Origin of the sequence: Azotosporobacter soli (genome assembly GCF_030542965.1) — a bacterium.
Lineage (GTDB): Bacteria > Bacillota > Negativicutes > SG130 > SG130 > Azotosporobacter > Azotosporobacter soli.
Genome location: NZ_JAUAOA010000009.1, coordinates 1 through 56,670, shown reverse-complemented (window position 1 = coordinate 56,670; position 56,670 = coordinate 1). Strand labels below are relative to the sequence as shown.

General features: G+C 47.4%; 58 protein-coding genes, 1 other RNA gene and 2 riboswitches. Of the genes, 50 read left to right on the top strand and 9 right to left on the bottom strand.

What is annotated here, in order from left to right:
- Positions 1-118: 118 nt before the first annotated feature.
- The 18 genes from QTL79_RS10105 to purD all read left to right on the top strand — a co-directional run bounded on the left by QTL79_RS10105 (position 119) and on the right by purD (position 20,033).
- Positions 119-766 carry a hypothetical protein gene (locus tag QTL79_RS10105; RefSeq protein WP_346354855.1) on the top strand — a complete coding sequence of 216 codons (648 nt, stop codon included), beginning with the start codon at positions 119-121 and terminating at the stop codon, positions 764-766.
- Between the two features lie 192 nt (positions 767-958).
- Positions 959-2,059 (top strand): aminofutalosine synthase MqnE, encoded by a 1,101-nt coding sequence (mqnE, locus tag QTL79_RS10100; RefSeq protein WP_346354854.1) that lies wholly within the window; start codon positions 959-961, stop codon positions 2,057-2,059.
- Positions 2,056-2,892 (top strand): menaquinone biosynthetic enzyme MqnA/MqnD family protein, encoded by an 837-nt coding sequence (locus QTL79_RS10095; RefSeq protein ID WP_346354853.1) that lies wholly within the window; start codon positions 2,056-2,058, stop codon positions 2,890-2,892. The genes mqnE and QTL79_RS10095 overlap by 4 nt, the downstream gene beginning before the upstream one ends.
- Positions 2,893-2,897: 5 nt before the next feature.
- Positions 2,898-3,932: a cyclic dehypoxanthinyl futalosine synthase gene (mqnC, locus tag QTL79_RS10090; protein WP_346354852.1), complete on the top strand. Its 1,035-nt coding sequence runs from the start codon at positions 2,898-2,900 to the stop codon at positions 3,930-3,932.
- Positions 3,933-3,944: 12 nt separating this feature from the next.
- Complete coding sequence (locus tag QTL79_RS10085) at positions 3,945-4,766, top strand: phosphorylase family protein (protein WP_346354851.1); 822 nt, start codon at positions 3,945-3,947, stop codon at positions 4,764-4,766.
- A gap of 50 nt (positions 4,767-4,816) precedes the next feature.
- Positions 4,817-6,358, top strand: a complete 1,542-nt coding sequence (gene guaA, locus QTL79_RS10080; RefSeq protein ID WP_346354850.1) for a glutamine-hydrolyzing GMP synthase — start codon at positions 4,817-4,819, stop codon at positions 6,356-6,358.
- 120 nt (positions 6,359-6,478) lie between these two features.
- Positions 6,479-7,096, top strand: a complete 618-nt coding sequence (locus QTL79_RS10075; RefSeq protein ID WP_346354849.1) for an NUDIX hydrolase — start codon at positions 6,479-6,481, stop codon at positions 7,094-7,096.
- Positions 7,097-7,195: 99 nt separating this feature from the next.
- Positions 7,196-8,749, top strand: coding sequence for a DUF3369 domain-containing protein (locus QTL79_RS10070; RefSeq protein ID WP_346354848.1), 1,554 nt, complete (start codon positions 7,196-7,198; stop codon positions 8,747-8,749).
- A gap of 28 nt (positions 8,750-8,777) precedes the next feature.
- Positions 8,778-9,956 (top strand): HDOD domain-containing protein, encoded by a 1,179-nt coding sequence (locus tag QTL79_RS10065; RefSeq protein ID WP_346354847.1) that lies wholly within the window; start codon positions 8,778-8,780, stop codon positions 9,954-9,956.
- 11 nt (positions 9,957-9,967) lie between these two features.
- Positions 9,968-11,002: a response regulator gene (locus QTL79_RS10060; RefSeq protein ID WP_346354846.1), complete on the top strand. Its 1,035-nt coding sequence runs from the start codon at positions 9,968-9,970 to the stop codon at positions 11,000-11,002.
- A gap of 100 nt (positions 11,003-11,102) precedes the next feature.
- A riboswitch (purine riboswitch) is annotated at positions 11,103-11,204 on the top strand.
- A 222-nt stretch (positions 11,205-11,426) separates the two neighbouring features.
- On the top strand, positions 11,427-12,797 hold the full coding sequence (locus QTL79_RS10055; RefSeq protein ID WP_346354845.1) for an NCS2 family permease: 1,371 nt from the start codon (positions 11,427-11,429) through the stop codon (positions 12,795-12,797).
- A gap of 78 nt (positions 12,798-12,875) precedes the next feature.
- Positions 12,876-13,361, top strand: a complete 486-nt coding sequence (purE, locus tag QTL79_RS10050) for a 5-(carboxyamino)imidazole ribonucleotide mutase (RefSeq protein ID WP_346354844.1) — start codon at positions 12,876-12,878, stop codon at positions 13,359-13,361.
- Positions 13,362-13,378: 17 nt separating this feature from the next.
- A complete protein-coding gene (gene purC / locus QTL79_RS10045) occupies positions 13,379-14,089 on the top strand; it encodes a phosphoribosylaminoimidazolesuccinocarboxamide synthase (RefSeq protein ID WP_346354843.1) in 711 nt (236 codons plus the stop codon).
- A complete protein-coding gene (purF, locus tag QTL79_RS10040; RefSeq protein WP_346354842.1) occupies positions 14,089-15,522 on the top strand; it encodes an amidophosphoribosyltransferase in 1,434 nt (477 codons plus the stop codon). The genes purC and purF overlap by 1 nt, the downstream gene beginning before the upstream one ends.
- 2 nt (positions 15,523-15,524) lie before the next feature.
- Entirely contained in the window at positions 15,525-16,574 is a 1,050-nt protein-coding gene (gene purM / locus QTL79_RS10035; protein ID WP_346354841.1) for a phosphoribosylformylglycinamidine cyclo-ligase, read from the top strand.
- Entirely contained in the window at positions 16,564-17,199 is a 636-nt protein-coding gene (gene purN, locus QTL79_RS10030; RefSeq protein ID WP_346354840.1) for a phosphoribosylglycinamide formyltransferase, read from the top strand. The genes purM and purN overlap by 11 nt, the downstream gene beginning before the upstream one ends.
- Positions 17,196-18,737 (top strand): bifunctional phosphoribosylaminoimidazolecarboxamide formyltransferase/IMP cyclohydrolase, encoded by a 1,542-nt coding sequence (gene purH, locus QTL79_RS10025; RefSeq protein ID WP_346354839.1) that lies wholly within the window; start codon positions 17,196-17,198, stop codon positions 18,735-18,737. Before purN ends, purH begins: the two co-directional genes overlap by 4 nt.
- An 18-nt stretch (positions 18,738-18,755) precedes the next feature.
- Entirely contained in the window at positions 18,756-20,033 is a 1,278-nt protein-coding gene (gene purD, locus QTL79_RS10020; RefSeq protein ID WP_346354838.1) for a phosphoribosylamine--glycine ligase, read from the top strand.
- A 61-nt stretch (positions 20,034-20,094) separates the two neighbouring features.
- On the opposite strand, the gene QTL79_RS10015 is transcribed toward purD, so the two are convergent.
- Positions 20,095-20,529, bottom strand: coding sequence for a universal stress protein (locus QTL79_RS10015; protein WP_346354837.1), 435 nt, complete (start codon positions 20,527-20,529; stop codon positions 20,095-20,097).
- Positions 20,530-20,697: 168 nt separating this feature from the next.
- Here QTL79_RS10015 and QTL79_RS10010 point away from each other — a divergent pair, with 168 nt between their 5' ends.
- Complete coding sequence (locus QTL79_RS10010; protein ID WP_346354836.1) at positions 20,698-21,198, top strand: DUF456 family protein; 501 nt, start codon at positions 20,698-20,700, stop codon at positions 21,196-21,198.
- A gap of 16 nt (positions 21,199-21,214) precedes the next feature.
- Positions 21,215-21,991 (top strand): 4,5-DOPA-extradiol-dioxygenase, encoded by a 777-nt coding sequence (gene ygiD, locus QTL79_RS10005; protein ID WP_346354835.1) that lies wholly within the window; start codon positions 21,215-21,217, stop codon positions 21,989-21,991.
- A gap of 40 nt (positions 21,992-22,031) precedes the next feature.
- Here ygiD and QTL79_RS10000 read toward each other — a convergent pair whose 3' ends face one another.
- Positions 22,032-22,814 (bottom strand): hypothetical protein, encoded by a 783-nt coding sequence (locus QTL79_RS10000; protein ID WP_346354834.1) that lies wholly within the window; start codon positions 22,812-22,814, stop codon positions 22,032-22,034.
- Positions 22,815-22,981: 167 nt separating this feature from the next.
- Between QTL79_RS10000 and QTL79_RS09995 the strand changes: the two genes are divergently transcribed.
- A complete protein-coding gene (locus QTL79_RS09995) occupies positions 22,982-23,629 on the top strand; it encodes a L,D-transpeptidase (RefSeq protein ID WP_346354833.1) in 648 nt (215 codons plus the stop codon).
- Positions 23,630-23,663: 34 nt separating this feature from the next.
- Here the strand turns inward: QTL79_RS09995 and QTL79_RS09990 are convergent, their stop codons facing one another.
- On the bottom strand, positions 23,664-24,281 hold the full coding sequence (locus QTL79_RS09990; protein ID WP_346354832.1) for a L,D-transpeptidase family protein: 618 nt from the start codon (positions 24,279-24,281) through the stop codon (positions 23,664-23,666).
- Between the two features lie 163 nt (positions 24,282-24,444).
- Here QTL79_RS09990 and QTL79_RS09985 point away from each other — a divergent pair, with 163 nt between their 5' ends.
- The 8 genes from QTL79_RS09985 to QTL79_RS09950 all read left to right on the top strand — a co-directional run bounded on the left by QTL79_RS09985 (position 24,445) and on the right by QTL79_RS09950 (position 33,616).
- Entirely contained in the window at positions 24,445-25,893 is a 1,449-nt protein-coding gene (locus QTL79_RS09985; protein WP_346354831.1) for an NAD(P)/FAD-dependent oxidoreductase, read from the top strand.
- 20 nt (positions 25,894-25,913) lie between these two features.
- Positions 25,914-26,375: a hypothetical protein gene (locus QTL79_RS09980; RefSeq protein ID WP_346354830.1), complete on the top strand. Its 462-nt coding sequence runs from the start codon at positions 25,914-25,916 to the stop codon at positions 26,373-26,375.
- The gene (locus tag QTL79_RS09975; protein WP_346354829.1) at positions 26,362-26,676 is read left to right on the top strand and encodes a hypothetical protein; all 315 of its coding nucleotides are present in this window, start codon (positions 26,362-26,364) and stop codon (positions 26,674-26,676) included. Before QTL79_RS09980 ends, QTL79_RS09975 begins: the two co-directional genes overlap by 14 nt.
- On the top strand, positions 26,673-27,902 hold the full coding sequence (locus QTL79_RS09970) for a glutathionylspermidine synthase family protein (RefSeq protein ID WP_346354828.1): 1,230 nt from the start codon (positions 26,673-26,675) through the stop codon (positions 27,900-27,902). Before QTL79_RS09975 ends, QTL79_RS09970 begins: the two co-directional genes overlap by 4 nt.
- A 28-nt stretch (positions 27,903-27,930) precedes the next feature.
- Positions 27,931-28,368: a DUF350 domain-containing protein gene (locus QTL79_RS09965; RefSeq protein ID WP_346354827.1), complete on the top strand. Its 438-nt coding sequence runs from the start codon at positions 27,931-27,933 to the stop codon at positions 28,366-28,368.
- A 105-nt stretch (positions 28,369-28,473) separates the two neighbouring features.
- The gene (locus tag QTL79_RS09960) at positions 28,474-28,938 is read left to right on the top strand and encodes a hypothetical protein (protein ID WP_346354826.1); all 465 of its coding nucleotides are present in this window, start codon (positions 28,474-28,476) and stop codon (positions 28,936-28,938) included.
- A 430-nt stretch (positions 28,939-29,368) separates the two neighbouring features.
- Positions 29,369-32,908: a pyruvate:ferredoxin (flavodoxin) oxidoreductase gene (nifJ, locus tag QTL79_RS09955; protein WP_346354825.1), complete on the top strand. Its 3,540-nt coding sequence runs from the start codon at positions 29,369-29,371 to the stop codon at positions 32,906-32,908.
- Positions 32,909-33,016: 108 nt separating this feature from the next.
- Positions 33,017-33,616, top strand: a complete 600-nt coding sequence (locus tag QTL79_RS09950) for a GNAT family N-acetyltransferase (RefSeq protein WP_346354824.1) — start codon at positions 33,017-33,019, stop codon at positions 33,614-33,616.
- Positions 33,617-33,697: 81 nt separating this feature from the next.
- Here QTL79_RS09950 and QTL79_RS09945 read toward each other — a convergent pair whose 3' ends face one another.
- Entirely contained in the window at positions 33,698-34,096 is a 399-nt protein-coding gene (locus QTL79_RS09945; RefSeq protein ID WP_346354823.1) for a thioesterase family protein, read from the bottom strand.
- 125 nt (positions 34,097-34,221) lie between these two features.
- Between QTL79_RS09945 and ssrS the strand changes: the two genes are divergently transcribed.
- The 4 genes from ssrS to QTL79_RS09925 all read left to right on the top strand — a co-directional run bounded on the left by ssrS (position 34,222) and on the right by QTL79_RS09925 (position 37,081).
- Positions 34,222-34,400: non-coding RNA, 6S RNA (ssrS, locus tag QTL79_RS09940), on the top strand.
- 99 nt (positions 34,401-34,499) lie between these two features.
- The gene (locus QTL79_RS09935) at positions 34,500-35,381 is read left to right on the top strand and encodes a YegS/Rv2252/BmrU family lipid kinase (RefSeq protein WP_346354822.1); all 882 of its coding nucleotides are present in this window, start codon (positions 34,500-34,502) and stop codon (positions 35,379-35,381) included.
- Between the two features lie 248 nt (positions 35,382-35,629).
- The gene (locus QTL79_RS09930) at positions 35,630-36,238 is read left to right on the top strand and encodes a TetR/AcrR family transcriptional regulator (protein WP_346354821.1); all 609 of its coding nucleotides are present in this window, start codon (positions 35,630-35,632) and stop codon (positions 36,236-36,238) included.
- 75 nt (positions 36,239-36,313) lie between these two features.
- Entirely contained in the window at positions 36,314-37,081 is a 768-nt protein-coding gene (locus tag QTL79_RS09925; RefSeq protein ID WP_346354820.1) for a histidinol phosphate phosphatase, read from the top strand.
- Positions 37,082-37,129: 48 nt separating this feature from the next.
- Here QTL79_RS09925 and QTL79_RS09920 read toward each other — a convergent pair whose 3' ends face one another.
- From QTL79_RS09920 to QTL79_RS09905, 4 genes are read right to left on the bottom strand one after another with little or no spacing between them, the layout of a single operon-like run.
- Positions 37,130-37,957, bottom strand: a complete 828-nt coding sequence (locus tag QTL79_RS09920; RefSeq protein WP_346354819.1) for a MetQ/NlpA family ABC transporter substrate-binding protein — start codon at positions 37,955-37,957, stop codon at positions 37,130-37,132.
- Between the two features lie 27 nt (positions 37,958-37,984).
- The gene (locus tag QTL79_RS09915; protein WP_346354818.1) at positions 37,985-38,800 is read right to left on the bottom strand and encodes a MetQ/NlpA family ABC transporter substrate-binding protein; all 816 of its coding nucleotides are present in this window, start codon (positions 38,798-38,800) and stop codon (positions 37,985-37,987) included.
- A 26-nt stretch (positions 38,801-38,826) separates the two neighbouring features.
- Positions 38,827-39,480, bottom strand: coding sequence for a methionine ABC transporter permease (locus QTL79_RS09910; RefSeq protein ID WP_346354817.1), 654 nt, complete (start codon positions 39,478-39,480; stop codon positions 38,827-38,829).
- Positions 39,449-40,507, bottom strand: coding sequence for a methionine ABC transporter ATP-binding protein (locus tag QTL79_RS09905; protein WP_346354816.1), 1,059 nt, complete (start codon positions 40,505-40,507; stop codon positions 39,449-39,451). Before QTL79_RS09905 ends, QTL79_RS09910 begins: the two co-directional genes overlap by 32 nt.
- 71 nt (positions 40,508-40,578) lie before the next feature.
- A riboswitch (SAM riboswitch) is annotated at positions 40,579-40,683 on the bottom strand.
- Between the two features lie 140 nt (positions 40,684-40,823).
- Between QTL79_RS09905 and QTL79_RS09900 the strand changes: the two genes are divergently transcribed.
- Genes QTL79_RS09900 through QTL79_RS09890 form a run of 3 tightly spaced genes read left to right on the top strand, consistent with a single transcriptional unit; the run spans position 40,824 to position 42,868 of the window.
- Positions 40,824-41,135, top strand: coding sequence for a YerC/YecD family TrpR-related protein (locus tag QTL79_RS09900; RefSeq protein WP_346354815.1), 312 nt, complete (start codon positions 40,824-40,826; stop codon positions 41,133-41,135).
- Positions 41,136-41,151: 16 nt separating this feature from the next.
- Positions 41,152-42,351 (top strand): ATP phosphoribosyltransferase regulatory subunit, encoded by a 1,200-nt coding sequence (hisZ, locus tag QTL79_RS09895; protein ID WP_346354814.1) that lies wholly within the window; start codon positions 41,152-41,154, stop codon positions 42,349-42,351.
- A 58-nt stretch (positions 42,352-42,409) separates the two neighbouring features.
- Positions 42,410-42,868: an HD domain-containing protein gene (locus QTL79_RS09890; RefSeq protein ID WP_346354813.1), complete on the top strand. Its 459-nt coding sequence runs from the start codon at positions 42,410-42,412 to the stop codon at positions 42,866-42,868.
- Here the strand turns inward: QTL79_RS09890 and QTL79_RS09885 are convergent.
- Positions 42,865-43,815 (bottom strand): D-2-hydroxyacid dehydrogenase, encoded by a 951-nt coding sequence (locus tag QTL79_RS09885; protein WP_346354812.1) that lies wholly within the window; start codon positions 43,813-43,815, stop codon positions 42,865-42,867. The two genes, QTL79_RS09890 and QTL79_RS09885, sit on opposite strands and share 4 nt — an antisense overlap.
- A gap of 150 nt (positions 43,816-43,965) precedes the next feature.
- Here QTL79_RS09885 and hisG point away from each other — a divergent pair, with 150 nt between their 5' ends.
- The 14 genes from hisG to QTL79_RS09815 all read left to right on the top strand — a co-directional run bounded on the left by hisG (position 43,966) and on the right by QTL79_RS09815 (position 56,648).
- Positions 43,966-44,631 (top strand): ATP phosphoribosyltransferase, encoded by a 666-nt coding sequence (gene hisG, locus QTL79_RS09880; protein WP_346354811.1) that lies wholly within the window; start codon positions 43,966-43,968, stop codon positions 44,629-44,631.
- The gene (hisD, locus tag QTL79_RS09875; protein WP_346354810.1) at positions 44,628-45,977 is read left to right on the top strand and encodes a histidinol dehydrogenase; all 1,350 of its coding nucleotides are present in this window, start codon (positions 44,628-44,630) and stop codon (positions 45,975-45,977) included. The genes hisG and hisD overlap by 4 nt, the downstream gene beginning before the upstream one ends.
- Positions 45,970-47,028, top strand: coding sequence for a histidinol-phosphate transaminase (gene hisC / locus QTL79_RS09870; protein WP_346354809.1), 1,059 nt, complete (start codon positions 45,970-45,972; stop codon positions 47,026-47,028). The genes hisD and hisC overlap by 8 nt, the downstream gene beginning before the upstream one ends.
- Positions 47,025-47,615, top strand: coding sequence for an imidazoleglycerol-phosphate dehydratase HisB (gene hisB, locus QTL79_RS09865; protein ID WP_346354808.1), 591 nt, complete (start codon positions 47,025-47,027; stop codon positions 47,613-47,615). Before hisC ends, hisB begins: the two co-directional genes overlap by 4 nt.
- A gap of 4 nt (positions 47,616-47,619) precedes the next feature.
- The gene (gene hisH / locus QTL79_RS09860) at positions 47,620-48,261 is read left to right on the top strand and encodes an imidazole glycerol phosphate synthase subunit HisH (protein ID WP_346354807.1); all 642 of its coding nucleotides are present in this window, start codon (positions 47,620-47,622) and stop codon (positions 48,259-48,261) included.
- Complete coding sequence (hisA, locus tag QTL79_RS09855; RefSeq protein ID WP_346354806.1) at positions 48,239-48,967, top strand: 1-(5-phosphoribosyl)-5-[(5-phosphoribosylamino)methylideneamino]imidazole-4-carboxamide isomerase; 729 nt, start codon at positions 48,239-48,241, stop codon at positions 48,965-48,967. The genes hisH and hisA overlap by 23 nt, the downstream gene beginning before the upstream one ends.
- 6 nt (positions 48,968-48,973) lie before the next feature.
- Entirely contained in the window at positions 48,974-49,732 is a 759-nt protein-coding gene (gene hisF / locus QTL79_RS09850; protein WP_346354805.1) for an imidazole glycerol phosphate synthase subunit HisF, read from the top strand.
- Positions 49,729-50,382 carry a bifunctional phosphoribosyl-AMP cyclohydrolase/phosphoribosyl-ATP diphosphatase HisIE gene (gene hisIE, locus QTL79_RS09845; RefSeq protein WP_346354804.1) on the top strand — a complete coding sequence of 218 codons (654 nt, stop codon included), beginning with the start codon at positions 49,729-49,731 and terminating at the stop codon, positions 50,380-50,382. Before hisF ends, hisIE begins: the two co-directional genes overlap by 4 nt.
- Before the next feature lie 80 nt (positions 50,383-50,462).
- Complete coding sequence (locus QTL79_RS09840; protein WP_346354803.1) at positions 50,463-50,708, top strand: hypothetical protein; 246 nt, start codon at positions 50,463-50,465, stop codon at positions 50,706-50,708.
- Positions 50,709-50,888: 180 nt separating this feature from the next.
- Positions 50,889-51,620, top strand: coding sequence for a SagB/ThcOx family dehydrogenase (locus QTL79_RS09835; protein ID WP_346354802.1), 732 nt, complete (start codon positions 50,889-50,891; stop codon positions 51,618-51,620).
- A gap of 148 nt (positions 51,621-51,768) precedes the next feature.
- On the top strand, positions 51,769-52,677 hold the full coding sequence (locus QTL79_RS09830; protein ID WP_346354801.1) for a hypothetical protein: 909 nt from the start codon (positions 51,769-51,771) through the stop codon (positions 52,675-52,677).
- A 73-nt stretch (positions 52,678-52,750) separates the two neighbouring features.
- Positions 52,751-54,043, top strand: a complete 1,293-nt coding sequence (locus QTL79_RS09825; RefSeq protein ID WP_346354800.1) for a divergent polysaccharide deacetylase family protein — start codon at positions 52,751-52,753, stop codon at positions 54,041-54,043.
- A gap of 379 nt (positions 54,044-54,422) precedes the next feature.
- Positions 54,423-55,079, top strand: coding sequence for a TVP38/TMEM64 family protein (locus tag QTL79_RS09820; protein WP_346354799.1), 657 nt, complete (start codon positions 54,423-54,425; stop codon positions 55,077-55,079).
- A gap of 111 nt (positions 55,080-55,190) precedes the next feature.
- A complete protein-coding gene (locus tag QTL79_RS09815) occupies positions 55,191-56,648 on the top strand; it encodes an IS1182 family transposase (protein ID WP_346354798.1) in 1,458 nt (485 codons plus the stop codon).
- The last annotated feature ends 22 nt before the right edge of the window (positions 56,649-56,670 follow it).

The following is a 56,670-nucleotide window of genomic DNA, read 5'->3' as shown; positions in this document are numbered from 1 at the left end:
AAAGTGAAAAAATCAAACGCAAAAAGCGACAAAAAACGGCAAGTATAGCAGGGGTTTTTCTTTGCGCCGCGAATATAGTTTCAGATGAAGGAACGGAGGAGTATGAGAGGAGTAGAAGATGGGAGAGACCGAGTTTGTTTATGAAAAAAAAGTTAGCGCGTGCGCTTTGGATCGTGCTTGCCTGGAACTTTTGCAACAGCGCCTTGTGCAAGAAGGCGCTGAAACGATTAGTTTTGCCGTTGGGTGTGGCAAAGAGGTGTTGCAGGACGGGCGAGAAGTGGAGGAATTTCCTGATTTACAAGCGGCTTGTGATCGTCTTGAACAACCATTCGCTAGCTTAGTGATTGCAGCTACCTTTACGGAGGGGAAAATGTTGGTGCTGGAATTGCATAATTTTATGCCGGCGGGCGGCTTGTTGCGCTTGAGCGGCAAGGAGTCTTGGGGGCAGGACCTTGCGGAATGGATACTGGAGCAATTGAAGGAACGCCGTCGAGTGTTTACGGCTTTTTGCTATAACCGAATCGGTTTTGCCCTGCTGCAAACGGGGGTTCCGTTTCTGGCGGCATCGGTAATCGTAGTGGTTGTCGCCGGGATTGTAATTCCAGGCGAAATCAGACGTAGTTCGTGGAGTGGTTGGATTACCGCAGGCTGTCTTGTACTGACGCTGCGTGTTGCTTATAGCATCTCCAATTGGCTGCTTCGCAAACTTGTCGAACGGCAACCGTTTTTGCAGTGGATTAAGTCGGTAAAAAAAGAATCGGTCTGAAAGTGCAATTAAAAGTGGCAATCGCTTGATTGCGACTTTTTTGCATTGGGGAAAGGGTTTTGCCAATAGGCGGCGAAATCTTAAAGATTGCATTGTAGATGTTTTTTGTTAACGACGCGAACGTGTTTTTTTGCAGGGAATGAAGTTGCAAAAACACGGATTTTTAATGTTAAATGGAGTGCGATGAAGGTTATGAAAAACACAGAATCAGTAATGGATAAAGCGAAAAACGGGAGACGACTCTCGTTTGAAGATGCGCTGGCGTTGTACCACCATGAAGATTTGTTGGAAGTTGCCGAAGCGGCGCGCATGGCTAAAGAACGAAAATCAGGCAATCGGGTTTTTTACAATGTGAATCGTCATCTTAATTTGAGTAATATTTGTGCGGCGGGTTGCCCGCTTTGTGCGTTTGCCTGCGGAAAAAATGACGAAACGGCATATGCGATGGACATTGAGGATGTCGACGAGTTGTTGACGGAAACGATGCTCAATGTAACAGGGCTTACGGAAATGCATATGGTAAGTTCCTTGCACCCGGAGAAGCCTTTTTCCTTTTATGAAGAAGTGATTCGTCAGATTAAACGGCGTATGCCGGATGTACACCTCAAAGCGTTTACTCCGGTTGAAATTGTGCATTTTTCCTCTATTTCAGGCCTGACGATTCGTGAAGTCCTGGCGCGGCTTAAATATGCCGGCCTCGATTCGTTGCCTGGCGGTGGTGCGGAAATTCTCGATGATGAAATCCGGAAAATTATCTGTCCACATAAGGCAACCAGTCAGGAATGGATTGAAGTTATGGAAACGGCGCACAGTTTAGGTTTGCCGACGAATGCGACGATGCTTTATGGGCATGTGGAAACGATAGAGCAGCGTATCCGTCATTTGATTACCCTACGTGAAATTCAGGATCGTACTGGGGGCTTTCAAGCGTTTGTTTCGTTTCCTTTTCATCCGGAAAATACGGCGCTTTCCCATTTAAAACGCGTCAGCGCATGGGAAGATATGAAAATGATTGCGCTTGCCCGTCTGGTGCTTGATAATTTTGACCATATCAAGGCTTTTTGGATGATGCTGACATTGCCGTTAGCCCAATTGTCATTGGCTTTTGGCGTGGATGACCTAGACGGGACCGTGCAGGAAGAACGAATCATTCATGCGGCCGGCGCTAAGACTGGTTCTGGAATCGGCAAAGCAGAGCTGGTAGCGCTGATTCAAGAGACCGGTTATCAGCCGGTAGAACGCGACACCTTTTATCAGCCGGTCGGATGCGAGGATGGAGTGGTGGAGAAATGATACAGAGACCAAGAGTGGGGCACATTGATTTTATCAACTGTCTGCCGCTTAGCTATGCCTGGAACTGCGACGCTTATGCGGATGGGCTTGAAATTGTACGGGCGACTCCGGCCGAATTGAATCAGGCTGTCGTTGAAGAACGGCTCGAGGCGAGTCCGGTATCCTCAATTATTTACGCACGCAAAAGTGAAAATTTGTTGTTGCTGCCGGATGTCTCAATCAGCGCAGCGGGTGCGTTAAAAAGTATCTTGTTAGTGGCGAAGCGTCCCATTGACGAACTTTGCCAAAGTCGAATCGCGCTGACAGCCAAATCGGCTACGTCGCATTGTCTGTTGAAGATCATTTTGCACCAGGCGTATCGGGCGACGCCGGATTATTTTATCAGCGCGCAAGGTCTTGCGGAAGGTGTGCTCGATACTGCGGAGGCGGTACTGCTGATTGGCGATGATGCACTGCATGCTTACTATCACCGATCGGCGGAGCTTTATTATTATGATATCGGCGCTGAGTGGAAAAAGCTGACCGGTTTGATGATGGTGTATGCAGTTTGGGTCGTCAATCGTGATTTCGCATTGGCGCAGCCGGAGATGATACGGCGAATTGCAAAGTGCATTCACGGCGGATTTGCTTACGGTTTGCAGAACCTAAGTGCGGCCGCTGCGTCTTTGCAAGGGCAGAAAGATTTTTCAATAGAGCAAATCGTTGAATATATCGGTCTGCTTAACTATAAACTGACGGACGAGCATCAAGCGGCGTTGTTAACGTATTATCAAATGGCAAACGAGTTAAATTTGATTGATCGAGTACCAAAAATTCAATTTGCACAGGTGTGAAAGATATGAAGAGAATGTCGGATGAACAAGCATTAGAACAATTTAAAAAAGGCGATCTCGTTGAACTTGGCCGTTTGGCGGATCAAATGAGACGAGAACTGCATCCTGAGCGCCAAGTGACTTTCGTGGTGGATCGCAATATTAATTATACGAATATCTGCACAAGCGAATGCCGCTTTTGCGCATTTTATCGGCGCGAAGGACAGGCAGACGCTTATGTTTTGCCGCAGCAGGTATTGAAAGAAAAGTTGCAGGAGACGATTGCAGCCGGAGGGACGCAGGTCATGCTGCAGGGCGGCTTGCATCCAGGACTGAATTTCAATTATTATCTGGATTTGCTGACTTATATCAAGACGAATTTCCCAATCGCGATTCATTCCTTTTCCCCGGCTGAAGTGCTTCATATGGCGCACCAATCCGGACTAGGGGTGAAAAAAGTGCTGCAAGCCTTGAAAACGGCTGGGCTTGACTCCCTGCCGGGAGGCGGTGCGGAAATTTTGGTGGATGAAGTCCGGCAGAGAGTCAGCCCGAAAAAGATCAGTGCGGATCAGTGGTTGGAAGTTATGGAAACAGCACATGCGGTTGGCCTGGAAACAACTGCGACAATGGTGATTGGCATGGGCGAAACGGCGGAGCACAGAGTGGCGCATTTTCGAAAGATACGGGATTTGCAGGATAAAACCGGCGGATTCAGGGCTTTCATCACTTGGTCGTACCAACCGGGTAATACGGAAATGGGCGGCGAAAAGATTTCTAGCTGGGATTATCTGCGAACGCTGTCACTCAGTCGATTGTATATGGATAACATCAAACATATCCAAGGATCGTGGGTGACGCAAGGGCAGCAAGTGGGACAACTAACGCTGGCGTTTGGCGCCAATGACCTAGGTAGTATTATGCTGGAAGAAAATGTAGTACGGGCAGCCGGTACGGCTTATCAAATGTCGATAGATCATATGGTTTCGTTAATTCGCAGCGCTGGAAAAATACCGGCTCAGCGTGATACGGAATATCGCATTATAAAAAGTTTTGATTGTTGAGGAGGAACTTTCATGATTCCACAGGCTCAATTTGCCGTCGTTGGCGGTTCTGGCACTTTATCGAGCGATTTTCCGTTAGGGGCAAACGATTCTGGCGTGTCAATTATTGAAGATGGATTGCAGTTTGAAACTCCTTATGGCAAGAGTCCTTCCTTTCGTTTGTTTAGCATCGATGGTCGCAATGTTCTGACTTGCAAGATGCATGGCTGGCGCCAGGGGACAAGCCGTGCGGATGCTTCGCGTCAAATTTTCTGGGTGTTTCGCGAAGCTGGCGTAAAGCGAATTTTGACGGAAGGCGGCGTTGGAACGGCTAACCATCTGCTTGATATACGTGATTTCATGATCCCGGATGACTATCTGGATTTGTCGGTGCGCAAGGATGTCGAATTGGAAGGCCGCTATCTGCTCGTCATGCGTGATCCTCTGTGCGCTGAACTGCGAGAAGAACTACTGACGCGGACGGCCAGTCATTTTTCCGGACGCATTTTCCGGCGCGGTACTTATGCCGTCACCGACGGGCGGCATTTTGAAAGCCCGGCGGAAGTGGCGATGTTGAAAGGTCACGCTGATATCATTGGGCAAAGCCTTTGTCCGGAAGTGTATTTGGCGCGCGAAATTGGCGCCTGCATTGCGGGCCTGTATTTTGTCGTCAATTATGGAGAAGGCTTGGTTAAAGACTGGTCGCACGAAGATTTAAAGGACATTTTTTATAACGATGCGCCGATGATCAGTCGAATTATCATCGATACGATACGCAATATGAAAGAGGAGCGTAGCTGTGAGTGTGCCGGTTTGCGCAAAGAAACCCTGTTGAAGGGGATTTACAATCCGTAACAAGGTATGATATCATTGTGAACTAATAAGCGAGGAGGGAATGTTCAGCTATGGAAAACAAACACCACGAATTGGTGCTGGTAATGGACTTTGGCGGACAATATAGCCAACTGATTGCCCGACGCATTCGGGAATGTCGTGTATATTGTGAAATCGTCTCCTTCAGCACGTCCATCGAAAAAATAAAGGCTATGAATCCGAAAGCAATCGTCTTTTCTGGCGGTCCTTCCAGCGTTTATGCTGAAAAGGCGCCGAAATGCGATCCGGCTGTCTTTGAACTTGGCATCCCGGTACTTGGAATTTGCTACGGCATGCAGTTGACGGCCAATCTGCTGGGCGGCGTTGTTGCCCGGGCCGAATCGAGAGAATACGGGAACACGAAGCTGATTATCGATAACAGCACAGATGTGTTGGCTGGGATCAGCGGTGAAACGCCGGTTTGGATGAGTCATGGCGATTATATCGAAACGGCTCCGGCCGGTTTTGTCGTAAATGCTCATACGGACAGTACTCCCGTTGCGGCGATGGCCAATACGGCGCGCAATATCTACGGCGTACAGTTTCATCCCGAAGTCGTGCATACGCCGGCTGGAATGGACATGCTGAAAAATTTCCTGTTCGGCATTTGCAAATGTCGCGGCGATTGGGATATGGGGTCGTTCGTCGATCAGGCAGTAGCGGCGATCCGCAAGCAGGTCGGCGACAAAAAAGTGTTATGTGCACTCAGCGGCGGCATTGACTCTTCGGTTGCGGCGGTTTTGGTGCATCGCGCGGTTGGCGATCAATTGACTTGCGTATACGTCAATCATGGCTTCATGCGTAAAGGCGAATCGGAACAAGTCGTCAAGACGTTCCGCGATGAAGTGAAGCTGAACTTAATCTATGCGAATGTTACCGAACGTTTCATGACGCGTTTGAGCGGTGTGACCGAGCCGGAACAAAAACGTAAACTGATCGGTGATGAATTTATCCGGGTCTTTGAATCAGAAGCGGAAAAACTCGGACAGATTGATTTTCTGGTGCAAGGAACGTTGTATCCGGATGTAATCGAAAGCGGCACGGAAACAGCAGCTGTGATTAAGAGCCATCATAATGTGGGCGGCTTGCCGGAAGACATGAAATTTGCATTGGTTGAACCGCTGCGCGACCTGTTCAAAGATGAAGTGCGCGCACTGGCAAAAGAACTGGGCTTGCCGGAAGAAATTGTCTGGCGTCAGCCTTTTCCGGGGCCGGGACTTGCAATTCGCATTATTGGTGAAATTACCGAAGAACGTCTTGAAATCTTGCGTGATGCAGATGTCATTGTGCAGGAAGAAATCAAAAAGGCGGGTCTGTACCGTAAAGTATGGCAGGCGTTTGCTGTTTTGCCGGATATCAAGAGCGTTGGAGTCATGGGCGATGAGCGGACCTACGCTTATACGGTGGGCTTGCGGATTGTATCTAGCGATGATGGCATGACGGCGGACTGGGTTCGTATGCCTTATGACGTACTGGATTCTATTTCGCGTCGCATCGTAAATGAAGTAAAAGGCGTGAATCGAATCGTATATGATATTACGTCGAAGCCGCCTTCTACGATTGAGTGGGAATAAAGTAGAAAAAGCACCGCAACAGCGGTGCTTTTTCTATGCAATGAAAATTCTAAATATTCGCTGTCGTCTAGAGGTAAAGTTGACGAAAAGAGCGAAGTATCTTGAAAAGGGGGAAGCGGCATGACGCAAAAATGGATTGATTTTGCCGAACGATTACAGGCACTGGCGCAGGCGGGACTGAATTATTCGAAAAACAAGTTCGAGCTGGAGCGGTTTGCCGAAATAAGAGCGATCAGTGCTGAAATGATGGCACACTATACGGAAACGGATATGGACAAAGTCATGCAACTGTTTGCGAACGAAAGCGGTTATCAGACTCCGAAGGTGGATGTGCGCGGCGTTATTTTTCATGAAGGGAAACTCTTATTGGTGCAGGAAGAATCGGATGACTGTTGGTCGCTGCCGGGTGGCTGGGCTGATGTCGGATATTCTCCGGTTGAAAATGTGATAAAGGAAGTAGCGGAAGAGGCTGGGCTGACGGTAAAACCGGGGCGGTTATTGGCGGTGCTTGACATGAAAAAACACGCCCATCCTCCGGCGCCTTATCATATTTATAAAATTTTCATCCGGTGTGAATGGCTAAGGGGAGAACTCAGTGGCGGTTTGGAAACGAAGGCCGCGGCCTTCTTTGAGCGTGATGGGCTGCCGGAATTATCATTGCGCCGAATTACGCAGCAGCAAATTGAATTATTGTTTTCTTTTTATGACGAACCGGATAAGGCAAGCGTGATTGAATGATAAAATGCATTAGCGCAAAAAGGGTTTTGCAAATGAAAAACGAATCATTTTGGTAAATAGGTTCGGACGGTTCGAGGCGAACTGCCGTTGGGAGGGCTGATGATGCAGAATCAAGATTTGTTGGTTTTTGCAGATGAAAAAGAAGTGATGCCAGCGGGGGTAAATGATAAAGAAGAGACTTGGCAGATTCTCATCGTAGATGACGAAGAGGATGTGCATAATGTCACGAAATTAGTCTTAGAAGGCATGAAATTTGAAGGCCGACGCTTGTCCTTTCATAGTGCGTATTCGGCAAGTGAAGCGAAAGATTTTTTAGCGCAGCATTTCGACATAGCAATGTTGCTGCTTGATGTTGTCATGGAAGACGACGAAGCGGGTCTGCAGTTGGTTCGTCACATTAGAAATGAATTAAACAACAAAATGGTTCGTATCATTTTGCGCACGGGCCAACCGGGCAAAGCGCCGGAATCGAGCGTAATTATAGATTATGATATTAATGATTATCGAGAGAAGACGGAATTGACGGCGCAAAAATTACAGACTGCGACAATCGGCGCACTTCGTTCCTATCGTGATTTGCAAATCATTGAACAAAATAAAAAAGGACTGGAACAAATCGTACAAGCCTCGCCGGAAATTTTTCGTCTGCAGTCAATGCAGAATTTTGCCCGTGGCGTATTGACCCAATTGACTTCAATGCTGTATTTAGGAAAAAGTAGTTTATATCTAAAAACAACCGGTTTTGCCGCGGCTTCACAAAAGGGCAATCCCTTTATCATCTTAGCGGCGACGGGGAATTTTGAGCATATGATTTGCCGCACGTTGGGAAGTGATGTTCCCTCCTATGTCACCGAACGCATTCAAAGTGCGATGCAGAAAGAAGACAGCCTTTTTATGGAGGAATATGTCGTACTGTATTGGCAAAGTCAGGACATGTCAGCCTATGTCATTTATCTGGAGTGTCAAAAAAAGGTGAGCGAGGTTGACCGCCGGCTGTTGGAAGTCTTTTGCCTGAATGTTTCGGCGGCCTTTGACAATTTGAATTTGCATACGGAAATGGATGATACGCAGCGCGACATCTTTATGCGACTGATGGAAGTGGCGGAGACACGCTCACGCGAAACGGGTTATCATGTGCGCCGGGTTGGAGAATATGCTGCGTTATTAGCACGTTGCATGGGCATATCGCACGAAGAAAGCGAATTATATCGTTTTGCGGCACCGATGCATGACATAGGGAAAATAGGCATTCCGGATGCTGTTTTGGCAAAACCGGAAAAATTAATTCCCACAGAGTTCGAATTGATGAAAAATCATGCGCTGATTGGCTATGAAATGCTGAAAGGCTCGGAACTGCCGCTCTTTAAATTGGCAAGCGTGATTGCGCTGGAACACCACGAAAAATATGATGGGTCAGGATATCCGCACGGCCTGGCTGGTAAAGATATTCAATTGTCGGCGCGAATTACAGCAGTGGCCGATGTTTTTGATGCATTGGGTTGTGAACGGATTTATAAAAAAGCCTGGACGTTAGAGGAAATTGTGGAGTATTTTAATGAACAGCGCGGCGTACATTTTGATCCAACTGTGGTTGACTGTTTGCTAGAGAAGTTGGATGATTTTTTGCGAATCAGAGATCGTTTCCGGGATTAGTGCAAAGTTGCCTGAGGGGGTGAGGTGCATGAAGCGACGAATATTGTTTGTCGATGATGAGCAGGCGATATTGCGTTCGTTATACCGGCTTTTTCGTGAACGCGATTATGAAATTAATTTGGCGGAAAGCGGCAAGGAAGCATTGGAATTTCTTGAACAGCATGAGGTTGATCTCGTGGTGAGCGATATGCGGATGCCGAGCATGAGCGGACACCAACTCTTGCTAAAAGTAAAGGAAAAGTACCCGGACACGATGCGTCTGATCCTAAGTGGTTATGCGCAAGAGCAGGAACTATTCCGTTCGCTGTTGGACGGATCTTCGAAAATGTATTTGCTGAAACCATGGGACAATGAGATGTTGCTGCAAATTGTCGATCATATTTTTAAGTTGCAAGACCTATTGCGTGAGCGCCGTTTGTTGGACCGGATTGAGAGCATGGACAACCTTCCTACCCTGCCGGGGATTTATCGTCAATTGTGCACGATGCTTGAAGAAGAAGCCGACATTAAACAAATTGCCGGACTAATTAATCGAGATCAGGCGATTGCGGCGAAAGTGCTGCAGTTGGCAAATTCGGCGTTTTGCAGCGTAAAAACAGGTTCGGCGCAACAGGCGGTTTCTTTTCTCGGACTTTCCATCGTAAAAAACATTGTGATGGCAAGCAGCATCTTTGATGAAAAAAATGGCGGCAAAGTGCAGGCTTCGATCAGGGAGATTCTGTGGCGTCATTCCAGTATGGCAAATAGGCTGTTGCTCACGATGTCCGAGGAATTACTGCATAAGAAGATGCCTGATGATCGCGCAAGCGCGGGATTGTTGCATGATATTGGGAAGGTACTGCTTGCAAAACAGTTCGGTGCGCGTTTTGCCGAAGTGATGCTGCAGTCGGAGCAACTAGGCATGCCGAGTCTGGAAGCGTTGGAGCGCGAAGCGTTCGGCGTGTCGCATCAAGAACTGGGCGCATATTTATTGAATTGGTGGCAATTGCCGTATCCGATTGTCGAAGCGGCGTTGTTTTCGCATGACCCTCTGAACGCGCCGGTCGTTCATCGAGAATTGGTATGTTTGACGCATCTGGCGAATTATTATTCCTGGAAAAAAGTGCGGCCATCTTCGAAGGCTAAATTGGAGGAAGGGGTTTTTGCGGCGCTTGGTATTGCCAAGGAAGACTGCGAAATTTTGGCGAAACAGTTAAAAGACGGATAGGAGGGGTGGAGATGGCAAAGAATATCGTATTGTTCGTTGATGATGAGGTGAATATATTAAGCTCGATCCGCCGGGCTGTCATTGATGAGGATTATGACGCGCTCTTTGCTTGCAGCGGCCAAGAGGCGTTAGAACAACTGGCCAAACATGAAGTGAGCGTTATGGTCACCGATATGCGGATGCCAGGCATGGATGGACTAACCTTGTTGAAAAAAGTGAAAGAAAACTATCCGGATATCATCAAATTAGTCTTGTCGGGTTATACGCAGATTACACAGGTACTGGCTACGGTAAATGAAGGGGATATCCATAAATTCATTACCAAACCGTGGAAAATGGATGAGGACTTGCTGATGGCGGTACGGAAATCGCTGGAATACTATAATTTGAAAAAAGAGAGAGTTGCTCTGGAATTAGCATTAGAGCAACGGAACCAAGCGTATCAAAAAGTGTTGAAATCGATGGAAGAGAAGATGACTGCTTTCAGGCAGGACGTCGATGTGATTCGCCGTCTCGACAAAATGGTATTTGCACAGGTGCTGGAAGGAGGAAATCCGGCAATTGAAAGAGAACGTCTGCTTGCGCTGCAAAAATGCATGATGGGGTATTTGGATATCGTACCGACAAGCAGCAATGATATAACGCTAAAGCTCTTAGAGCAGGAACTGGGAGAACGGTTTTTGCCCCAATATCCGAATTTGAGTGTGAGTTGTCAGACGCCGGAAATTAGTATAATGAATTTGTCTCAGCGTGCTGTCTTTGCTGTACAGTTATTATTACAACAGATGCTTTTGCTTGGAAATCAGCATCAGCTTGACTGCCGTTTGTCGCGTTTTGAATACCAAATGACACAAATGCTCAAGGTGGAGTGTGAGATTCGTATTCAAGGCGGCACAGTGCAGAATTATTTGCTTTCCAATGCACGCTTTGGCGGCTTGATTGTCATGATTAATATTTTATCCGACTTGTTTGGTGCCTCTCATTTCAAGGTTTCGTCAAAAGAAAAAGATAAAATAACGTATGGCTTGGAAATTTTAGCATTGTAACAAGAAAAACCGCCAAAAAGCCGAACGATGAAAGAAAAAAAAGAAATAAAGTTCAGTTCGCAATTGACAGTTGTTTACTTGGCTGATAAAATAAATACGTGCCAAGACAACTGAATATGCTCGTATAATTTTGAGGATATGGCTCAAGCGTTTCTACCGGACAACCGTAAATTGTCTGACTACGGGTGAAAGTGTGCCTAGGGTTCCGCGGCGATGTGCTGGCTGAGACCGAGTGGCGCAGGCGTCTGTTGATGCTACACCGATGGGATAAAAACCCGGACGGGGAGGTTTCGCTCAATTTATGTTGCAGCAAACCTTTCCGTTCGGATTTTTTTATTTTGGAGGTGAGTGGTAGCAGTAAAAATAGATGAGGATGAATAGAGCAATAAAAGTTTAAATATAGGAAAACCGAAGGAGTGGCTTTATGCTAGAAAAATTATTTCAACTCAGTGTTCGAAAAACAGATGTGCAAACAGAAGTTATGGCTGGCATTACAACATTTATGACGATGGCGTATATCCTGTTCGTAAATCCGAGTATTCTTGGTGCGGCAGGCATGGATAAGAATGCAGTGCTGTTGGCGACCGCGCTTGGTTCTGCGCTGGTAACGATGGCGATGGGATTGTTTGTAAACTATCCGATTGCTTTGGCGCCCGGGATGGGGTTGAATGCGTTTTATGCATTTACCGTAGTTATTGGCATGGGTGTTTCCTGGCAAGTTGCCTTAGGGGCAGTTTTTATTTCCGGCATTATTTTTATTCTTTTAACGGTAACCAAGATACGGCAGTTGCTGGTTGAAGGTATGCCGCATTCGTTGAAGCATGCGATTACGGTGGGGATTGGCCTGTTCATTACGATCATCGGTCTCAAACTATCCGGACTGATGAGCATCCGATTGTCGTTGATTCCGCCGACACTGGAAAAAATCGTGGCCGGCCATGGTAATGGCACGCCGCTGTATTTTGAAACGATTATTGAAATGGGAAAATTTGTAGACAAAGGTGTTTTACTGGCAGTATTTGGTTTATTGCTTATGGCTGTTTTAATGGTTCGCAATGTGCGTGGTTCGATGCTGATTGGAATTTTGACGACGACGTTAGTCGGTATTGCAATGGGCGTTGTCAATGTTCCGGCTGGTTTTACTCCGGTGGCAATACCTGACTTCAGCCGTAACGCGTTCTTTGCACTTGATATCATGGGTGCAATTAACATGGGTTTGATGACTATTATCTTCACCTTTACCTTTGTTGAATTGTTTGACACGATGGGAACCTTAGTCGGTACGACTAGTCGCGCTGGCTTGATGGATAAAGACGGCAACATTCCTAATCTTGGTAAGGCGATGACGGTTGATGCCACTGGCGTGAGCTTGGGCGCAATCCTTGGAACCAGTACGATTACGGCTTTTGTTGAAAGTGCGGCTGGCGTCGGGGCTGGCGGACGTACCGGACTTACGGCCGTTGTCTGCGGCCTGCTGTTTTTGGTGGCTCTGTTCTTTACGCCGCTTGTTGGTCTGATTCCGGATGCGGCAACTGCGCCAGCGCTGATCATTGTCGGTGCTTTGATGATGGAAGGCGTGCGCAATATTGATTTCAGCGATTTCACCGAAGCGCTGCCGGCCTTTTTAACAATCGTCATGATGCCGTTCACGTACAGCATTGCAAATGGTATCTCGTTTGGTCTTGTCTTGTACCCGCTGCTTAAAGTCCTCACCGGACGATCAAAAGAAGTGCATTGGGTCGTATATATCCTGGCGGCATTGGTCATTGTACGGTTGGTTTTCTTGGCCGAATAACCGGACAAAGTGCAAATAAAACCCAGACATCATAAAAAAGATGTCTGGGTTTAACACTAACAAAGGCAGGTGGAACAGATGAAAGTGGCGATAATCATGGGAAGTGACTCTGATTGGCCGATTCTAGAAAGCGCAGTGCAACTTCTGAAGCGCTATGAAGTGGAATGTGAAGTTGTCGTAGCGTCAGCCCATCGAACTCCGGACAAGGCGCATGCGTTTGCAGCAGGTGCGCGTGAACGTGGTGTCGAGGTCATTATTGCGGCCGCTGGTGCGGCTGCGCATCTGCCGGGCGTGATTGCAGCGTATACGACATTGCCGGTTATTGGAGTTCCGGTCAATGCAACGGCATTGCAGGGCATGGACGCACTCTTGAGCATCGTGCAAATGCCGTCAGGCATTCCGGTTGCGACGATGGCGATCAATGGCGCGAAGAATGCAGCGATTTTTGCGTTGCAAATTCTTGCGACTGCTCACCCACAGTTGGTAAAAGCCTTGGCGGATATGAGAACAGCAATGGCCAAAGAAGTAGAAGAAAAAGAACAGCGCTTAGCCGCTAAATTATAACGAGGAGGAAAAGAAAAATGGAAAGCAAAATGTTATATGAGGGAAAAGCAAAGAAGATTTTTACTACGGAAAAAGCGAATGAGGTCATGGTGTATTTCAAGGATGACGCGACCGCATTCAATGGTGAGAAGAAAGGAACCATTGCCAGTAAGGGCGTGCTTAACAATAAAATTGCCAGCTTCTTTTTTGAACTGCTTGGCGAAAAAGGCATTCCGCATCATTTCATCCGTCGCGTCAGTGACCGTGAAATGCTCGTTAAAGCTTTGACGATTCTGCCGGTTGAAGTTGTCGTGAGAAATATTGCTGCAGGCAGTCTGGCGAAACGTCTGGGCTTGGCAGAGGGAACCAAGATGGCAGAAACAATCGTTGAAATGTACTATAAGAATGATGAATTGGGTGATCCGCTGATCAATCAATATCATATCAAGGCAATGAAATTGGCGACAGAAGAACAAGTTAAGACGATGGAAGACTATGCGCTGGCAATCAATGCGATTTTGTCGGAGTATCTAAAGGGGAAAAATCTGGAACTGATTGATTTCAAACTTGAATTTGGCGTGTATGAAGGAAAGGTAATCCTGGGAGACGAAATATCCCCGGATACCTGTCGCTTCTGGGATAGTGTTACGAAAGAAAAAATGGATAAAGATCGCTTTCGCCGCGACCTCGGAAAGGTGGAGGACGCATACAAGGAAGTGCTTTATCGCTTGACGGGAGAGCGTGCATAATGGAAACGGATAAGTTCCGCGAAGAATGTGGCGTGTTTGGCATCTATTCGCATGAAGATGATGTCGCACTAAATAGCTATTGGGGTTTATATGCGCTGCAGCACCGGGGACAGGAAAGTGCTGGAATTGCCATATCGGACGGCGCATGGATGGATGTTTACCGGGGCATGGGCTTGGTTGGCGAAGTATTTCGCCACCAATTGCCGCATATGGACGGACAGTATATTTCGATTGGCCATGTTCGTTATTCGACGACCGGTTCGAGCTTGCTGATGAACACGCAACCGCTGATGGTACGCTATTCGGGCGGACACATCAGTTTGGCGCACAACGGCAACCTGACCAATGCCAAGGAACTTCGTCGCCGGATGGAGGAGGAGGGAAGCGTATTCCAGACCTCGATTGACAGTGAAGTTATCGTTAATTTAATTGCACGTTCGCGCAAAGCGTCATTAGAAGAAAAAGTCGTCGATAGTTTGCGCGAAGTTGAAGGGGCGTACTGCCTCGTTGTTATGACAGAAACGAAACTGATTGGCGTTCGCGACCCGCATGGATTTCGTCCGTTATGCATCGGCAAACTCAATGCAGGCTGGGTTATCGCATCGGAGTCATGCGCGCTCGATACGGTAGGTGCTGAATTTGTCCGCGATGTTGAGCCGGGAGAAATGGTAGTCATCGATGAAAACGGACTGAGTTCACATCGTTTTGCTGAAGCGAAGCGGCGTGCGCTGTGTGTATTCGAATACATTTATTTTGCCCGACCGGATAGCGTGATCGACGGGCAAAGCGTTCAGCAAGCACGGTTTGAAATGGGACGCCAATTGGCACGTGAGAGCAAATATGAAGCAGATATTGTGATTTCCGTGCCGGATTCGGGCACGACCGCAGCACTTGGTTTTAGCCGTGAATCGAAAATTCCGTTTGGCGAAGGCTTGATGAAAAATCGTTATATCGGTCGAACATTTATTCAACCGGAGCAGAAGAAGCGTGATCTTAGCGTCAAAATCAAGCTGAATGCCGTGAAAGCTGTCGTTGAGGGCAAGAATGTAATCATGGTTGACGATTCAATTGTGCGCGGTACGACAAGCGGAAAAATCGTACGCATGCTTAAAGAGGCCGGCGCGAAAGCAGTACATATGTGCGTGAGTTCGCCGCCGATTGCGCATCCTTGTTATTACGGCATCGATACTTCGGTGCGTCGCGATCTGATTGCGGCGACAAAATCGGTGGAAGAGATTCGGCAAATGATTGGCGCCGATTCCCTGCATTATTTGTCGCTGGACGGTTTGTATCAAGCGGTTAAAAATGTGAAATACAATGATATGTGTTATGCGTGCTTTAACGGCGATTATCCGGCGAGTACGCCGTGCGAAAATGAAACTTGTGCCAGTAACAAATTTATCTTTGAACGAAAAGATAGTAACGGAGGATAATCATGACGTCATTAACCTATCGCGATGCAGGCGTGGATATCGATGCGGGGAATCGCTCGGTTGAAATGATAAAAAAACATGTAAAATCCACATATCGTAAAGAAGTGTTAGGCGATCTTGGCGGATTTGGAGGACTGTTTGCGCTTGACTGGGCTAAATATCGCCAGCCGGTACTGGTTTCCGGTACTGATGGCGTAGGAACGAAATTGTGCATTGCGTTTATGGCAAAGCGCCACGATACAATCGGTCAGGATGCGGTGGCGATGTGCGTCAATGATATTCTGGTTCAAGGTGCGGAACCTTTATTCTTTCTTGACTATCTTGCGGTTGGCAAACTGCAGCCGGAACAGGTTGCGGATATTGTCGGCGGAATCGCAGCGGCCTGTAAAGAATCGGGCTGTGCACTGATTGGCGGTGAGACGGCTGAAATGGCCGGTTTTTACAAAAAAGGAGAATATGATATTGGCGGTTTTGCTGTTGGTATTGTCGAACGGGAGCGCTTGATTACCGGCGCTGCCATTTGTCCTGGCGATGTGCTTCTTGGCCTGCCTTCGAGCGGCTTGCATTCTAACGGCTATTCGTTGGTGCGCAAGGTTTGTTTCGAGCATAAACATATCGGAATGGATGAGGTCGTACCTAAGCTGGGAAAAACGCTGGGTGAGGAACTTTTGACTCCGACTCGCTTATATCCTAAAATTTGCTTGCCGCTTATCGAAGCGTTTGAAATTAAGGGCATGGTTCATGTTACCGGCGGCGGTTTTTACGACAATATCCCGCGTGTTCTTCCGGAAGGCTGCGGCGTCGAAGTTGATATCACGACGTGGCCGCGTCAGCCGATATTCGATCTTTTGCAAGAGTGGGGTAATATTGCCTGGGATGAAATGTACCGGACTTTCAATATGGGGATCGGTATGATGCTGGTTGCTAAAGCGGATGAGGCGCAGCGCATCAAAGCCGCACTTGCGGCGCAAGACGAGGAATGCTATCTTATCGGTCGGGTGACGGACAGTGGAGCGGTTTGCTTGAAGGGTGGCGAATTCGGTGTCGAATAACGCTCGCCTCGGAATTTTGGTTTCCGGCCGCGGCAGCAATTTGCAGTCTATCATGGCGGCAATTAATGCCGGGACATTAAATGCGAAGCTTGCGGTCGTCATCAGTGATAATCCGAAGGCGCCTGCGCTGGAAAAAGCTCGTGCGGCTGGAATACCTGCTGTTTGCATTGCACGCAGTGAATATAAAGGGCGAGATGCGTTTGAGGATGCTTTGGCGCAGTGCTTACTGCAGCACGAGGCCTCTTTGGTTGTATTGGCCGGTTTTATGCGCATTTTAAGCTCGCATTTTATTAGTGGATTCAGAAGCAGAATCTTGAATATCCATCCGGCTCTTTTGCCGGCTTTTCCTGGATTGCATGCGCAGGCTCAAGCCATTGATTATGGAGCGAAAGTATCGGGGTGCACGGTCCATTTTGTCGATGAAGGCATGGATACTGGTCCGATTATATTGCAAGCTGTTGTTCCGATTGAAGAGGAAGATACGGAAGAATCCTTGGCGCAGCGTATTTTAGTCGAGGAACATCGCATTTATCCGCAAGCCATCCAGTTATATTTGTCAGGGTGTCTAAAGCTTGAAGGTCGCAAAGTAAAAGTAGTAAAGGAAAGGAACGAAAAACAGCAATGAAGATGAAACGTGCGTTGATCAGTGTATCGGACAAAACAGGTATTGTTGAGTTTGCGACAAAACTACATGCGCTTGGCATAGAAATCATTTCTACCGGCGGGACTTATAAGGCACTTGCGGCAGCGGGAATTCCCGCGATATATGTTACAGAGGTCACTGGATTCCCTGAAATATTAGATGGTCGCGTAAAAACGCTGAATCCGTATATTCATGGCGGAATTTTGGCAGTGCGCGACAATCCGGATCATATTGCTGCGTTGGAAGAACACGGCATTCGCGGCATTGATCTTGTCGTGGTAAACTTGTACCCCTTTCGCCAGACGATTGCTAAACCAGGCGTCAGTCTTGAAGAAGCGGTCGAGAACATTGATATTGGCGGTCCGGCAATGATCCGCGCCGCAGCAAAAAACTTCCGCGATGTGACGGTTGTCGTCAATCCCGAAAGATATGCCGCTTTGCTTGAACAATTGGCGAATAAAGGTGAATCGGAAGCGTCGTTTCGCATGATGCTGGCCAGAGAGGCTTACAGCCATACGGCTGAATATGATGCATGCATCAGCCGATACTTGCGTGCGGCAGCGGGTGAGACCGAGTTGCCCGACACTTTGCATGTTGTATATGAAAAGGTGCAAAGCTTACGTTATGGAGAAAATCCGCATCAGGCGGCGGCTTTTTATCGTAATCGCCTTGCTCCTGTCTGGGGCGTGGCTGGAGCGAAGCAACTGCATGGCAAAGAATTATCTTACAATAATATTGTTGATGTCGAGGCTGCTTATCAAATCGTACGCGATTTTTCCGCTCCGGCAGTCACAATTATTAAACATACCAATCCTTGCGGAACGGCGCAAGCCGATACGATTGCCGACGCTTACCAGTTGGCGCTCGATGCGGATCCTGTTTCGGCGTATGGGGGCATTATCGGATTAAACCGTGTTGTCGACAAAGCGGCAGCGGAAAAAATGAGCGGTCTTTTTGTGGAAGCCGTCATTGCGCCGGGGTTTGAAGTGGAAGCATTGGAAGTCTTAATGAAAAAAGCAAATGTACGTTTGTTGGCGGCTGATTTCAGCGATACGGATCGAACGGATCAGGAACTCAAAAGCGTATCCGGCGGCGTTTTGCTGCAGGAACGTGACTTGCAGACTGCGCCGCGTGAAGCGATGCGCGTTGTTAGTAAGCGAGAACCGTCTGAACGTGAATGGGCGGAATTGATGCTGGCTTGGAATGTGGTAAAACATGTGAAATCGAATGCGATCGTTGTAGCGAAAGATGGTGCGACACTTGGCGTTGGCGCCGGTCAAATGAACCGGGTTGGATCGGCTGGCATTGCGTTGGCGCAGGCGGGAGCAAAAGCTTCTGGAGCGGTCTTGGCTTCGGATGCGTTTTTTCCGTTTCGTGACAGCATTGATGCAGCAGCTGCTGCTGGAATCAAAGCGATCATCCAACCGGGCGGCTCGATGCGTGATGACGAATCGATCCAAGCAGCCGATGAACACGGCATTGCGATGGTTTTTACCGGAATGAGGCATTTTAAACATTAAAATAAGGAGGTTTCTTGCGTGCGTATCATGATTATCGGCGGCGGCGGGCGAGAACATGCGCTGCTTTGGAAATTGGCGCAGAGTCCTAAGGTGGAGAAAATATATTGCGTACCGGGAAACCCGGGCATGCAGGATTTGGCAATCTGTTTAGAAGGAAATCCCGGCGATAATGCTGCGATGGTCCGTTTGGCTCAAGAACATGCGATCGATCTTGTCGTAGTTGGTCCGGAAGCGCCGTTGGCCAACGGCATCGTTGACGCATTCAACAAGGCGAAAATTGCAGTCTTTGGTCCGAATCAGGCGGCGGCACGCTTGGAAAGCTCAAAAGATTTTGCGAAAACAATCATGATAAAATATGGCATACCGACAGCCGCTTATGCATCGTTTCAAGATGCCGAAGCAGCTAAGTCCTATATTCGCAAGCAAGGTGCGCCGATTGTTGTCAAGGCGGACGGTTTGGCTGCGGGAAAAGGCGTTGTTGTGGCAGCGACGACGGAAGTCGCCTGTCAAGCGGTTGATGAAATGCTGACGGGTCACTCTTTTGGCTTAGCGGGTGAACGTGTAGTTATTGAGGAATGCTTGGTTGGTGAGGAAGTCTCGTTGCTGGCATTTGTCGATGGCGAGACGGTTGTGCCGATGGTAGCGGCGCAGGACCATAAACGGATTTTCGACGATGATCAGGGTCCCAATACGGGTGGGATGGGCGCGTATGCCCCGGCGCCGGTATTGACGCCTGAATTGGCGGAGCAGGTGAAACAAGAAGTATTGCTCCCGGTGGTTCGCGCAATGGCTCAAGAAGGTTGCCCATATAAGGGATGTCTGTATGCCGGTCTGATCCTGACAGAGGAAGGACCGAAGGTCATTGAATTTAATGCCAGATTTGGCGATCCGGAGACGCAAGTTGTATTGCCATTGTTGGATGGCGATTTAGCCGAAATTTTGCTTGCTTGCAGCCAGGGCAAGTTGAGCGAGGTCGATGTCGCCTGGAAAGACGGTGCGGCTGTGTGTGTTGTCATGGCCTCTTGGGGTTATCCGGGTCCTTATGAAAGCGGGATGATCATCAGCGGTATTGAAGGCGCTAAACAGAAAGAAGGCATTGTCTTTCATTCAGGCACAAGACAGCAAGACGGCCAACTGATGACGGATGGTGGACGAGTTCTTGGCGTTACAGCAGTGGCTCAGGATATCCAAGCGGCGATCCGTAAAGCTTATCAGGCGGTTATTGAAGTCTCTTTTGCCGGCATGCATTTTAGACGCGATATCGGCCGCAAGGCATTGAATCGCTTACAACAATGAAATAAGACGCAAGTTGCGGCACGTAAATGTGCATCAACTTGCGTCTTTGTTTATTGAAACACTATTTCACCAGCATGACCGGAATCGTCGAGTAATGCGCGACGGTAGCGCTCGTACTGCCTTGGAAAAAACCGGCGATTGAACTTAAGCCGCGTGAACCCATGACGATCAGGTCGTATCCCTCTTCTTTAGCCAGATCGATAATCCGCTGTGCCGGGTGACCGAATTCAAGAGTGGTTTCCAAGGGTTCGTAGCCGTGCATGCGCTGGCGGGCCATTTCGATCAGTTTGTAACCGGTGGTTTCAATTTCTTCAATGCTGACCGTGATGAACGGAGCCTCGCCGCTAATGGCTACTGCCGGCAATGCGTAGTGAGGTTCAATGACATGGATGATTGTGATGGCGCTGTCAAATTTTTCGCCTAAGGCGCGAGCTTGAGCCAACGCGTGCCAAGCAGCTTCTGAACCGTCGATGGGGATGAGAATTCGTTTGAACATAACATACACCCCTCCCGTCAGTAAGGATCTTCTTAATCCTAGTGTAACACGAGTTCGGCGAAATGACACGAACAATTCTGACAAATTGACAAGAGGATGCAAAGAGGATTTGCGGCGCAAGGAGGCGAAGACAACTAGAAAAGTATATAGGCTGGAGTGATTGGGTTTATGGTTTTGAAGTTGCTGTTGATGCTCGTACTGATAGGCGGCATTTTTCTTACGGCAATCGGTTTTGCCGGAAATTGGCTGATTTTACTGGTTGCGCTCGGATATGGTTGGTATGATGGCTTCAGCCATTTAGAATATTCGGCCTTGGTCATTATTGCTGTGCTTTTTGTTGTGGGCGAGTTGCTTGAATTTCTTGCTGGTCTCATTGGAGCGAAACGCCATAAGGCTGCAAAACGGACGATACCGGCAGCGATGCTCGGCGCATTTATCGGGGGCATATGGGGAACCGGAATGTTACCGCTTATCGGATCGGTTGCCGGGGCGGTACTCGGCGCATACGCTGCCGCTGCTGTTGCGGAGTACAGCAAAAATCAGGATTGGACACGTGCGCAGGAAGTGGCGCTAGGGGTGGCGAAGGGGCAGTTTATTGGCGTCTTAGCCAAATTACTGGCGGCAGTTGCGATGGTCGGTGTTGTAGCTTACTACTTATTTGTTTCATAAAAGGAGGGTGTTTTAGATGGAAAGAATGCCAGTTTTGTTTGTCGGACACGGATCGCCTATGAACATGGTAGCAGACAATTCTTATACGCAAAGCCTGGTGCGCGTGGCGAGGGATTTGCCTCGCCCCTCCGGCATTCTTGTCGTATCGGCGCATTGGCAAACGAAAGGAACTTGGTTGACGGCTTCCGAAAGCCCGCAACTTATTTATGATTTTACTGGTTTTCCGGAAGAATTATATCGAGTAACATATCCCTGTCCTGGCGCATTTTCACATTTGCCGCAAGGAGCGGAGTGGTTGGCCGAAAAATCGATTCTGCCTCATCTGACACGTGGTTTGGATCATGCTGCGTATGCAGTGTTGCGTCATATGTATCCGGCGGCAAATATACCTGTAATGGAGCTGAGTCTAGACTATGGACTTACTGCAGCGCAGCACTATGCGTTTGCGAAAGGCTTGGCCCCGCTGCGCGAGCAGGGAATATTAGTTATCGGCAGTGGCAATATCGTGCATAATTTGCGGATGGCGGATTTTTATAATTTGGATGCAGCGCCATATGAGTGGGCAAAAGAGTTTGACGCGGCGGTAAAAGAGTGTCTGACAAGCGGAGAATATGTTCGTTTGATCGAATATGAACGCGATTTGCCGCAGGCTAGGCTGGCAGTACCGACCGATGAGCATTATCTACCGCTCTTATATGCGGTGGCTCTTGCTGAAAGCGATGACAAAGTGACATTTTTTCATGAAGGATTTCAAAATGCGTCGATGTCGATGCGCTGCCTGCGCATCGGGTAAAGGAAAGAGGCTGTCTCAATAATTTGAGACAGCCTCTTGATTAGTAGTATGAGAGCGTTCGCTTTACAGCGATGGGATCCTGCCATTGACCATTTTGGAAACGATGCGTGGTTTTTTCTAGCCAGTTGCCTTTTTCATCGACTCGATAATGTATTTGTTCAAGTGTGAGCAGGTTTCCTTGTGTGTCATACTGGTAAAGGGTGATCGGGTTTTGCTGTCGATCAAAAATGATAGCTGCCGCGATAACGCCGTTAGGGTGGTAGAGTGTTTTACGAAACAAGGTATTATCGGCTGCATATTCATAACTAGAGCTTAAACTAGGCTGCGAGGAATTGCCATCGGTGCGGTAGTGGTAGACGATATCTCCTTTGCGTTCAATCTTGCAGACAGGGGCGGTCTGGCGATCGCTCGCTGGCGCTCTCTTCGTTTCCAACAGTTTTCCGTCCGGGCCGTAGCATAGGGTGAGAAGCAGTTGGTCGGCGGAATATTGGTAGGCGGTTTCCGGGATCCACCGGTTGCCGGACTGTCGACTTACCAGGATTAGACGGCCGGCTTCGTCATAGGAATAAGATTTATCACTGTAGGAAGTATTGGCGACAAAAGAAGAAATGCGAAGGATTTGACCGCTGACGCCGTAAACGGTTTCTCTGGTCATGCTTGGTAATGCTGGAGCGGGAGAGGGGAGTTCTTCGCGGACAAATTTGATGTTGCCTGCCAAACCGTTATCACTTCGGTGATTCGCGTAAGCGGATGAGAATAAGAATAAGCATGAGAGTGATACGGTTATGGCAATGCAGAGGGTGACACGCCCAAGACAGTTCATTTTACTCGCCTCCGATTACTCTATTTTACTGATGATTTCGCTAACGTAAGACATAATCCTTTTGTCGACTCCATGTATTCATGTTTGAGAGTAGAAAAAAGTGGGTGGAAATGGTAAAATAATGACAAGGTTTGATGCATAAGCGGTAAGAAAGAGAGATGATTACCATGCGTACGCTATTGCCTCTGATTTTGGCGTTGCTGGCTTTCACTTCAGTAGCTTTTGCAGAAGTTTCGTTAAGTATCAATGTGCCTGAATACGCTCTTTATTTGCTGTCGAATGGCCAGCCGGTAAAACGTTACACCATTGCGGTGGGCACTCCGTATGAGCAGACGCCTATAGGCGCGTACCACGTTTTTTTCAAAGAGAGAAACCCGGTATGGTATCCAGGTTCCGGTTTTGCCGATAAAACTCCGGTGCCGCCCGGCAGCGACAATCCGTTGGGTTCGCGTTGGATGGAATTTAAACCTTCCTATGGCATTCACGGAACCAATAAACCATGGAGCTTAGACTATCCGGTATCCGGTGGCTGCATCCGCATGTATGATGCGGATGCGCAAGAGTTATTTGAAATTGTCAGCGTTGGGACGCCGGTGACGGTCGAATATCGTACTATGTTGCTTGAAGAGAGGACGGATGGTTTATACTTAAAGGTCTTGCCGGATGTATATGAGAAAAATACAACGTCGCAAGGAAAATTAGTGGAAATGTTTCAAGCATATGCTGAACGTTATGCAATGCTTAAAGATGTAAAGCTGCCGGCGAAAGTCGAGTTTCAGTCCATTTACGTGACCAAAGTTGCGACGCGAAAATGAGACGATAAAAAAACAGGCGCAATCGCCTGTTTTTTTATCGCGTAATGATGATTTCGGTACCGGTATCGATCAGAGAATATAATTCATCCAAATCTTTCTCTAAGAGTGCAATACAACCCTCCGTCCAATTGACGCCGGTCTTGGTAAGCTCATCACGACCGCCGTGAATGCCGATCCAACCGCCGAGGGCAGTGTTCTGGGGTGGCATTGAGCCCCGCTCGTTGGCGCGCAGGATGGATTGATACTGATACATGTCGATCAAAGCTTGTTTTAAGCCTGTTTCAGCATGGGCGACATCGGGGTAACTGATGCCGAGCCACTTTTTTCCTAGATAAGGGTGGTTATCCAGTGTCGATTTGTCGGTCACGTAAAAATGGCCTTCAGGAGTTTTGTTGTCGCCAAGCTGCTCTTTATCGCCGTTTGGGTTTACGCCGAAAGCGCAACGATAGCTGTGAATCGGTTTGCCGCCTTGAATGATCGACAGTGTCTGTGTTGACTTCTTGATCAGAATCAAAGTTCGATCACTGGGAAGCGGCCCGTTTGCGCTACCGGTGTCGGCAGCGGCCTGCGAATAAGGAGAAAAGAGAAACAGGACTAGGGCAATTATGAGGGAGGATAACAATGTTCGGGGGGAGAACACCAAAAAAATCAACCGCCTTTCAAGACATAAATTTAGTTACTTATTCGATGCCTTGAATAGAAACCCTTTTTTCTGAATAATTTTATATTTGCAAGTAGAACAAAATCAGGTTGTGTTTCAAAATGTCGATAAAGAATGTTACAATATAGACAATGAGTTTTTAAGGAGGAATAGTATGAGTTTCTATGATGTATGTATTGTCGGTGCAGGTGTTGTAGGGATGAATATTGCACGTGAACTGGCTAAATATGAATTGAAGGTTTGTGTATTGGAGCGTTGCGATGATGTAAGTTGTGGTTGTTCGAAAGCCAATAGCGGCATTGTTCACGGCGGTTATTCGGACGAACCGGGCACATTGAAAGCAGAGCTTTGTGTGAAGGGCAATCGGATGTATCGTCAGTTGGAAGAAGAACTGCATTTTGGCTATCGTGAAACCGGATCGATGGTGCTTGCTTTTCGCGACGAAGATGTGGAGAAGCTGCATAAAATTGAAGCGAAGGGCCAAAAGAACGGAGTGGGCGGGCTGTCAATCATTGATGGTGATCGGGCACGCGAAATAGAGCCGTATTTGAGTAAAGACGTCAAAGCGGCGTTGTATTGTAAGAATGCAGGCGTTACATCGCCGTATGAATTTGTGATTGCACTTGCGGAAAACGCGGTGGAAAACGGCGTTGAATTGCGCTTGAATAGCGAAGTAACCGCAATTGAAAAGACAAATGACGGATTTAAAGTCACGGCAGCTAATGCGGAGACGGTAACGGCACGCTATGTTATTAATTCGGCTGGAGTATATAGCGACAAAGTTTCAGCGATGCTAGGGATTGACGACTATAAAATCACACCGCGGCGCGGTCAATATGTTTTGCTGGAAAAAGAGCAGAGCTATCTGGCCCAATCTGTTATTTTTCAAGTGCCGACCGAATTGGGGAAAGGGATTTTGGTGACGACGACATATCACGGTAATCTGCTTGTCGGACCTAATGCCGAAGAAATTGACGACAAAGAAGATGTTGGGACGGATGCAAAGACGTTGGAACATATTGTGCAGACGGCGCGTCTTTCTGTACCTGACTTTGATATGAAAAAAGCGATTACATCATTTGCCGGAAACCGTCCGATTTCAAACTGCAAGGATTGGGTCATTGAAGAGAGTCGTGTACCGGGTTTTATTAATTTGATTGGCATCGATTCGCCTGGTCTGACTTCTTCGCCGGCGATTGCCGTTATGGTCAAGGGGATTTTGGTGCAGGCGGGACTGTCTCTTGTTAATAAGGCGAATTTCAACCCATTGCGCAAGGCGATTATTCGAAAAAAGGATGCTGCATTTAAAGGTGATATTAATGCGACAGACCCGAATGAACATATTATTTGCCGCTGTGAGCAAGTGACGGAAGCCGAGATTATCGATGCGCTGCATCGCGGCATCGCCGTGAAGTCGATCGATGCAATCAAGCGGCGAACCCGCGCGGGGCAAGGCAAGTGCCAAGGGGCTTTTTGCGGCTCTCGGGTCAGGAAGTTAATTGCCGACGAACTCAATATAACGCAGGAGGAAGTGACGCAGCGTGGCCCGGGTTCCTCGATTTTGCCGGAACGAGCAAAGCGTGGTGAGTTCATTAAATTATAAGCGGCGGAGGCGAGTGAGCAGTGCGGCTGGAATATCGTTTATTAGATGCGGCTCAAGAATATCCGTTGCTCTATTATTATGAGGATATATCACTTCGGGAAGTGGAGTTGCGCATGGTATGCAGTCGTTTTGTCAAATTGGGGACTGCTTATGAGAAGACTTCGGTAGCGCAAGAAGTTATGTATTATGTGATCTATCTTCGTCCGGTGCAAGCGTTGCAAAAAGAACAGTGGCCCAAAGTTCCAGAACGAGACGTTTACTTGGAAATGCGACATTGGCCGACTGCAAAGAGCGGGGCGGAGTTGATTGAACGCACAAAAGTAGCTGGCGATTCGGAATTGCTGCTGAATTTGCTTTGCGATTATATGCAGTTTTTGGGGAAAGAATGGCTGGTTCAGGCGGTTGAATTGGATGAAGATCGTGGATGCTATATTCGTTATGTAGAAACGGTCGACGAGGAGGCAAAAGATGCGGTGGAATAACCAGGAGAGTGAACGGTCGAAATCACGACACATCCTGGGCCTTTTTATGGCAGCGGTTCTTCTGTCGAGCGGCTGTTCGCCGACTGCAAATGGCCATGTCCATGTCGATGAGGATCAGGATGGCTATTGCGATTATGACAATGAACCAATGTCGCAGGATGGAACGAGGCGCAATCATTATTACGGTTCATCAGTGCGGAGTTTTGGCAGTAACAACGCTGCGTCAAGCGGCGATGCCAATCATATTTCGCAAGGCGCGAAAAGTGGAATCGGCAGTTCTAGCAGCGGTGCCGCAGGATGAATTATTCTGCACACCGAGAGGCAATCTACCAGCCGTTGCGTGAAAAAGGTATTTTCAATTGGGACCGGATGTATGGTCAAGAATATGCATTGCCTCATTGCCTGGCACTGGAAGAAAAACAGTGCAAAGAGATAAGAACGGCGGTCGAACAGATGGGCGCGATCATCGATACAACGGTGCGGGTTTTACAAGTTGCCGATGATGAACTTCTGTTTGCCATAGGCGTTCCGGAAGCAGCGCTCGGGGCGGTACGGCGAATTTCAAAGTGGACAAAAACGACGCTGCTGGGACGCTTTGATTTTGCGCAGACTGCGGATGGTTTGAAAATGATCGAATTTAATGCGGATACGCCAAGCGGGGTTGTAGAAGCTTTTCATGTGAATGGCTCGGTTTGCAGTTATTGGCAAAAAAAAGACCCGAATGCAGGCATGGCGGAGCGAATTCGCGATGTATTTGCGTGTTGGCGAATGGCGGAGCAGATTGGGGAAGACTCAGTTGATGTCTTCAGTGCATTAGGCTGGCATGAAGAAGATGCCGGTAATACACGTTATTTGATGAAACAGTCGGGCTGGCCAGCGACCTTTTTTTCGTTGCACGAGCTTATGGTTTCGGAGCGTGGCGTCTTTGTCGCTGCAGCGGATGCTTTGCGCAAGGTGGATGTGCTTTTTCGGATGCATCCGTTAGAGTTGCTAAGCCGTGATTGCAGTGAAGACGGCGAAAGGATAGGTGCGACGTTGCTTCGCTTGGCAGCGCAGGGCAAAGTTCGTCTGGTGAATCCGGCGACGGCCTTGCTTGGCCAAACGAAAGCGCTGCAGGCGCTGATCTGGGCTGCGTTTGAATCAGGCGATTACTATGATAAGGCTCAAACGGCGACGATTGAAAGGTATATGCTACCAACTTACTTTGAAAATCGTTTTCATGCTCGCGCGGCGTATGTCGAAAAACCGCTATTAGGGCGCGAAGGACAAGGCGTACGTCTTTATGATGCGCAAGGGCGGTGTGAATTCGGCACGCAAGAATCTCAATATGATGACCAAAGCAAAATTTATCAGAAACGGGTGGAACTAGAACGTTGCCGGGTTCAAACGGAGCAGGGCGATTTTGAAGGCTGCTTGCTGTGGGGCGGTTTCATTCTTGGTGGAGTCGCCAGTGCGATTCTTGCTAGAGTGGGCGGTCAAATTACAGATGATATGGCGTATTACCAACCGATTTGTTTGCGAAAGTAAAATAGGCATAAGGAAAGGATGATGAAATATGGTGGCATATTGGCCAAGTATGGGGAATTTTCTAATCTATCTCGGCGTTTCATTGCCTCTTTTGGCAGTTGGGATGATCGTTTTTCGTGCGACGACGCCATATAATGAGTATTCGCTCCTAAAAGTTGGCGGTTATGCGCCTGAACCGAGTATAAGTGCGGCTGCGCAAGCGGTGGCATATGATTTAGGCGGCAAGCTGTTAGGGATGGCCGTCGTTTTAGCCTCTGCCATTTATCATGCGGTAAGTGTCTGGGACTTATTGACCTGGGGTGTGATCGGGATGGTGTTTCAAGTATTGGTTTTTTACCTGTTTGTCTTAATGATGCCGTTTAAGGTGCTGGAGGAAATTCCGCGTGGCAATACAGCAATCGGTATTTTGTCTTCGCGAATTAGTCTTGCGACTGGATTATTAATGGCTGCCTTAATCAGTTACTAAAATTTGCGCTGAATTTTGGGAAAATAATTTATTCGGCAGGAAATGTGTAGCTGATAATCTAATCTAACTGTAAATGAGATAAATATGCTAGGTAAGGAGCAGGGAATGAAGATTCATTTTACTAAAAAAGAATATCAAACATTGCTGGATATTTTGTATATGACGGATTGGGTTTTGCATGCACACCAGGAAGAAGCGGCGGTAGAGAGTGCGCATTATCGTGAACTGATGCAAAAAATACTGGCAGAAGCGCAAGCGGCTGGTTTGGAAGATTTGGTTGATTACAAAGAGAGCGCGCAGACTTATGTACTAAACCGTAACTTTATGGAACGGAGCAGTGCGGCGCAGCAAATGGCAGCTTTTGAAAATGCAACCTTTTGGGAGGAATTAGTCGAACGGCTAGCACGACGAGATTTCTTAACGGAGTATGGGAAAGAAGAGGCGTTGAAAATGCCTTTGACGGAACGTATCGAGAAAGAGGGTCCGTTTCTTAAGCACTATGATGGCGAATTTGGTTTGAATGGTCTGAAAAATCTATATATTTGTCCGCCAGAGAAAACAAACGAATAGCGGAGTTGAACGATGTTGCAATATCACTGAATGACGTCAGGGAAGTTTGTAAAAAGATCCTTGCGTCGTTTGGTGATAAATGATATACTTCTATCTGCAATCAAAATGTTACGCTTGTTCGCGTGCATTATAGAGACTCGGCGGAAAATCGTAAGGTTTTTCCGACTGGGTTTTTTGTTTTCTTCGGCAATGGTTACTTTTTGAACGTAGTAGAATATATCGAAATAATCAGGTAATATTTTGTCGAAAAAAGTCTTTTGTGATACGGAAATGCTCTATTAAAACTAAAAAAATGTGGTATAATCATGTAGAGCACTTTGTATACAAACATAGGATTTCAGGCGCACGCCTTTAATCATAACTTGGGGAATCAAGGTCGTACGATCTGATTCCAGGATGCAAATTAAGAGATAAGGAAGGGATTTGCAAAATGAAAAAAATGAAGACTATGGATGGCAACACAGCCGCAGCATACGTATCGTATGCCTTTACCGATGTAACGGCCATCTATCCCATTACCCCGTCATCCCCGATGGCAGAATCCGTTGACGAATGGGCTGCGCAAGGGAAGAAAAATATTTTTGGTCAGACCGTAAAGGTTATGGAAATGCAATCGGAAGCCGGTGCCGCCGGTGCGGTTCACGGATCGCTGCAAGCGGGTGCGTTGACAACTACGTACACTGCTTCGCAAGGCTTATTGCTGATGATTCCTAACATGTATAAAATTGCCGGTGAATTGCTGCCGTGCGTATTTCATGTTAGTGCCCGCGCTTTGGCGGCCAATTCACTCAATATTTTTGGCGATCATCAAGACGTTATGGCAGCTCGTCAAACTGGCTGCGCACTGCTTGCAGAAAGCAGCGTTCAGGAAGTTATGGACCTCAGCGCCGTTGCACATTTGGCCAGCATTAAGGGCAAAGTGCCGTTCATCAATTTCTTTGACGGTTTCCGCACTTCGCATGAAGTACAAAAAATCGAACTGCTCAACTACGATGACCTGGAAAAACTGCTTGATAAAGATGCTTTGGAATCCTTCCGTCGCAATGCATTAAATCCGGATCATCCGGTTCTGCGCGGCACGGCTCAAAACCCGGACATTTATTTCCAAGAACGCGAAATTTCCAACAAGTATTATGAAGCGTTGCCGGAAATTGTTGAGCAGTACATGGGCGAAATCAGCAAGCTGACTGGCCGCGAATACCATCTGTTCAATTACTATGGCGCTAAAGATGCCGATCGCATGATCATTGCGATGGGTTCGGCTTGCGATGCAATCGAAGAAACGATCGATCATCTGACGAAAAAAGGCGAAAAAGTTGGTCTGCTCAACGTTCACCTGTATCGTCCGTTCTCGCTTGCTCATTTCTTCAAGTACATTCCGAAGACGGTTAAGAAAATTGCCGTTCTCGATCGTACGAAAGAGCCAGGCTGCTTAGGTGAGCCATTGTTCTTGGATGTAAAAGCCGCATTCTACGGCACTGAGTGGCAACCGGTTATTGTCGGAGGTCGTTATGGCTTAGGCTCTAAAGACGTGGTTCCGTCGCATATCGTTTCCGTATATGACAACTTGAAAGCGGATAAGCCGAAAGATGGCTTTACGATTGGCATCGTTGACGACGTAACGAATAAATCGTTGCCGCTCGGCGAAGAAATCGATACGGCTCCGGAAGGCGTAAAAGCCTGCAAATTTTGGGGCTTGGGTTCTGACGGCACGGTCGGCGCAAACAAGAGCGCAATCAAGATCATTGGCGATAAGACCAGCATGTATGCACAAGGTTACTTTGCTTATGACTCAAAAAAATCGGGCGGCATCACCGTTTCGCATCTGCGCTTCGGACCGAATCCGATCAAATCGACGTATCTGATTAATCGCGCAGACTTCATTGCTTGTCACAATCAATCGTATGTTGACAAGTATGATGTGTTGGCTGGACTGAAGCCGGGCGGCAGCTTCCTACTGAACTGCATCTGGTCGGCGGAAGAGCTGGATGAAAGACTGCCGGGTTCGATGAAACGTTATCTGGCGAAAAACAACATCAATCTCTATACGCTGAACGCAGTGAAAATTGCTCAGGAAATCGGTCTTGGCGGCCGGATCAATATGATCATGCAAGCTGCTTTCTTCAAGATTGCGAACATCATTCCGGTTGAAGAAGCGCTGAAACATCTGAAAGATGCTGTTGTGGCTTCGTACGGTAAAAAAGGCCAAAAAGTTATCGACATGAACCAAGCGGCAATCGATCAAGGTGCCAATGCCATCGTGAAAGTTGCGGTACCGGAAAGCTGGAAAACCGCTGTCGATAACGTAGATGACCAAGCACGTTTTGCTTGCGCTTGCAGCAGCACTAACGTAAAAGAAGTTCCGGCGTTCATCGAAAACATTCTCGTGCCGATGAATCGTCAAGAAGGCGACAGCCTGCCGGTCAGCGCATTTATCGGTATGGAAGACGGCACATTCCCGATGGGAACGGCTGCCTACGAAAAACGCGGCATCGCTGTCGATGTTCCGGAATGGCAACTGGATAAGTGCATTCAATGTAACCAGTGCGCCTATGTTTGTCCGCACGCGGTCATTCGTCCGCTGCTGATCAATGAGGAAGAAATGAAAAATGCACCGGAAGGCTTTACTGCCAAAGCTGCTGTCGGCGCGAAAGATCTCCAGTTCCGTCTGGCTATTTCCCCGCTGGATTGCACCGGTTGCGGCAACTGTGCACAAGTTTGCCCGGCTAAAGAAAAAGCATTGGTTATGAAACCGATTGACAGCCAAATGAGCCAAAGCGCGCTGTGGGATTATGCCGGTCAGATTACGCCGAAAGCAAATCCGATGAGCAAAACGACGGTCAAAGGCAGTCAGTTCGAACAACCTCTGCTCGAGTTCTCCGGCGCTTGCGCAGGTTGCGGCGAAACTCCGTATGCAAAACTGGTAACGCAGCTGTTTGGCGATCGTATGATGATTGCAAACGCTACCGGTTGCTCCTCGATCTGGGGCGGCAGTGCGCCTTCGGTTCCTTATACCACGAACCATAAAGGTCATGGACCGGCTTGGGCTAACTCGCTGTTTGAAGATAACGCCGAATTCGGCATGGGTATGCATCTGGGCACGAAAGCAATGCGCGATGCACTTGCTTCCGATGTCAAAGAAGCGCTCAATCTGTCAATCAGTGCGGAACTGAAAGCAGCGATGGAAGATTGGCTGGCTAATATCAATAATGGAGATAAGGCGCGTGAACGTGCAGAACTCCTGACGGAATTGTTGGCTGCAGAGAAGGGCGAACAACCGTTACTCAATAAGATTTATGAGCGTCGCGATTATATCGTGAAGCGTTCGATATGGATCTTTGGCGGCGACGGCTGGGCGTACGACATCGGTTACGGCGGTCTGGACCACGTTCTGGCCAGCGGCGAAGATGTAAACATCTTTGTTTTCGATACCGAAGTATATTCGAACACGGGCGGTCAATCGTCGAAAGCGACTCCGACCGCAGCAATCGCTAAATTTGCCGCTAGCGGTAAGCATACGAAGAAAAAGGATCTCGGCATGATGGCTATGAGCTACGGTTATGTCTATGTAGCGCAGATTGCCATGGGCGCCGATATGAACCAAACGCTGAAGGCAATCGCCGAAGCGGAAGCATATCCGGGTCCGTCCTTGATCATCGCGTACGCTCCTTGCATCAACCATGGTATCCGCGAAGGCATGGGTTGCAGCCAAGCGCAAGCGAAAAAAGCGGTACAAGCCGGATACTGGTCGCTGTATCGTTTCCACCCGGATCTCAAAGAACAAGGAAAGAATCCGTTCAGCCTTGATTCAAAAGAGCCTAGCACCAGCTTCCAGGATTTCTTGATGAGTGAAGTGCGTTATGCATCGCTCAAGAAACAATATCCGGAAACGGCGCCGGCACTGTTTGCGAAAACCGAACAGGATGCCAAGGAACGTTTAGGCAATTACAAAAAACTCAGCGAGCAATAAACTGCTCTAAGAGAAGAACCGGGCGTGATTATCACGTCCGGTTCTTCTTGTTTCATGAGTGAAAAATTATTATAATGAAGAAAAAAGAAAAGGAAGGGGGCTTGGCAAATGGAAACCATTCAATATCGTGCCGGGCGGCCCGAGGAATGTTTAAGAATTGCGCAGGGCATTTGTCTTGCATCCGGCGGGATTATGGATTTTCTGGCTCAAGCGATGCCGACGTCATACCGTTCTAAAGAGGAATGGTTGGCGCAGGAATTGCAAACCGATCAACCGGCGAGCTCCTATCGTCATGCCGTGATAGCGCAGGTCAATGGAGCGATTGCTGGAATGGTCTATTGTTATCCGGCCGCCTTATTTGGCTTAGGCAGTGAAATGAAGGAAGCGTTGGGGGAAGAGAATTATCAACAGATAGCGGAATTTTTCTCTTCACGGGTCGAAAACAGCCTGTTTCTGGATTCGCTCTATGTTTGGCCTGAATGGCGTCAGCGCGGCATTGGCGCAGCGCTTATTCAGCAGGTAATACGAGAAGCCGAGGCCTCTGGTTTGCCTAAAGTAAGTTTAATGGTTATGGCGGATAATGAGTCGGCTCGTTCGGTATATCGAAGTTGCGGCTTTGAACTGGAAAAGGCAGTGCGCTTGGAGCGTCACCCGTTAATCCCGCACGACGGAGGCGCTTTATTGTTATCGGTTTCGCTGAAACTATAATCTGCTGACAAAGAATGTGCCTAGGCGAAGAACAGTGAAGAGGGAGTGATCGCTGTATGCAATCACTCCCTCTTCATTGTTCTAACATGAAATCTTTTGCGTAGTTTTTGCGCTGAATTTTGCGCAATCAATGATGAAACGTTCATGCCGTCCTTCGCCAATTTTTTCCTTCTCATCAAAGGCGGTTACGTTAAAAATCAATTTACGTCCTTCGACTGCAACTAATTCCGCATTTGCGCTGACGGTCATGCCGATCGGGGTAGCGGCTAAATGATTAATCTCTACCCGAGTTCCGACGGTCGCGAAACCGGACGGCAATAGCGGATCGACTGCAGAAAGCGCGGCTCCTTCCATAAGGCCGATCATTGCCGGTGTTGCGTAAACGGAAAGACCGCCGCTTCCATAGGCAATTGCTGTATTCAAGGTTGTGACAAGTTCCTTTTTTTCGGATGTTAGTCCGGCAGATAGTGAAAATTCCATACAAAACCTCCTCATAAATTAGCTGTTTCTTGCGCTACGCTTATTGTAGCACAGACGCTGGCGTAGGGGAAAACGACTTGTTTTTTTATGAGGGTTATGTTATCATAAAATCTGTCGGAAAGATAGTGTGCCTGCGGTGTGCGTGACACTTATTTATGTTCAACCGACTTGCACATTTCGGGAGTTGGATGCCTTAGCGCTGTCATGGCCTCTGCAAAGGGGAAGGCAAGACCAAGGCTTTATGACGCCCACCTGCTTAGGCAGGGTTTGAACATAGTAAGAGACACGGTATTGCGGGTTGTTTTTCCGATGATTTCTTTAGGGATCGCATAGCAAAGGGTAATCCTTTGCTTTTTTTAATGTATATAAAAGAATGAACGTGTTTGAGAAAGGAGGCTTTAAGGTGAAACGATTTATTCTGGCTTATAATCCGCTGTCGGGTGATGGGCGTTTCAAGTATCGATTAGATCATGTGATTGAACGCTTTCAGCGTGCGGGTTGCTTGGTTATTCCATATCGAATACAGGAGAGAAACCAAAACCAGCGAATTGTTGAGTTGGCGCAAGAACTCGCGATAGACGGCATCGTAGTGTCAGGCGGTGACGGCACCGTACATGAGATTGTGAATCTGGTTGTCGCCAACAAAATGAACGTACCGCTTGGCATATTGCCGAGCGGTACATCGAACGATTTTGCGGTTTACTTGCAGTTAGGACGTTCGATTGAAGCGTGGGTTAGCGTTGTTGTTGCGGGAAAAACTAGGCTGGTGGATGTAGGAAAGGTTAATGATCGCTATTTTTTCAATGTGGCGAGTGCAGGACTCCTTTCCTCGGTAGCGCATAGCGCGGACATAGGCTTAAAAAACACATTGGGTAAGATGGCGTACTATTTAAAGGGGTTGGGTGAACTGCCTAATTTTCGCTCCTTGCCGCTTCGCATTACAGCAGATGGAATGAGCAGTGAAGAAGATGTATTGTTGTTTCTCGTGACGAACAGCAGCACTGTAGCTGGTTTTCCATCGTTAGCGCCGCATGCTAAAATTGATGACGGATTGTTAGATATGATAGCGGTTAGGCGTTGTAGTCTGCCGGAACTAATGACGCTGTTCTTACACTTCTTAAAAGGAAGTCATCATAGCAGTAAGCATTTAATTTATTTGCAGGCCAAAGACTTGCAGATTACTTGTCAGGAAACGGTGGAAAGCGATCTTGACGGGGAGCGCGGGCCGGAGTTGCCCCTGAAGATAACGACAATACCGGCCGCAATTCAGGTTTTTTGTCCATAAAAGAGTAAGAGGATATTTTGCTGAGGCAAGATATCCTCTTGTTTTTTCAACAAAGTGTGTTGGCATAAAATTTTAAGTTGTCTTTGCAAGAAACATTGTTTGGTGTAAAATTACCGTTATGTGCAATTTATTGTTATAATAGATGTAGAATTCAATAATGCCCTATATTGCGTGGAAGAATAGGGGCTTTACCGTGTTAGTCCGTTTGAAAATGGAAACGTGCTTTAGAAAGAGGGGAGTCCACGGTTATGAAACAAAAGCATCAACAAGATATACCGAATAAACGCCAACAAATACTTGATGCAGCTTATGTGATTTTTTCTCGCAAAGGATATCATCGCGCTACGGTAGATGAAATTATTGCGTTGGCTGATACAGGGAAAGGTACCGTTTATAATTATTTTGTCAATAAAGAACAGCTCTTTTATACGTTGATTCAAGAAAAAAGCATGCCGTTTGAAATAGACCTGCAACGTTTAGTTAAATCTGAAGTAGAACCGCTGCAAAAGGTAGAAGCTTTGATCCGCTTATTTCTCGAATTTTATGGACAGAATGGCGATTTATGGCGCGTGATGATGCATGAAGTAAGGGGCTTTGATGTTGAAGGATATTCTGATTTTACTGTGGAAGAACGGAATAAATATCAGGCCTGGTTTCATCAATCGATTGGCATGATTGAAGAAGTATTGCAGGAAGGGCGCGATAAGAATGTTTTGCGACCTTGTGACATGCACCGAGCCGCGTACGGATTGTTTAGCGCAATTGTCTCGATTGTTTTTGGCGGAATGGTCGATTCGATTGAGGAATCGGCAAAGACGATTGCCGATGTTTTTTTGCACGGTGTGGCGAAAAAATAGAGAAAGCAGAAATAGTTGCTGAAAGAGCTCGTTTCCTTAAGTGATAAGGCAGACGTTAAGAAAGGATGAAGTCCCATGTTGTTTGACACGCATCTTCATACCACGTTTTCTACCGATTCTCGTATGACGCTAGCCGAGGCTGCAGATGCAGCTGAGAAAAAAGGCATTGGAATTATTGTTACAGAACATATGGATATCGGTTATCCGGAAAAAAATGCATTTGTATTTGACGTGCAAGAATATTTTTCCCAATATGAAGCAAAGCGCAGCGAGAATATGTTGCTGGGCATTGAAATCGGCATGATGCTGGCACAGCATCAACCCGCGCAAACGATTATTGACGAATATCCTTTTGATTTTGTGATTGGTTCGATTCACTTTGTTGATGAACAGGATATTTATCAGCCGTCCTTTTATCAGGAACGCGAAAAAAGTGAAACTTACGGACGTTACTTTGAAAGTATGGCGGAGTGCATCGGACGATATCGAGGAATTCATACATTAGGCCATATTGATTATATTTGTCGCTATGCGCCTTATGAAAATAAAGAGATTGAGTATGCGGCAATGCGTGAATGGATTGACCCCGTCCTGAAAAAAGCAGCTGAGTGCGAGCTGGCAATGGAAATTAATACGCGCCGTCTTAATTCCGAAACGGTGCATAGTCTGTTGCCTGTTTATCGCCGGTTTGCTGAATTGGGCGGCAAAATGGCAACGATTGGTTCGGACTCGCACCGTCCGGAAGATGTCGGTCGCGGGTTGGGGGATGCGTTGGCGCTGGCAGATGCAGTAGGATTGCAGGCTGTCTATTTTAAAAATGGTAAGCCGATCAAGATGAAATAAAACAAGGGTTAAGGGAGACGTGATTGAAAGTCTTCCTTAACCCTTGTTTTATTTCATTGGCAGCCAGCTTCCTTTATAGCGCTCCGCCATAAAAGCGTGCAATTCAGGTCTGGCGTAAAAGGACGCCAGTTTTTGCAGCGCGGCAGTTGAAGTGTTGGTCGTACGGGTTGCCAAGACGTGAGCAAAGTTTGCGTTTGGTTTTTCTAAAAGCAAGGCATCCGGCAAAGGCTGCCAGGCATGTTTTTTAGCCTGCGCCGGACTTAAGATAAGATAATCCGCCTCGGATTGAGAAAGAAATAAGCTTTCATCCGATTGTACAATGATACGTAGTTCTAAAGGATTCGCCGTAATGTCGCCAGAATTTATCCAAATTCCGCCCGGTTGGCTGGAGAGTGTGATTAGACTGGCTTCGGAGAGTAGAGCAAGACTGCGGCTTTGTTGCTTGGCTTCCTGCGAAATGAGCACGGTGCTATGAGGCGCTGGTAAAAACGATGCAGGCTCAGTTTCTTTTTGCTTGCGGTAGATGCCTAGCGGTGAAAAAATGGTTTCTGTAAGCGGCTTCAAATTATAACTGAGGTCCCGATTGACGGCTTCAAGATAATAAGCAGGTTGAAAGGCGTTGGCATCGAGTTCGCCTCGTGCCAACGCCTCATTGAGTTTCAGATAATCGCCGTAAACGCGAACGTCAATATCCAAATCTTCCTGCAGTGCGATTTCTTTAATCTTATAAGCTATTTCCGCTTCCGCGCCAGAACTTACTCCAAGTCGTATCGGCTTAGGCTGGCTGTCGAGAATCGTCTGCGTATGCCAAGAGAGTACGGCGGCTAAGCTTGTTAGTAAAAGTATAAGTCGTAAAAAACGCAATGTCGGACTCAAAATGGATACCTCCTGTCGATTTTACACTTAAAATGCCGGAACGACGGCGCCTTGGTATTTCTCTTCAATGAATTTGCGAACTTTATCAGAAGTTAGGGCAGCCGTCAACTTTTGGATTTCAGGCCGTTTCTCGTCGCCAGTGCGAACGGCCAAAATGTTGGCGTAAGGAGAATCCTTTTGCTCTAACAGCAACGCGTCCTTCGTTGGCACTAACTTTGCTTCGAGTGCATAGTTCGTATTGATAACGGCTAATGCTACGTCATCGAGTGAGCGGGGAAGTTGAGGCGCTTCTAACTCAACAATTTTAACCTGTTTGGGGTTGGCGGTGATGTCTTGTACGGTAGCATGTACGCCAACGCCGTCTTTCAACGTCAGGATGCCAGCTTTAGCTAAGAGTGCCAATGCACGTCCGCCGTTGGTCGGATCATTCGGTATCGCGATCTTACTTCCGGAAGAGAGCTGAGTCAGGTCTTTGACGCTGCGGGAGTAGATGCCCATCGGTTCAATATGAACTTTGGCGGTGTAGGTCAGTGCCAACTTGCGTTCGCTCGAGAATTTTTCGAGGTAAGGGATGTGCTGGAAAAAATTAGCGTCCAGTTCTTTGTCGGCAACAGCCAAGTTTGGACGAACATAATCAGTCATTTCTACAATTTGCAGGTCAATTCCTTCCTTTGCCAAATCCGGTTTAATGGCGGCTAGAATTTCGGCGTGGGGAACGGCGGTTGCGCCAACTTTTAAGACTGTGGTCTTGGCGGCTGGTGCGGCACTTTGCTGTTGGCTGCAGCCGGTGAAGGCAAGCAACAGAGAAAGTAATGTGAGCGATAGTAAAAGATTTTTTTTCATAGTGATGATTCCTCCCAGAATTTAGATTATTTTTTATTCAACTTGTGGGCGAACCAATCGCCGCAAGACTGAACCAATTGGACTTGAATGAGCAAGATAACGACAGTTGCCAGCATGATGTCAGCGCGAAAGCGTTGATATCCGTATCGAATGGCCAAATCGCCCAGACCGCCGCCGCCGATGGCCCCGGCCATTGCGGAGTAACCGATCAAACTGATAATGGCAAGCGTGAGTCCGGCAATGATGCCTGGCCAGGACTCCGGCAACAGCACTTTGTAAATTAGTTGCCACGGCGATGCGCCCATCGACAAGGCTGCTTCGATGATGCCATTGTCTACCTCTTTTAGCGCCGTTTCAACGACGCGGGCGACGAAGGGGATTGCTGCAATGCTGAGCGGCACAATGGCGGCCATCGTACCGATTGAAGTTCCGGTAATGAGTCTGGTGAAAGGAATAATGGCGACCAATAAAATGATGAACGGGACGGAACGACCGGCATTGATGATCGCGCCTAAGACTCGATTCAAAGAGCGTGCTTCCAGAAGATGTCCTTTTCCTGTGATGGTAAGAAGAATGCCAAGCGGCAAACCGACTAGCGTAGAAATCAACGTGGATACGCTGACCATAACGGTTGTTTCCCAAAGCGACTTAGATAGCAGTTCGATAATTTCTGGCGACATAGCCGATCACCTCCACGTTTACTTGGTGCTTTTCCAGCTCGGAAACGGCAGACTCTAAGACGCTTTCTGAAGCGCGCAATTCAACCAGCAAATGGCCGAACGGCGTACCTTGCAAAGAATCCAAGGTGCCTTGCAAAATCGTGGCGTCAAGATCCAGACGACGAATGAGACGAGACAATACCGGTTGTTTGGCGTTGTCGCCGATGAATGTCAAACGGACGAGCAAACTGCTGTCCGGACTGGCGGTATCGGAAATCGGCAGATGGGTTAAAAAATCGGGCAAATCTAAAGAGGTGACGGATTTTACAAAACGTTGTGTGACAGGATGTGTTGGCGCAGAGAAGATGGACAAGACGCTTTCTGATTCTACGATCCGACCGTCGCTCATCACGGCGACGCGATGGCAAATCTCTTTTACGACGGACATTTCATGCGTAATCAAGACGATCGTGAGACCGAGTGTTTGGTTGATTTCCTTTAATAGTCCCAAAATAGAATGTGTTGTTTCAGGATCAAGGGCGGAAGTTGCTTCGTCACAAAGGAGTACTTTAGGTGACGTAGCCAAAGCTCTTGCAATACCGACGCGCTGTTTTTGTCCGCCGCTTAACTGTGCCGGGTAATGTGTGCGGCGATCTTCCAGGCCGACAAGCGGCAAGAGACGATCGACTTCGCGGCGAATTTCAGCTGGAGTCCAACCGCTGACCTCAAGAGGAAAGGCAATGTTTTCTTCAACAGTACGCGAAGAAAGCAAGTTGAAATGCTGAAAGATCATGCCGATTTGCTTTCGTGCCTGACGTAGTTCCCCTGCAGATAAGGTTGTCAATTCGGTACCGCCGATATTGACGCTGCCTTGGTCAGGGCGTTCCAGCAGATTAAGGCAACGTAACAGCGTGGACTTTCCGGCGCCGCTTTGTCCGATTATACCGAAGATTTCTCCGGGTTTAATCTGCAGATGAATGTCGCGTAGGGCCGTGATTGTTGCGGCGCCTTCATGATAAGATTTGGACACATTGCTTACAGTTATCAAAAAAAACATCCTTTCGTAAAAAAAATAAAAGCCGCTTCACAAAGTGAAGCGGCAGGAAAAACAACCTTGACGCTTCATCTGCCAGGACATTTGCCTGTAGGAATTGGCACCGTTCACAAATTGTGATGGTTGCCGCAGGTTCATCGGGCCAATCCCTCCGCTGCTCTAGATGAAGTGGAATATGAAATTGTGATCTTGTTTACACATACTAGCATGACTGATGTTGCATGTCAACAGATAAGTTTAATTTTACAGGGGAAAAAGTTCATGATATAATTTAACGAGGTAAAGTGATAAAGAGTGTGGAGGGCTGACTATGACAGTTAATCCTAAGTTGCAGGATAAGAGTACAGACCGCTTGTTTGATGCTATTTTACAGCTAGAGAGTCGCGAAGAATGTTATCAGTTTTTTGAAGACATATCAACAATCAGCGAACTGAAAGCATTAGCGCAACGTTTAGAGGTCGCAAAAATGCTGCAGGAGAAACATACCTATGAAGATATTGTGGAGAGTACTGGTGCCAGCACGGCTACGATCAGCCGGGTCAAGCGCTGCTTGAACTATGGCGCCGACGGCTATAAGCTGATTTTAGAGCGGATTGCAAAACTTCCAGAAAATAAAGATTGAAAGTGAGGAATATAGATTGAAAGCAGCAATACAACTCGATTTTGTGCCTAGAATTCCCTATGGGACGAAAGATTTTTTGCCTAGAGAAGCTGCCGAAAAACGGAGAGTGGAAGCCGATTTAGCGACACTGTTTGCGCAATGGGGTTATGATGAAGTGGTGACGCCGACCTTTGAGTATTTAGAAACGCTGGAAGTCGGCAATGGCGGGCAGTCGCAAGGACAGGTCTTCAAGTTTTTTGATCAGCACAATCGCTTGGTTGCTCTGCGACATGACATGACGACGCCGATTGCCAGGGTGGCTGCTACACGCCTTAAAGAGGCGGAGCCGCCGTTAAAATTATTTTATTTGACGAACGTGTTTCGCCAAGAAGAGGCGCAGACAGGACGGCAGTGCGAATTCTATCAAGGTGGAATCGAAGTTCTTGGCGTGTCGGACAGTACTGCGGATGCTGAAGTTATTGCGCTGGCAGTAGAAAGTCTGCGTTCAGCCGGTTTGAAAAATTTTCAATTTAGCTTAGGTCAGGTTGACTTTATTAATGGACTCATGGATCCGATTGATTCGTTGGGCGATTTGTCGAAACGCCTTAAGCGGGCCGTTGTCGGACGTAACTTAGTCGATCTCGAGCTTTGTTTAAATGAATCTACGCTTTCTTCAAATGAAAAAACGGCGTTGTTGGAATTACCTCTTTTGCATGGGGGCGCAGAGGTTTTATCAAAAGCGGGCAAATTAACATCGAATCCGATCTGTCGGCAGGCGTTAGAAAATCTAAGGGAAATTCATGAGCTGCTAACTCATTATGAGGTGGCAAACTATGTGAATTTTGATCTTGGTCTTACTAGGGATCTCGACTATTACACAGGTATGGTGTTTGAAGGATATACTCCGGGTCTTGGTTTTCCAGTGTGCGGCGGCGGGCGTTATGATAGGATGCTCGAGGCGTTTGGCACCGAGTGTCCAGCGACTGGGTTTGCCCTCGGCGTTGAAAGGATCATGCTGGCGTTGGAAAAACAGGGGGCGAACATTTTAAGCGTTCAAGACGATATTTATCTTGCCTGGGCGCCGGATTGCTTGGCAGAGGCCTTAAAAAAAGCAATGCAGCTTCGGCAGGCTGGCAATCAGGTGGAAGTTGCGATGCGCCCGCAGTTAAAAGAAGATGCAAAATGGACGCAACAAGAAAAGGGACGCCGCAGATTGGTATATGTAAATGCTGAATAGGGTAAAGCAGGTCTGGTCGGCTTTGAATGCACGCATAATGCAGGAGGAACGGAGCTTTGTGCAGGAAAAATTGCGCGAAGCTGAGCAACGGCTCTTTTGGGGAATGAGTCTGCCGGACCAAAGACATGTACTCAATGTGGCTTATACGGCGATTCGCCTGGCAGCTGGAAAAGAGAACCTCGATGTTCAGCTTTTGGTTCGTTGCGCCCTATTGCATGATGTGGGACGGCAAAACGGTGACGTCAGTACATGGGATAAAATTATAGCCGTCTTATTGCATGCGGCGATGCCTAAAGCAGCTATGAGCTGGGCGAAAGAAGGCCGTGGCGGAAAAATAGATAACGTAAGGCATGCCGTTTATATTTATTTTAATCACCCCAAACGCAGTGCGATATTCTTGCGGGAAATCGGCACGGAAAGCGATGTAATCGAAATTGTTTCCAGGCATCACAAAGCTCCGGTGAAAGATGAACCACCGGAGCTTGCCCTGTTGCGTCAAGCGGACAGCTTGAACTAATAGCCTTTCTTGCTATCGATAAGATTGACGAGTTCTTTTCCGTCGAGGTAACGCTCCAGGTTTTCGCCCAAAAGCTTAACCGCGCGCTCCATATAGTTAGGCGATAAGGCGGCCAAATGCGGCGTAATGATAACGTTAGACATTTCCCAAAGCGGTGAGGTTTCGACGAGCGGTTCTTCCTCGAAAACGTCAAGTGCGGCGCCTTTGATCACTCCGTCTTGCAATGCCGTTATAAGATCATTTTCATTGACGATTGATCCGCGGGAAATATTAATAAAATAAGCCGATGACTTCATCTTTTGAAAGCGTGACAAAGAGAAGAGTCGGTTTGTTTCCGGCAATAGAGGCAATGACGCAACTACGAAGTCAGCTTCGGCTAGCATTTCATCGAGCTGTTCAGGCGGATACAAACGATCGACAAAAAGTTCACGCGTTTGTGTCTGCTTTGTTGCGATGACGTGCATGCTAAAACATTTTGCTTTTTTGGCGAGTTCGCGGCCGATGCTGCCTAAGCCTACGATGGCAATGGTTTTATCATGCAACTCATCTACTGGGGACCGCTGCCAAAGATGTTGTTCCTGATTGCGGATAAAAATATTAAGGCCACGTGTGAAGGCGAGCATCAGCGAGAGTACATGCTCTGAAACGGGAATGCCGTGAATTCCTTTTGAGTTGGTCAATAAAATACTGTTGTCTTCCTGTACTGGAGCCAAGAGATTTTCGACTCCAGCGCTAAGTGCATGAATCCATTTCAATTGATGCCCGTTTTTTAGCATTGGTTGGATATCCATCCATCCCCAGGCGACGAGGATATCGGCTTCAGGAAGATATTTTGCAGCGTCTTCCCATTCGCAGCTTAGTATGCGGCAGTCAGGCGCTGTGCGTTCGAGCACTTCGCGGTGGCGCGCGGATAGTTTATTTAAAATTAGTATTGTCAGTGCAGCCATTATTGGCATCTCCCCTTTTTAGATTGCTATAAGAGAATGAATTCTACATCAGTTCTGTTTTTCCTACCTGCGGCAATTGACAAGCTGAAAAGCAAATGATAGTATATTAACATGTTATCGCTTTAAATAACTAAAGGATGGGGATTGGATATGACTTCTGTCGATATGGAATACCTGACGATTGCGCTGCCGAAAGGCAAACTGTTCAAGCCGTCGGTGGACTTACTGGCCAAAGCCGGTTACCGTGCGGACAGTGTTTCAGAAAGCTCGCGTAAGTTGATTATTACGAATGAGGAAGCAAAACTGCGCTTCATCATCACGAAAACGGCGGATCTGCCGACGTATGTCGAATACGGCGCCGCTGATATCGGCATCATCGGTAAAGATGTACTCTTGGAAGAAGAACGTGACGTTTATGAATTAGCCGATCTTAAACTCGGCTTGTGCCGATTAATGGTAGCCGTTCCCGAAGCAATGCGTCAGCCTAAATTGAGTGATTATGCACATATGCGTGTGGCGACGAAGTATCCGAAAATTGCGGAGGCTTTTTTTCATTCCCATGGAATACAGATGGAAATTATCAGACTGAATGGTTCGATAGAACTCGCGCCGATGGTCGGTCTGGCAGAGTTAATCGTAGATATCGTGGAAACCGGTCGTACACTGAAAGAAAATCATTTGACCGAGATTGCGCAGATTCATACGGCGACGGCCCGTCTGGTAGCGAATCGTGTGAGCTTCAAAATGAAATTTGAACGGATTCACGCATTGGTCAGCGCAGTGAAGGCGTTGAGTGAAGGAGTCGGAGAAGCATGAAATTATATAAAACGTGTGAATTTGAGCGAACGAAACTCGAAGCGCTGCTGGCAAAGCCGGCATTTGATGAAGTTCGTCTAGGGAAAAAAGCGCAGGATAAATTACAGTCGCTTTTCGGTGAATCGTTAACAGCAGTTCAAGCGGTGGAGCGAATCGTAAGCGAAGTCAGATGCGGTGGGGACGCGGCGGTACTGTCCTTTACCGAACGCATCGACGGCATAACGTTTGCGACATCCGATTGGCGGGTCAGCGAGAGTGAAGTTGCAGATGCCTATGAAAAGGCAGACCCAAAGGTGATCGCTTCTTTGCGTAAAGCAATTGCTAATGTGAAGCGCTTTCATGAGGAACAGCGCCCCAAGAGCTGGTTGACGGAGCGGGAAAAAGGAGCGATGCTCGGGCAAAAGGTGAGTCCGATTGGTCGCGTTGGCATTTATGTTCCCGGTGGAACGGCTTCTTATCCGTCCTCAGTCATCATGAATGCGATACCGGCAATGGTTGCCGGTGTTGAGGAGATCATTATGGCGGTGCCGCCCGGACCTGGGGGAAAGATCAATGATTATGTATTGATTGCCGCAAAGGAGTCCGGTGTAGATCGGATTTTCAAGATGGGCGGTGCGCAGGCGATTGCGGCACTGGCCTTTGGGACGGAAAGCGTACCGCGCGTTGATAAAATAACCGGTCCCGGAAATCTATTCGTGACATTGGCAAAAAAAGCGGTGTATGGACATTGTGATATTGACATGCTTGCCGGTCCGAGTGAAATATTAATCGTTGCCGATGATAGTGCGGATGCTTGTTATGTGGCTGCTGATTTACTGAGTCAGGCAGAACATGACGTATTGGCAGGCAGCATACTGATTACGGATAGTCTGCGTTTGGCTAAAGAGGTTTTGCTGGAGCTCGAACGCCAGTTAGAGTTGCTGCCGCGTAAAGAAATGGCCAAGCAGTCATTGGAAAACAATGGTTTGGTGTTGGTGGTCGATAATATTGAAGAAGCAATGGAACTGGCAAATTTGGCAGCTCCAGAACATCTGGAGATACTGGTTGCAGATCCATGGAGTCAGCTGAGTGCCGTTAAGAATGCCGGTGCGGTATTTCTTGGCCCCTATTCGCCGGAACCGCTGGGGGATTATTGGGCTGGACCGAATCATGTTCTGCCTACGGGCGGGACGGCTCGCTTTTATTCGGTTCTCAATGTAGAAACGTTCATGAAAAAAACAAGCATTATCGCGTATACGCAAGCGGCGCTAGCTGAAGTCAGTGATGATATTATTCGACTTGCGGAAGCGGAAGGGCTGACTGCGCATGCGAATGCAGTCAGAGTAAGGAGGGAAAGAGATGTTTGATTATTGTCCAAATCTAGAAAAACTGAAGCCTTATAGTGTGGATGAGGCCGACTGGGATATTAAGCTGGATGCGAATGAAAGTCCGTGCAATCTGCCGCCGCTAGTGAGGGAGCGTATTTTAGAGCGTATGGACTATTTGGCGTTCAATCGTTATCCGGATATAGAAGGGCGCGACTTGCGCGTGGCGCTTGCTGAAGGTCTGGGCTTGACCTGGCAACAAGTAGCGATCGGTAATGGTTCAAGTGAACTGTTACTGGCGCTCTGTCAGCTCTTTGGCGGTCCTGGTCGCAGCATCGCGTTTCCCACGCCGTCTTTTTCCATGTATGGAATTTATGCGCAGGTCACAGGCAGTAAGGCTTTGTCGATTCCATTGGCGTTGGAAGAAGTTTTTGACAGGGATGCTGTTGTCGCTGCGGTGCGAAAAGAGGATGCAAAATTGCTGTTACTTTGCAATCCTAATAATCCGACAGGTGCAGTGATTGATCAGGAGGATATCGAATATATTTTGACGCAGGTTTCCTGTCCGGTTGTTGTTGATGAAGCTTATTATGAGTTTTACGGGAAAAGTTCCATAAAGTTGCTGGGAGAGTATGAAAATCTGATTATAACGCGAACTTTTTCGAAAGCTTATGGATTGGCGGCTACGCGTGCGGGGTATCTGATGGGAAATCCGGAAGTGGTGCGCTTGTTGGAAAAGGTGCTAATGCCGTATCATGTCAATGCGATCACGCAAATTGCTGCAGAGACGGTTTGGCTGATGCGTGATCAATTTGAAGCGACTATCCGACAAATTGTTGTCGAACGAAAACGCATGGCCGATGCGTTAAAAGAGCTGCCGGGCATAGAGGTGTATCCGTCGCAAACGAACTTTCTGCTCTTGAAAGTCGCTGCGCATAAAATTTGTTTGGAAAATTTGGCGGCGGCGCAAATCGCTGTCCGAGCTATGGGTACTGGCGTACTGACTAATTGCCTGCGGGTTACAGTAGGAACGCCTATTGAGAACGATGCCTTTTTGACGGCAATGCGCAAAATAGCAGGTGGTCAGTTATGACGGCGCGGCGCGGTGAAATCAGCCGCAGTACAAGTGAGACGCAAATAGCAGTCTGTATTGCGCTCGATGGCGAAGGGCAAGGTGAAATCAATAGCGGAATCGGCTTCTTCGATCATATGCTGCAACTGTTTGCCCGACACGGATTGCTTGACCTTACCGTTCATGCAATTGGCGATCTGGAAGTGGATTGTCATCATACGGTGGAAGACTGTGGTATCGCACTTGGTCAGGCACTTGCTATCGCGTTGGGAGATAAGGCGGGAATCACGCGTTATGGAACGGCTTGGGTGCCGATGGATGAAGCGTTGGCTATGGTTTCTCTCGATATCAGCGGTCGCCCCTTTCTGGTTTTTGACGCCGCATTGCCGCAGATACGGCTGGGTGAATTTGATTTGGAAATGGTAGAGGAATTTTTTAGGGCGCTAGCGATACAGGCCGGATTAACTTTGCATATCCGGCTGCAAAGCGGCAAGAATGCGCACCACATGGTGGAAGCCATCTTCAAAGCGTTTGGCCGGGCGTTACGTGAAGCGGTGCGCATCGATCCAGCTATTAAAGGCGTCATGTCGACGAAAGGAGTGCTATGATGCGATGATTGCTGTTATTGATTATGGAATGGGAAATCTCTATAGCGTGGAAAAGGCTCTGCTTAGCTTAGGCGCTGAAGTGATTGTGACCAGTGATCCCGTGGTGATTAAAAATGCTGCAGGCGTAATTTTGCCGGGCGTGGGCGCATTCGGCGATTGCATGGCTAACTTGCAAAAAGCGCGATTGGTGGAGACGATTCAAGAGGTTTGTCGAAGCCATACGCCATTCCTTGGCATTTGTCTTGGGTTGCAGCTTTTGTTCGAGGGAAGCGAAGAAGATCCAGGCGTGCCAGGTCTTGGTGTGTTTCAGGGGATGGTGCGCAAAATTACAGCGCCGAATCTGAAGGTGCCTCATATGGGGTGGAATTCATTGCGTTATGCGACAGCGTCGTATTTGTTCAATAAATTAACGTCAGATAATCATGTTTATTTTGTGCATAGTTATCATGCGGTTCCTGAGCAACGTGAGCTGATCACTGCATGGGCTGATTATGGTTCTGAGGTGACTGCTGCCGTAGGGAAAAATAATATTCAGGCGGTACAGTTCCATCCGGAAAAATCAGGGCGGGTCGGTTTGATGATATTGCGCAACTTTGTTGCGCGGACGGCAGGAGGGCAATCAGGTGATTATTTATCCGGCAATTGATATTCGAAATGGAAAGTGCGTCCGTCTGACAGAGGGTGATTTTGCCCGAGAAACTATTTTTGGCGATGACCCCGCTGCTATGGCGGAAAAGTGGCAGAGCGAGGGTGGAAAATATTTGCACGTTGTGGATCTCGATGGCGCATTGGCCGGCTGTCCAGTTAATAAAAATGCGATTGCCGATATTTTATTGCGGGTCTCGATACCGGTGCAGCTCGGCGGCGGTATCCGTACGGAGCAAGATGTTGAGCAACTATTGGAAATGGGGGTTGCCAGGGTCATTGTCGGATCGGTTGCCGTGCGTCAGCCTGCGTTGGTGGCCAATTTATGCCGTAAATATAAAGAACGAATCGTTGTCGGCATTGATGCGCGCGGCGGCATCGTCGCGGTGGACGGATGGGGCAAGTCTGGAGATATTAAAGCGGATGAATTGGCTTGCCGCATGGCTGATGTTGGTGTGGCGCGCATTATTTATACGGATATTGGACGCGATGGTACGCTGTCTGGCGTAAATGTAGCGGGTACTGCCGCATTGGCAGTAAAAGCGCGAATTCCGGTTATCGCGTCAGGCGGCGTGCGTGACATTGAAGATATTATAGCGGTGAAGGACGCGGAAAAAAACGGCGTGGAAGGCGTGATTGTTGGTAAGGCTATTTATACCGGGACGCTTGACTTGCGCCAGGCCATTGCCCTGGCAGAAAGGGAGTGAAGCTCTATGTATACGAAACGCATTATCCCTTGCTTGGACGTAAAGGATGGCCGTGTGGTGAAAGGGACAAATTTTGTCGGACTCAAAGATGCAGGTGATCCAGTGGAACTGGCTGCGCGCTATGATGAAGAATTGGCGGATGAATTGATTTTTCTTGATATTACAGCTTCGTCCGATCAACGGCGGACGATGGTCGACGTAGTGAAGGATACGGCGGCGCAGGTCTTTATTCCTTTTACGGTAGGCGGCGGAATTCGTAGCGGCGATGATATTCGCAAGATGCTTCAGGCTGGCGCTGACAAAGTCTCATTAAATACGGCGGCCGTAAAGCAGCCGGAATTGATTGCTGAAGGGGCGAAACGATTTGGCAGACAATGCATCGTTTTGGCCGTTGATGCCAGACAGGTGGTGCCTGGACGATGGGAAGTCTACATCAATGGGGGGCGGACCGCAACAGGGCTCGACGTGATTGAGTGGGTAGAAGAAGGCGTTCGACTTGGCGCGGGCGAAATTCTTCTTACCAGCATGGATCGCGATGGAACGAAGGATGGCTATGACATTCCTTTGACGCGCGGGGTTTCGGAGCGGGTCGGCGTGCCGGTGATTGCATCGGGCGGTGCGGGGAAAATGGAAGACTTTTATGAGGTGTTAACAGACGGAAAAGCGGATGCTGTCTTAGCGGCATCGGTCTTTCATTATGGACAATTCACAGTGAAACAGGTAAAGGAATATTTGCGCGGACGGGGCGTGGAGGTGCGGTTATGATTGACGAAACAAGTCTTACTTATGATGCTGCCGGACTGTTGCCGGCGATCATTCAGGATGAAGAAAACGGTCAAGTACTTATGCTGGCATATATGAATGCTGAGGCTGTGAAGAAAACCTGTGAAACAGGTGTTACCTGGTTTTACAGCCGTAAACGCAAGCGTTTGTGGCAGAAGGGGGAAACCTCCGGAAATGTGCAGCGCGTGAAGCGGATTGCCTATGATTGTGATGCGGATACATTGCTGGTTACCGTCGTGCAATCAGGCCCCGCTTGCCATGAAGGAACACGCAGCTGTTTCAGCCGTCTGCTTGATGGAGGTAAAGCGGAAGCGCCGCTGACCGATCCAGCGGACATGTACGGCGGCGCAGCCAGCGTGTTGCAGGATGTATTTCAGGTGATATGCGATCGAAAAATGAATCCTAAGGAAGGATCGTATACGACGTACCTGTTTGAAAAAGGTCAGGATAAGATTTTGAAGAAAGTCGGCGAAGAGGCGGCTGAAACGATCATTGCATCAAAAAATAATGATAAGAAAGAACTTTTATATGAAATGGCAGATCTCTGGTATCATAACCTGGTCTTACTGGCCTATCATGGCGTAACGCCAACAGAGCTGCTGGCAGAACTGGCTGGACGGCGCAAAGGCTAATGTTGCGCAAAATTTGACAAAAACTACGCTTTTGTGATAAGCTTACACCAAATTTTGCAATAGGCGAAAGGTGGTGTCTTATGGAAAAGCAAGTCTCCTTACAGGCAGGCACCGGCATTGTATATGGTCTGTATCAGTTCAGTACAGATCTGGCCCGTGGTTTTGTTGATTGGCTTCATAGTATTGATCATCCCTATGGTCGTTGTCTTAGTTATGTGCCGGGAACATGCGAATTCAGTGCTTTATGGCTTGAATTGGCTGAACAAGATCAGGTTGAATTTAGTGAATTGCAAACACGTTTTTACGAACAAGTTATGCAAGCGTAATAGTAAAAGAAGGTCGCCGTAGGCGGCCTTCTTTTACTATTACGCTTCTTATTTTGTTGCTGCTATGCGGTAATTATAGGATGGCCCACGGTTTTGATTTTATTTGTATTGGCAGGAGTATCGAAGGAGAATCGTGAATACCTCTAATTGTAATAGTGCGCAAGAACGGGGGAACAATTGATGAGTGGACAAAATTTTATGAATGAAACAAAATACGAGGCTATGGAACCGCCAGATCAGGTGAGGGAATTGGCGCAACCGCCGTTGCAGAAAGCCTATGATCCTGAATGCGTCAAGATTGACTTGCCGATGCCGGAACATTTTCCGCAAATGTCACCAGTCGACTTTTTGGCGTTGATCGAACTAAGGGCGAGTGTTAGAGATTACTTAAAGCAGCCTATGCCTCTCTTAGAATTGTCTTTTCTTCTCTGGTGCAGCCAAGGGGTTAAGATGGTACTGGGTGATAAAGCGACGAAACGCACGGTGCCGTCGGCCGGTTCGCGTCACGCCTTGGAAACATATCTCTTGGTTAATGATGTGGAAGGTTTGACGCCGGGGCTTTATCGTTTTCTGGCGATTGAGCATAAATTGACGCCTGTTTCGGTTGCTGAAGGTATTAAAGGGCGGTTGGTCGAGGCTTGTATGGGGCAACAATTTATCGGGCAAAGTGCCGTTTGTTTTTTATGGTCAGCGGTTGCGTATCGAATGACTTGGCGTTATGGCGAACGCGGATACCGTTATCTGCATCTTGATGCCGGACATGCCTGCCAGAATTTATATTTGGCGGCGCAGGCAATTGATTATGGCGTTTGTGCATTTGCGACGTTTGATGATGACCGGCTGAATAAAGAATTGTTGCTGGATGGTAAAGAAGAATTTATCATTTATGCTGCTGCGGTCGGGAAAATATAGGTTTTCTTTGTTTGAACAAATGTGGAGAATATAATTTTGTTGACAGAATGCGAGAACAAAATTTAATAAATGATTAAGAAATAACGATGAAATAAATACAGGCAATCATCATGGGAGAAAACATAACTTGCCGGTGGGAGGGATTGATATGCTGCAAAAGCCAAATTTATTAACAAAACCATACAGCGACCGGCAGATTATTTTGTTTGTCAATGATGACGTGGTAGCTGCGCAGGAAAAAACAGAAGCGACCATTGCAGAAATGCGTAAGTATTCGTTAAGTCTGGAAGGGTATCTTGATTATTTCAAATTGCAAATCAAGCATTTAGATGTGGATCGTACAATGCGGATCATGAATTTGATGCAAGCGTTTTTCATGGTTAAGCGTGCCGGGGTTAATATCCGGTTAGTGGGAAAAAGTCAGGTGGAACAGTTGTCGTTGCCGCCGGGACATCCAAGGGATAATGTCATATATTTGGGGCATCCCGCACTTGTAAACCACTATATTCCGGTGGCGGCTTTTCATCGCACGGTGTTTGAACATAAGTTGTCAGAAGTGATTTCGATGCTGATGCACCTTGGTGCCAAGACAATCAATATAAAACATATGCAAGGCTGGGGTCTTGACTACTTAATGCAGTTAGATATGGGATTGCTGATTGTTGAGGAAAAGGAAGAGGTCAAAGCGAAAACATTGCTCGATATTTATAAATCGAAGGCCTCCATTGCAACGACGGAAATGCCTATGCAGGTTAATCCCAAAACGTTGCCTAAAGAACAGGTTATGGTGATCAAAACGAGTCAGATGAAAAATCTGAATCCTATAATGCCGACTAATGTTGTCTGGTATCCGTTTGAACCGACGTGGCAATGGGTGAGTGAAGGTCGAATAAAGTTTGGCTTAAAACAGTTCGTTTTGGATTTGAATTATCGTGAAGACTTTGATATCAATATTGAATTGAAAGAGAAACTTGAAAAAGCTGGTTTTAACCTAGTGGGAGATTTTGAGCCACCTGTAGCAACAAAATGGAGGATTTTTGGCGAGTTTTGGGATTGAAGAAAAAGAAAAAGCCTTCGCCTTAATATGAGGCTGGGGGCTTTCTCTTTGCTGATAATGAAAGGGATTGAGCATGGCGAAACAAGTGAGACAGACGAAAGCGGCGCGAAGCAATAAGAATAGGAACCGTCTCTGGATGGCATTAGCTGCGGTGTTAGTAATTGTTGCAGGCTGCTGGCTTGGCAGCGACCTAAAGGATGAGAAGACAACGAAATTACCGCAAGGAAAGCCGATGGCCGACGGCAGTGTGGATTATCGATCGCAGACAACCTTATTGCATGGAAAGGTTGATAATCTGCTGAATAAAATGGGACTGAAGGCGAAGGAAGTGCAGGAGCAAGAAAAAGAGATTCCGCGCGCAAGCGGCGGGAAAATTCGCTGGCATAGCCGTCAGTTGCTTCTACCGTTAACAGGCGAGATGACAGTTGACGGTATTACAACAAAAGTTAAAGAGGGTATGAAGAACGGTGGAGGGGAATTAGCCTCAATGCAAGCGGATACCTATAATGGGCAAAATGTGATGCGACTTGACATCGGGTTTCGTGAAAGCTTAGGCGGAGAGGAAATAAGTATTGTAAGCGATCGACTCTATTTATTGCCTGCGCCAGGCAGTAAGGCGGAGGCACAGGTAAATCAAGCGGTGAATCAGGCTGCGAGCCAAAATAGCAAGAGTGCAAATGGATCTTTGCCGCCGCTTAATGGTAAAGTAAAGGCTCGTCTTGCGGTGGTAATTGATGATTTTGGTTATTCGGGTGAACCAATAGCCGCATTTACTGGACTGGGGCGGCCGGTGACGATGGCTGTGTTGCCCAACCATCCGTTCAGCTTAGAAGCGGCCAATCGCGGTAAAGCAGCCGGACAGCAAGTTATTCTGCATTTGCCGATGGAACCGCTTCATGGTGGATCGTCAGAGCAATTGTATATTAGTCCTGGACAAAGTGAGACTGAAATTCGTGATGCCGCGCAACGATTGATACGCGCAGTTCCGGGAATTATAGGCGTTAACAATCATCAAGGATCGAAAGCGACATCGGATCGTAGAACAATGAATGTCGTGATGAATGTGCTGCGCCAACAAGGTCTGTTTTTTATTGACAGTCGAACGACAGGGCAGTCAGTGGCGCTTGAAGCAGCAAGACAAGCTGGCGTTAATAGTGGTGAAAATGAATTGTTTTTAGATAATGAAGATGATGTTGCGGCCGTCAAGCGTCAGTTAAGAACGGCTCAGGGAATGGCGTTGCGACAGGGGAATTTGATTGTCATTGGACATGCTAGAATGAACACGGCCAGAGCGCTGAAAGAGATGCTTTCTGAATTTGATTCTAGCGGTGTTCAGTTGGTTTTTGCATCCGCCTTGCTGAGATAAAAGAATTTTCTAATAACTATTGCGTTTATGAAAAATCCATGCTATTATCTAAGTAAGCACCATCCTTACACAACCAAGGTGTTAGGTCGCAAAGGTAACATAGCCCTTTGTCCCCAACGGTTAGCTGGTAGAGTTAAGGTAGTGTGATGTTCGGATTGTCTAAGGTATGACCCATTCCCCCCTCACAAAGGTATTGCGAATAGGAAGTGGATAGTTGGTTTCTGTTTCAGTAGTTGAGAGGTCGTAGGGATGGATGCGAAACGAGAGGGCGTTGCCCTCTCGTTTATTTTTCTTTACAAGGCTTTTCTGCAGAAGTATAATGAATCTCGTGTACAGTTTTAATTGTTAAATATATGACAGAATGAGGATTAATATTTGCATGGATACTCTTATGAGTAAGCTGAAACAAGTCAGTCCTTTATTACTTCCGTTGATAGCCGGGTTGCTTTTGCTTCATACTTTCGGAATTAGCCGTTTAACACCGGAGGCCATCAAAGAGTTGATTGTATCCTTAGGTTGGTGGGGCCCGGTGCTATATATTATTCTCTATACCATCCGACCGTTACTACTTTTTCCGGCGCTCATTCTGACTCTGGCAGGCGGTTTAGCGTTTGGCCCGATTTGGGGTACCGTCTATGTGATTATCGGCGGTGTAGGCGGAGCGTGTTTATGTTTTTTTCTCTCGCGCAAGTTTGGTCGTCAGGTGGTGCGACGTTACCTGGGTGAAAAATGGTATTTTAAAGCGGTCGAGAATAAGATCGCTATGCAGGGGTTCAAGGGAATGTTGTTTTTGCGTGTGGTGCCAATATTTCCTTATGATCCGGTTAGCTGTTTGGCTGGCGTAACGTCGGTTAGTTTTCGGCACTATGTGGTTGCAACAGCAATCGGCATGCTGCCCGGCGCATTGGCCTATAACGTGCTGGGCTGTTCATTGACAGAGCTGTTTTCGCCGCAATTTTATTTGGGCGTCGCACTAGTTTGTATTACTGTAATATCACCGCTGCTCTACCAATTAGTCCGAAGCCGTCAAGGGTAAGAGCAAAAGAACGGAAATGGACCAGCAATTAATTTGCTGGTCCATTTCAGACTGTAGACAAAACTCCACTCCCGCTAATGATATGATAAAATCATTAGCGGGAGTGATTTTATGTACGAGAAAAAAGATCGAAGTCAACAAAGCCAAATTGAATTCTTCTGCTTAGAAGATTTAGTACCGAAAGATCATATATTACGAGACATTGAACGAGCCATCGATTTTCGCTTCATCTACGACGAAGTCGACGGTTTATATAGCGACTCCGAACGAGGCAAACCAGGAATTGATCCGGTGAGTCTGTTTAAGATCGTACTGATTCAATACCTGTTCGGCATTCGTAGCATGCGTCAAACCATGAAAGAAATTGAAGTAAATATGGCTTACCGCTGGTTTATCGGATACGGCCTTACCGAAAAAGTCCCGCACTTTTCAACCTTCGGCAAGAATTATACCCGGCGTTTTCAAGGAAGCGATGTGTTTGAGCGGATCTTTATGCGCATCCTGTACGAAGCAGTAAACTGCGGTTTCATTGATGCAAGTTCCGTATTCATTGACGGAACCCATATCAAAGCACGAGCCAACAAAAAGAAAAGCGCAAAAGTGTTTGTGCCGATTCCGGCCAAGCAATATCAAGATGAACTGAATGCGGAAATTCAAGCCGATCGCGAAAACCATGGCAAGAAACGGTTAAAAGATAAAGACGACGATGAAAATCCGCCGCAAGGTAAAACCATCACGCAAAGTACGACGGATCCGGAAAGCGGCTTGTTTCATAAAGGCGAGCATGAAAAATGCTTTGCCTACGTAACCAACACGGCTTGTGACCGGCATAACTTCATATTAGGATACGAAGTCGCAGCGGGCAATGTTAATGACAGTCGATTGTTTGATGAACTGTATGAACGAGTCGTCAGTTATTTCCCTGAAACCGAAACCGTTGCCGTCGATGCGGGCTACAAAACGCCCTGGATTATGAAACAAATTATCGACAGTGGCCGAATTCCTGTCGTTCCCTACAAGCGTCCTATGACAAAAGAAGGGTTCTTCAAGAAATATGAATACGTATATGATGAATATTATGAATGCATGATTTGCCCTGGCAACCAGGCGCTTGGCTACAGTACGACGAATCGTGAAGGATATCAAGAATATAAAAGCGATGCAAAACAATGCAAAGTGTGTCCGCATTTAGAGCAATGCACGCAGAGCAAAGCGCATCAAAAGCAAGTCCAAAGGCATGTATGGGAATCCTATCTGGAACTTGCTGATGAGTATCGGCACATGCCGATATATCGCGATATTTACAAATTGCGCTCGCAAACAATTGAGCGTGTCTTTGCAGATGCAAAAGAAAAGCATGCAATGCGCTATACGCAACTGCGTGGCCTGCAGAAAGTGAAAATGCAGGTGACGCTTACTTTTGCATGCATGAATCTGAAAAAACTGGCGACCTGGAAGAAACGCAGGGGTATATTACCGCCTGTTTTTCAACGTTTTTTCGAAAAACTGCGTTTTTGCAGTGAAAATTGGATAACTGAAATTGAAAAATGCACCTTACGCTTTGCGTAAAGTGCATTTTGTCGACGGTCTG

Excerpts from the sequence above, each read along its gene's own strand:
- QTL79_RS10105 (WP_346354855.1), top strand. The coding sequence starts at position 119 with ATGGGAGAGACCGAGTTTGTTTATGAAAAAAAAGTTAGCGCGTGCGCT.
- mqnE (WP_346354854.1), top strand. The coding sequence starts at position 959 with ATGAAAAACACAGAATCAGTAATGGATAAAGCGAAAAACGGGAGACGA.
- QTL79_RS10095 (WP_346354853.1), top strand. The coding sequence starts at position 2,056 with ATGATACAGAGACCAAGAGTGGGGCACATTGATTTTATCAACTGTCTG.
- mqnC (WP_346354852.1), top strand. The coding sequence starts at position 2,898 with ATGAAGAGAATGTCGGATGAACAAGCATTAGAACAATTTAAAAAAGGC.
- QTL79_RS10085 (WP_346354851.1), top strand. The coding sequence starts at position 3,945 with ATGATTCCACAGGCTCAATTTGCCGTCGTTGGCGGTTCTGGCACTTTA.
- guaA (WP_346354850.1), top strand. The coding sequence starts at position 4,817 with ATGGAAAACAAACACCACGAATTGGTGCTGGTAATGGACTTTGGCGGA.
- QTL79_RS10075 (WP_346354849.1), top strand. The coding sequence starts at position 6,479 with ATGACGCAAAAATGGATTGATTTTGCCGAACGATTACAGGCACTGGCG.
- QTL79_RS10070 (WP_346354848.1), top strand. The coding sequence starts at position 7,196 with ATGATGCAGAATCAAGATTTGTTGGTTTTTGCAGATGAAAAAGAAGTG.
- QTL79_RS10065 (WP_346354847.1), top strand. The coding sequence starts at position 8,778 with ATGAAGCGACGAATATTGTTTGTCGATGATGAGCAGGCGATATTGCGT.
- QTL79_RS10060 (WP_346354846.1), top strand. The coding sequence starts at position 9,968 with ATGGCAAAGAATATCGTATTGTTCGTTGATGATGAGGTGAATATATTA.
- QTL79_RS10055 (WP_346354845.1), top strand. The coding sequence starts at position 11,427 with ATGCTAGAAAAATTATTTCAACTCAGTGTTCGAAAAACAGATGTGCAA.
- purE (WP_346354844.1), top strand. The coding sequence starts at position 12,876 with ATGAAAGTGGCGATAATCATGGGAAGTGACTCTGATTGGCCGATTCTA.
- purC (WP_346354843.1), top strand. The coding sequence starts at position 13,379 with ATGGAAAGCAAAATGTTATATGAGGGAAAAGCAAAGAAGATTTTTACT.
- purF (WP_346354842.1), top strand. The coding sequence starts at position 14,089 with ATGGAAACGGATAAGTTCCGCGAAGAATGTGGCGTGTTTGGCATCTAT.
- purM (WP_346354841.1), top strand. The coding sequence starts at position 15,525 with ATGACGTCATTAACCTATCGCGATGCAGGCGTGGATATCGATGCGGGG.
- purH (WP_346354839.1), top strand. The coding sequence starts at position 17,196 with ATGAAGATGAAACGTGCGTTGATCAGTGTATCGGACAAAACAGGTATT.
- QTL79_RS10015 (WP_346354837.1), bottom strand. The coding sequence starts at position 20,529 with ATGTTCAAACGAATTCTCATCCCCATCGACGGTTCAGAAGCTGCTTGG.
- QTL79_RS10010 (WP_346354836.1), top strand. The coding sequence starts at position 20,698 with ATGGTTTTGAAGTTGCTGTTGATGCTCGTACTGATAGGCGGCATTTTT.
- ygiD (WP_346354835.1), top strand. The coding sequence starts at position 21,215 with ATGGAAAGAATGCCAGTTTTGTTTGTCGGACACGGATCGCCTATGAAC.
- QTL79_RS10000 (WP_346354834.1), bottom strand. The coding sequence starts at position 22,814 with ATGAACTGTCTTGGGCGTGTCACCCTCTGCATTGCCATAACCGTATCA.
- QTL79_RS09995 (WP_346354833.1), top strand. The coding sequence starts at position 22,982 with ATGCGTACGCTATTGCCTCTGATTTTGGCGTTGCTGGCTTTCACTTCA.
- QTL79_RS09985 (WP_346354831.1), top strand. The coding sequence starts at position 24,445 with ATGAGTTTCTATGATGTATGTATTGTCGGTGCAGGTGTTGTAGGGATG.
- QTL79_RS09975 (WP_346354829.1), top strand. The coding sequence starts at position 26,362 with ATGCGGTGGAATAACCAGGAGAGTGAACGGTCGAAATCACGACACATC.
- QTL79_RS09970 (WP_346354828.1), top strand. The coding sequence starts at position 26,673 with ATGAATTATTCTGCACACCGAGAGGCAATCTACCAGCCGTTGCGTGAA.
- QTL79_RS09965 (WP_346354827.1), top strand. The coding sequence starts at position 27,931 with ATGGTGGCATATTGGCCAAGTATGGGGAATTTTCTAATCTATCTCGGC.
- QTL79_RS09960 (WP_346354826.1), top strand. The coding sequence starts at position 28,474 with ATGAAGATTCATTTTACTAAAAAAGAATATCAAACATTGCTGGATATT.
- nifJ (WP_346354825.1), top strand. The coding sequence starts at position 29,369 with ATGAAAAAAATGAAGACTATGGATGGCAACACAGCCGCAGCATACGTA.
- QTL79_RS09950 (WP_346354824.1), top strand. The coding sequence starts at position 33,017 with ATGGAAACCATTCAATATCGTGCCGGGCGGCCCGAGGAATGTTTAAGA.
- QTL79_RS09945 (WP_346354823.1), bottom strand. The coding sequence starts at position 34,096 with ATGGAATTTTCACTATCTGCCGGACTAACATCCGAAAAAAAGGAACTT.
- QTL79_RS09930 (WP_346354821.1), top strand. The coding sequence starts at position 35,630 with ATGAAACAAAAGCATCAACAAGATATACCGAATAAACGCCAACAAATA.
- QTL79_RS09925 (WP_346354820.1), top strand. The coding sequence starts at position 36,314 with ATGTTGTTTGACACGCATCTTCATACCACGTTTTCTACCGATTCTCGT.
- QTL79_RS09915 (WP_346354818.1), bottom strand. The coding sequence starts at position 38,800 with ATGAAAAAAAATCTTTTACTATCGCTCACATTACTTTCTCTGTTGCTT.
- QTL79_RS09910 (WP_346354817.1), bottom strand. The coding sequence starts at position 39,480 with ATGTCGCCAGAAATTATCGAACTGCTATCTAAGTCGCTTTGGGAAACA.
- QTL79_RS09900 (WP_346354815.1), top strand. The coding sequence starts at position 40,824 with ATGACAGTTAATCCTAAGTTGCAGGATAAGAGTACAGACCGCTTGTTT.
- QTL79_RS09885 (WP_346354812.1), bottom strand. The coding sequence starts at position 43,815 with ATGGCTGCACTGACAATACTAATTTTAAATAAACTATCCGCGCGCCAC.
- hisG (WP_346354811.1), top strand. The coding sequence starts at position 43,966 with ATGACTTCTGTCGATATGGAATACCTGACGATTGCGCTGCCGAAAGGC.
- hisD (WP_346354810.1), top strand. The coding sequence starts at position 44,628 with ATGAAATTATATAAAACGTGTGAATTTGAGCGAACGAAACTCGAAGCG.
- hisC (WP_346354809.1), top strand. The coding sequence starts at position 45,970 with ATGTTTGATTATTGTCCAAATCTAGAAAAACTGAAGCCTTATAGTGTG.
- hisB (WP_346354808.1), top strand. The coding sequence starts at position 47,025 with ATGACGGCGCGGCGCGGTGAAATCAGCCGCAGTACAAGTGAGACGCAA.
- hisH (WP_346354807.1), top strand. The coding sequence starts at position 47,620 with ATGATTGCTGTTATTGATTATGGAATGGGAAATCTCTATAGCGTGGAA.
- hisF (WP_346354805.1), top strand. The coding sequence starts at position 48,974 with ATGTATACGAAACGCATTATCCCTTGCTTGGACGTAAAGGATGGCCGT.
- hisIE (WP_346354804.1), top strand. The coding sequence starts at position 49,729 with ATGATTGACGAAACAAGTCTTACTTATGATGCTGCCGGACTGTTGCCG.
- QTL79_RS09840 (WP_346354803.1), top strand. The coding sequence starts at position 50,463 with ATGGAAAAGCAAGTCTCCTTACAGGCAGGCACCGGCATTGTATATGGT.
- QTL79_RS09835 (WP_346354802.1), top strand. The coding sequence starts at position 50,889 with ATGAGTGGACAAAATTTTATGAATGAAACAAAATACGAGGCTATGGAA.
- QTL79_RS09830 (WP_346354801.1), top strand. The coding sequence starts at position 51,769 with ATGCTGCAAAAGCCAAATTTATTAACAAAACCATACAGCGACCGGCAG.
- QTL79_RS09825 (WP_346354800.1), top strand. The coding sequence starts at position 52,751 with ATGGCGAAACAAGTGAGACAGACGAAAGCGGCGCGAAGCAATAAGAAT.
- QTL79_RS09820 (WP_346354799.1), top strand. The coding sequence starts at position 54,423 with ATGGATACTCTTATGAGTAAGCTGAAACAAGTCAGTCCTTTATTACTT.
- QTL79_RS09815 (WP_346354798.1), top strand. The coding sequence starts at position 55,191 with ATGTACGAGAAAAAAGATCGAAGTCAACAAAGCCAAATTGAATTCTTC.